General features: G+C 72.8%; 46 protein-coding genes. 19 read left to right on the top strand and 27 right to left on the bottom strand.

What is annotated here, in order from left to right; all coding sequences use genetic code 11:
• Positions 1-112: 112 nt before the first annotated feature.
• From ABT084_RS30655 to ABT084_RS30670, 4 genes are all read right to left on the bottom strand, one after another.
• Complete coding sequence (locus tag ABT084_RS30655; protein WP_351050781.1) at positions 113-1846, bottom strand: ABC transporter substrate-binding protein; 1734 nt, start codon at positions 1844-1846, stop codon at positions 113-115.
• A gap of 186 nt (positions 1847-2032) precedes the next feature.
• A complete protein-coding gene (locus ABT084_RS30660; RefSeq protein WP_351050784.1) occupies positions 2033-2140 on the bottom strand; it encodes an Ms4533A family Cys-rich leader peptide in 108 nt (35 codons plus the stop codon).
• A gap of 57 nt (positions 2141-2197) precedes the next feature.
• Entirely contained in the window at positions 2198-3643 is a 1446-nt protein-coding gene (locus ABT084_RS30665) for a DUF3152 domain-containing protein (protein ID WP_351050786.1), read from the bottom strand.
• Positions 3644-3649: 6 nt separating this feature from the next.
• Entirely contained in the window at positions 3650-4639 is a 990-nt protein-coding gene (locus ABT084_RS30670) for an alpha/beta fold hydrolase (protein ID WP_351050789.1), read from the bottom strand.
• 238 nt (positions 4640-4877) lie between these two features.
• Between ABT084_RS30670 and ABT084_RS30675 the strand changes: the two genes are divergently transcribed.
• The 4 genes from ABT084_RS30675 (at position 4878) to ABT084_RS30690 (ending at position 6726) form a co-directional block, all read left to right on the top strand.
• Positions 4878-5093: a hypothetical protein gene (locus ABT084_RS30675; protein ID WP_351050792.1), complete on the top strand. Its 216-nt coding sequence runs from the start codon at positions 4878-4880 to the stop codon at positions 5091-5093.
• Between the two features lie 159 nt (positions 5094-5252).
• Positions 5253-5894 carry a TetR family transcriptional regulator gene (locus ABT084_RS30680; protein WP_351050795.1) on the top strand — a complete coding sequence of 214 codons (642 nt, stop codon included), beginning with the start codon at positions 5253-5255 and terminating at the stop codon, positions 5892-5894.
• 185 nt (positions 5895-6079) lie between these two features.
• A complete protein-coding gene (locus tag ABT084_RS30685; RefSeq protein ID WP_351050798.1) occupies positions 6080-6307 on the top strand; it encodes a DUF3107 domain-containing protein in 228 nt (75 codons plus the stop codon).
• A 122-nt stretch (positions 6308-6429) separates the two neighbouring features.
• Complete coding sequence (locus tag ABT084_RS30690; protein ID WP_351050800.1) at positions 6430-6726, top strand: hypothetical protein; 297 nt, start codon at positions 6430-6432, stop codon at positions 6724-6726.
• A gap of 102 nt (positions 6727-6828) precedes the next feature.
• Here the strand turns inward: ABT084_RS30690 and ABT084_RS30695 are convergent, their stop codons facing one another.
• The gene (locus tag ABT084_RS30695) at positions 6829-7587 is read right to left on the bottom strand and encodes a ferritin-like fold-containing protein (RefSeq protein ID WP_351050803.1); all 759 of its coding nucleotides are present in this window, start codon (positions 7585-7587) and stop codon (positions 6829-6831) included.
• 469 nt (positions 7588-8056) lie between these two features.
• Here ABT084_RS30695 and ABT084_RS30700 point away from each other — a divergent pair, with 469 nt between their 5' ends.
• The 3 genes from ABT084_RS30700 to ABT084_RS30710 all read left to right on the top strand — a co-directional run bounded on the left by ABT084_RS30700 (position 8057) and on the right by ABT084_RS30710 (position 11316).
• Complete coding sequence (locus ABT084_RS30700) at positions 8057-10066, top strand: DEAD/DEAH box helicase (protein WP_351050806.1); 2010 nt, start codon at positions 8057-8059, stop codon at positions 10064-10066.
• A gap of 136 nt (positions 10067-10202) precedes the next feature.
• Positions 10203-11078: an alpha/beta fold hydrolase gene (locus tag ABT084_RS30705; protein WP_351050809.1), complete on the top strand. Its 876-nt coding sequence runs from the start codon at positions 10203-10205 to the stop codon at positions 11076-11078.
• Between the two features lie 85 nt (positions 11079-11163).
• A complete protein-coding gene (locus ABT084_RS30710; RefSeq protein WP_351050812.1) occupies positions 11164-11316 on the top strand; it encodes a DUF8834 family protein in 153 nt (50 codons plus the stop codon).
• Positions 11317-11410: 94 nt separating this feature from the next.
• Here the strand turns inward: ABT084_RS30710 and ABT084_RS30715 are convergent, their stop codons facing one another.
• From ABT084_RS30715 to ABT084_RS30730, 4 genes are all read right to left on the bottom strand, one after another.
• Positions 11411-12016 (bottom strand): MarC family protein, encoded by a 606-nt coding sequence (locus ABT084_RS30715; RefSeq protein ID WP_351050814.1) that lies wholly within the window; start codon positions 12014-12016, stop codon positions 11411-11413.
• Between the two features lie 114 nt (positions 12017-12130).
• The gene (locus tag ABT084_RS30720; protein ID WP_351050816.1) at positions 12131-13003 is read right to left on the bottom strand and encodes a PHP domain-containing protein; all 873 of its coding nucleotides are present in this window, start codon (positions 13001-13003) and stop codon (positions 12131-12133) included.
• Between the two features lie 146 nt (positions 13004-13149).
• A complete protein-coding gene (locus tag ABT084_RS30725; RefSeq protein WP_351050819.1) occupies positions 13150-13797 on the bottom strand; it encodes a DUF6758 family protein in 648 nt (215 codons plus the stop codon).
• 226 nt (positions 13798-14023) lie between these two features.
• Positions 14024-14608, bottom strand: coding sequence for a suppressor of fused domain protein (locus tag ABT084_RS30730; RefSeq protein ID WP_351050822.1), 585 nt, complete (start codon positions 14606-14608; stop codon positions 14024-14026).
• Between the two features lie 337 nt (positions 14609-14945).
• Between ABT084_RS30730 and ABT084_RS30735 the strand changes: the two genes are divergently transcribed.
• Positions 14946-16061 (top strand): magnesium and cobalt transport protein CorA, encoded by a 1116-nt coding sequence (locus ABT084_RS30735; protein WP_351050824.1) that lies wholly within the window; start codon positions 14946-14948, stop codon positions 16059-16061.
• Positions 16062-16118: 57 nt separating this feature from the next.
• Complete coding sequence (locus ABT084_RS30740; RefSeq protein WP_351050826.1) at positions 16119-16640, top strand: hypothetical protein; 522 nt, start codon at positions 16119-16121, stop codon at positions 16638-16640.
• Positions 16641-16685: 45 nt separating this feature from the next.
• Here ABT084_RS30740 and ABT084_RS30745 read toward each other — a convergent pair whose 3' ends face one another.
• On the bottom strand, positions 16686-17534 hold the full coding sequence (locus tag ABT084_RS30745) for a hypothetical protein (protein WP_351050829.1): 849 nt from the start codon (positions 17532-17534) through the stop codon (positions 16686-16688).
• A gap of 161 nt (positions 17535-17695) precedes the next feature.
• On the opposite strand from ABT084_RS30745, the gene ABT084_RS30750 reads away from it, so the two are divergent.
• From ABT084_RS30750 to ABT084_RS30760, 3 genes are all read left to right on the top strand, one after another.
• Complete coding sequence (locus ABT084_RS30750; RefSeq protein ID WP_351050832.1) at positions 17696-18967, top strand: magnesium transporter MgtE N-terminal domain-containing protein; 1272 nt, start codon at positions 17696-17698, stop codon at positions 18965-18967.
• 202 nt (positions 18968-19169) lie between these two features.
• Positions 19170-19709, top strand: a complete 540-nt coding sequence (locus ABT084_RS30755) for a DUF1003 domain-containing protein (RefSeq protein WP_351050887.1) — start codon at positions 19170-19172, stop codon at positions 19707-19709.
• Between the two features lie 87 nt (positions 19710-19796).
• Complete coding sequence (locus tag ABT084_RS30760) at positions 19797-20912, top strand: Mrp/NBP35 family ATP-binding protein (RefSeq protein ID WP_351050889.1); 1116 nt, start codon at positions 19797-19799, stop codon at positions 20910-20912.
• A gap of 121 nt (positions 20913-21033) precedes the next feature.
• Here ABT084_RS30760 and ABT084_RS30765 read toward each other — a convergent pair whose 3' ends face one another.
• The 5 genes from ABT084_RS30765 to sigE form a co-directional block, all read right to left on the bottom strand.
• Positions 21034-21846, bottom strand: coding sequence for a hypothetical protein (locus tag ABT084_RS30765; RefSeq protein WP_351050835.1), 813 nt, complete (start codon positions 21844-21846; stop codon positions 21034-21036).
• A gap of 160 nt (positions 21847-22006) precedes the next feature.
• Entirely contained in the window at positions 22007-22465 is a 459-nt protein-coding gene (locus tag ABT084_RS30770) for a sec-independent translocase (protein ID WP_351050837.1), read from the bottom strand.
• Between the two features lie 93 nt (positions 22466-22558).
• Positions 22559-23962, bottom strand: a complete 1404-nt coding sequence (locus ABT084_RS30775) for a S1C family serine protease (RefSeq protein ID WP_502969233.1) — start codon at positions 23960-23962, stop codon at positions 22559-22561.
• A 176-nt stretch (positions 23963-24138) separates the two neighbouring features.
• Positions 24139-24843 carry a zf-HC2 domain-containing protein gene (locus ABT084_RS30780; protein WP_351050840.1) on the bottom strand — a complete coding sequence of 235 codons (705 nt, stop codon included), beginning with the start codon at positions 24841-24843 and terminating at the stop codon, positions 24139-24141.
• The gene (gene sigE / locus ABT084_RS30785; protein WP_351050842.1) at positions 24840-25619 is read right to left on the bottom strand and encodes an RNA polymerase sigma factor SigE; all 780 of its coding nucleotides are present in this window, start codon (positions 25617-25619) and stop codon (positions 24840-24842) included. The genes ABT084_RS30780 and sigE overlap by 4 nt, the downstream gene beginning before the upstream one ends.
• A gap of 167 nt (positions 25620-25786) precedes the next feature.
• Here sigE and ABT084_RS30790 point away from each other — a divergent pair, with 167 nt between their 5' ends.
• The gene (locus ABT084_RS30790) at positions 25787-26449 is read left to right on the top strand and encodes an O-methyltransferase (RefSeq protein WP_351050844.1); all 663 of its coding nucleotides are present in this window, start codon (positions 25787-25789) and stop codon (positions 26447-26449) included.
• Positions 26450-26568: 119 nt separating this feature from the next.
• Here ABT084_RS30790 and ABT084_RS30795 read toward each other — a convergent pair whose 3' ends face one another.
• On the bottom strand, positions 26569-26736 hold the full coding sequence (locus ABT084_RS30795) for a DUF3117 domain-containing protein (RefSeq protein ID WP_069086806.1): 168 nt from the start codon (positions 26734-26736) through the stop codon (positions 26569-26571).
• 307 nt (positions 26737-27043) lie between these two features.
• On the opposite strand from ABT084_RS30795, the gene chcB reads away from it, so the two are divergent.
• Positions 27044-27847 (top strand): 2-cyclohexenylcarbonyl CoA isomerase, encoded by an 804-nt coding sequence (chcB, locus tag ABT084_RS30800; RefSeq protein WP_351050847.1) that lies wholly within the window; start codon positions 27044-27046, stop codon positions 27845-27847.
• 260 nt (positions 27848-28107) lie between these two features.
• Here chcB and ABT084_RS30805 read toward each other — a convergent pair whose 3' ends face one another.
• On the bottom strand, positions 28108-28701 hold the full coding sequence (locus ABT084_RS30805; RefSeq protein ID WP_351050850.1) for a DNA-3-methyladenine glycosylase I: 594 nt from the start codon (positions 28699-28701) through the stop codon (positions 28108-28110).
• Positions 28698-29036 (bottom strand): DivIVA domain-containing protein, encoded by a 339-nt coding sequence (locus tag ABT084_RS30810; protein WP_351050852.1) that lies wholly within the window; start codon positions 29034-29036, stop codon positions 28698-28700. The genes ABT084_RS30805 and ABT084_RS30810 overlap by 4 nt, the downstream gene beginning before the upstream one ends.
• 120 nt (positions 29037-29156) lie before the next feature.
• Between ABT084_RS30810 and folP the strand changes: the two genes are divergently transcribed.
• Complete coding sequence (gene folP, locus ABT084_RS30815) at positions 29157-30017, top strand: dihydropteroate synthase (RefSeq protein ID WP_351050855.1); 861 nt, start codon at positions 29157-29159, stop codon at positions 30015-30017.
• 31 nt (positions 30018-30048) lie between these two features.
• Here folP and ABT084_RS30820 read toward each other — a convergent pair whose 3' ends face one another.
• Complete coding sequence (locus ABT084_RS30820) at positions 30049-30804, bottom strand: LOG family protein (protein WP_351050857.1); 756 nt, start codon at positions 30802-30804, stop codon at positions 30049-30051.
• Positions 30805-30869: 65 nt separating this feature from the next.
• On the bottom strand, positions 30870-31949 hold the full coding sequence (gene dapE / locus ABT084_RS30825) for a succinyl-diaminopimelate desuccinylase (RefSeq protein ID WP_351050860.1): 1080 nt from the start codon (positions 31947-31949) through the stop codon (positions 30870-30872).
• A 78-nt stretch (positions 31950-32027) separates the two neighbouring features.
• On the opposite strand from dapE, the gene ABT084_RS30830 reads away from it, so the two are divergent.
• On the top strand, positions 32028-33026 hold the full coding sequence (locus tag ABT084_RS30830; RefSeq protein WP_502969234.1) for a hypothetical protein: 999 nt from the start codon (positions 32028-32030) through the stop codon (positions 33024-33026).
• A 302-nt stretch (positions 33027-33328) separates the two neighbouring features.
• The gene (locus ABT084_RS30835; protein ID WP_351050864.1) at positions 33329-33916 is read left to right on the top strand and encodes an ATP-binding protein; all 588 of its coding nucleotides are present in this window, start codon (positions 33329-33331) and stop codon (positions 33914-33916) included.
• A gap of 134 nt (positions 33917-34050) precedes the next feature.
• Here ABT084_RS30835 and dapC read toward each other — a convergent pair whose 3' ends face one another.
• Positions 34051-35145, bottom strand: coding sequence for a succinyldiaminopimelate transaminase (dapC, locus tag ABT084_RS30840; RefSeq protein WP_351050867.1), 1095 nt, complete (start codon positions 35143-35145; stop codon positions 34051-34053).
• 145 nt (positions 35146-35290) lie between these two features.
• Positions 35291-35617, bottom strand: a complete 327-nt coding sequence (gene fdxA / locus ABT084_RS30845) for a ferredoxin (RefSeq protein WP_351050869.1) — start codon at positions 35615-35617, stop codon at positions 35291-35293.
• Positions 35618-35734: 117 nt separating this feature from the next.
• On the opposite strand from fdxA, the gene ABT084_RS30850 reads away from it, so the two are divergent.
• Both ABT084_RS30850 and ABT084_RS30855 read left to right on the top strand, forming a co-directional pair.
• Positions 35735-36715: a GNAT family N-acetyltransferase gene (locus ABT084_RS30850; RefSeq protein WP_351050871.1), complete on the top strand. Its 981-nt coding sequence runs from the start codon at positions 35735-35737 to the stop codon at positions 36713-36715.
• Entirely contained in the window at positions 36715-37500 is a 786-nt protein-coding gene (locus ABT084_RS30855) for a transglutaminase-like domain-containing protein (RefSeq protein WP_351050874.1), read from the top strand. The genes ABT084_RS30850 and ABT084_RS30855 overlap by 1 nt, the downstream gene beginning before the upstream one ends.
• A 348-nt stretch (positions 37501-37848) precedes the next feature.
• Here the strand turns inward: ABT084_RS30855 and ABT084_RS30860 are convergent, their stop codons facing one another.
• The 5 genes from ABT084_RS30860 to ABT084_RS30880 form a co-directional block, all read right to left on the bottom strand.
• Positions 37849-38466, bottom strand: a complete 618-nt coding sequence (locus ABT084_RS30860; protein WP_351050877.1) for a response regulator transcription factor — start codon at positions 38464-38466, stop codon at positions 37849-37851.
• Positions 38463-39659: a sensor histidine kinase gene (locus tag ABT084_RS30865; protein ID WP_351050893.1), complete on the bottom strand. Its 1197-nt coding sequence runs from the start codon at positions 39657-39659 to the stop codon at positions 38463-38465. Before ABT084_RS30865 ends, ABT084_RS30860 begins: the two co-directional genes overlap by 4 nt.
• 2 nt (positions 39660-39661) lie before the next feature.
• Entirely contained in the window at positions 39662-40402 is a 741-nt protein-coding gene (locus ABT084_RS30870; RefSeq protein ID WP_351050879.1) for an ABC transporter permease, read from the bottom strand.
• Positions 40399-41328 carry an ABC transporter ATP-binding protein gene (locus ABT084_RS30875; RefSeq protein ID WP_351050882.1) on the bottom strand — a complete coding sequence of 310 codons (930 nt, stop codon included), beginning with the start codon at positions 41326-41328 and terminating at the stop codon, positions 40399-40401. Before ABT084_RS30875 ends, ABT084_RS30870 begins: the two co-directional genes overlap by 4 nt.
• Before the next feature lie 167 nt (positions 41329-41495).
• Positions 41496-42830 carry a peptidoglycan binding domain-containing protein gene (locus ABT084_RS30880; RefSeq protein ID WP_351050884.1) on the bottom strand — a complete coding sequence of 445 codons (1335 nt, stop codon included), beginning with the start codon at positions 42828-42830 and terminating at the stop codon, positions 41496-41498.
• Positions 42831-42888: the final 58 nt, after the last annotated feature.

Here is a 42888-nt window from a genome sequence, read left to right on the forward strand (position 1 = left end):
GTTGCTGTGGTGTCGGCTGGTGTTGAGGTGTCGTATGGGGAGTTGGATGTACGGGCGAATCGTCTGGCCCGGCATCTGATGTCTCTTGGTGTGGGTCGTTCGGATACGAGGGTCACTTGACCGAGACCTGCGAGATGTCGAGGACGCCGGTCCAGTCGCTGATGACGACGCCCTTGACGTCCTTGCCGACGAGGCGCTTGTAGACGGGGTGGAAGAGCGGCACGTCCAGGGCCTGCTCACCGATCTTCCGGTCGAGCGCGCCCCAGCGCTTGCCCGCCGCCGACAGGTCGGTGAGCTTCGCGATCTCGTCGATCTCGGCGTTGACGGCCGGGTCGTTCAGCTGGGCGTGGTTGTAGTTGGAGCCGTTGGTGACGATCTGGCGGCCGTCGAAGATCGGCGCGAGGAAGGGTGCGCCGGACGGCCAGTCGGCGCCCCAGCGGGAGAGGAAGAAGCCGGGGGTGTTCTTGGCGTCCCAGCGCTTCTCGTTGAAGGCGTTGTTCTCCAGGCCTTCGAGCTTGACGGTGATCCCGGCGGCGGCGAGGGCCTGCTGCACGGCGGTGGCGACCTCGGGGCTGGTCTGCCGGTTCTGGGCGGTGGAGTGGGTCAGCGTGATGGTGAGCCCGTCCTTGAAACCGGCTTCGGCCAGCAGCTGCTTGGCCTTGGCCGGGTCGCCGGTCTTCCCCGCCGGGAAGTGGTCGTAGGCGGCGTACCCGAAGGCCTCGCGCTCGGGCAGGAAGGTGGTGGCGGGCTCGGCGAGGGCGGAGCCGCCCGCCGCGTTGATCACGCTGGTGCGGTTGACCGCGTACGCGATGGCCTGGCGCACCTTCGGGTTGTCGAAGGGGGCCACCTTCGGGTTGAAGGCCAGGTAGTTGATGTAGCCGAAGTGGCCGGTGCCGACGCGCGCGGCGAGGCTCTTGTCGGAGCCGATCTGGGCGAGTTCGGCGGGGCCCAGGTTGGTGTCGGTGGTGATGGCGGCCGCGTCGGCGCCCGAGCTGGTGGAGAGCCGCTGGTTGATGACCGCGGCGTCCAGGCCGGAGCGGACGTCTATCGTGTCCGGGTAGGCCTTGCGCTCCTCGTCGGTCTTCGGGTCCCAGTGGTCGTTGCGCTCCAGGACGAGGTGCTCGCCGTCGCCCTCGTTCTTGACCACCTTGTACGGGCCGGAGGAGACCGGGTGCTCCTCGTACGTGACCCCGGTGTCCTTGGCCTTGGGGACGGGCGCGAACTGGGTCTGGGTGGCGACGAAGGGGAACTCGCCCTCGGGCTTGCGCAGCTTGAAGGTGATGGTCTTCGCGTCGGGCACGACGATGGAGTCGAGACCCTTGCCGCCGTCCTTGTACGGGCCCTGGTAGGTGTCCCCGCCGACCAGCCAGTCCCGCAGGTAGGGCGCCCCGCCGGAGAGTTCGGCGGCGAAGGAGCGCTCGATGCCGTACTTGATGTCGGCGGTGGTGATGGGGGTGCCGTCCTCGTACGTCAGCCCGTCCTTGAGCGTGTACGTCCACTCCGTGGCGTCGGCGTTGGCCTTGCCCGTGTCGGTGGCGAGGTCGGGCACCACCTTGGCGCCGGCGGCGCCGTCCTCGCGGTTGCGGGTGGTGAGCGTACGGAAGACCAGCGAGGGGACGTTGCCGCCGCCGGAGGTGTACAGCCGGGCCGGGTCGAAGTCGCTCTGCGGCTCGTTGTTGAGGACGGTCAGCGTGCCGCCCTTCCGCGGCTGCCCGGAGGCGCCGGGCGCGTCGCCGGAACTCTTCCCGTCGCTGCCCTTGGGGCCGCAGGCCGCGGCGCCCCCGGCCAGTACGAGGCTGACGGTGACCGCGGCCAGGCGGCGCGATGTGCGGGAGTGACGGAACATCGGAAAAGGGACCTCTCGGCGTGATGGATCGGACGGAAAAGGCCGCGCGAGGGGCGGCGTCCGGCCGTCCGGCCACCTGGAGAGGGGTCGAAGGGGTCAGGGACATGCGAAGCCGCGCCCGCGGGCGAAGGGAGCCCGGGCGCGGCGGAATGACACGGAAGAAGGCGTCGCGCGCTCAGGCAGGCGTCAGCGACAGAGGATGTCGGCCACGCTGTGCGCGGCCACACCAAGCAGCGCCAGCTCTATGGCGGCGCTCGCGGTCATGGTGTGGTGGTGCGACATGCGGAGAACCATGACCGACCATCGAACAGCTTGTCAATCCGGCCTCCCGCCACCGCCGCACGCCTCCCGTCAACCGGTGGGAAAGACCCAGGGGTTGGGCTTGCAGGAGATGCCGTCGATGTCGAGCGACTTCGTCTGCTGCTGCATGATCGGCGCGAGCGCGCCCGGCGTCCTGCAGCTCACGTGGTCGTGCCCGAGGCGGTGCCCGACCTCGTGGTTGATGAGCATCTGGCGGTAGGCGGTCATCTGGTCCTGGCCGTAGGTCGGCGACCCCTGCGCCCAGCGGAACGCGTTGATCATCACGCGCTCGGTGGAGGCGGAGTCGCAGGACACGTTGTCCTGGGTCGTGTCGAGGCCCGATTTCTCGCACCAGACTCCGGTGGTGCCCGGACTGGCCAGGGTGATGACGAAGTCGGCCTGGCCGCCCGAGGCGACCCGCTCGAAGGTCATCGCGCCGTCGTGCCCCCAGCTGCGCGGGTCGTTCAGGGTGCGCTGGACGGCCTCGGCGAAGAGGTCCGGGTCCAGGCCGAGGCCCTGCTCCACATCGACCCGGTAGCGGACGAGGCGTCCCTTGCCGGGGGCCGGGGCTCCGGTCGTGACGGTGTCGAAGGTGCCGGGGCCCTTGAGGTTCGCGGCGATCGGGTAGACCTCGGCCAGCTTCTGCTCGTACGTCTTGGCCAGCGCGGGCTGACCGGCGCCCAGCGCGGGCGCGTCGGGCGTCGCGCGCCCGTCGGAGCGCGAGGCCGCGGACTGGCCGGGGGCGGCGCGGTCGAGGCCGGTGTCGCCGGCGCTCTGCACGCCGAGGTGCCCGGAGCCGTCGTCACTGGTGACCTGGCCCGCCACGACGACGGCGAGGACGGTGGTGACGGCCGCGGCCGCCACGCCCGTGTACGTACGGACCTTCTTGCTCCGGACCGGGGGCCGCTCCCCCGGCGTCGACCGCGCGCCGCGGCGGGGCGGCGGCACCCGGCGGTGCGAGCCCGTCGAGGTGACGGAAGCGGTCTGGGCGGGGTGCGCGGTTCCGGTGCGCGGCGACGGCAGGGTGACCTGCGGGAATCCGGCGGCCGGGGTGCCGGTCCCGGCGGCCGGCGCCGGCGCGGCGTCGGGGAACACGGCGGCCGCCGTGGCGACGGCCTCCTGGTACGCCGCGGACGCCGGCGCGGGCGCGGGGGCGTGGCCAGGGGCGTAGCCGGAGGCGGGAGCCCCCGCGTAACCGGACGCCGGGGCGGCCGCGTGGCCGGGGGCCGGTGCGGGGTGGCTGCGGGGGGCGGCCCGCCAGTCGCCGTAGGCCCCGCCGGGCTCGTGCAGCTCGGGGTGGCCCGCGCGCGCTCCGGGCGCGGGCTGGTTCACGTACCCCTCGTGGCTGGCGGTGGGCTCGGTCCGGTGCCGTCGGCCGGTGCCCGCCGGGACGCCCGCTCCCGCGGCTTCCGGGTGCCCCGAGGGCTGGTCCGGGCCGCCCGGGTCCGTGTGGACCGGGCGGGGAGGAGCGGAGTCCTTGCGACTATGTCGTCCCACCGGTGCTCAGCCTCTGCCGTCTTTGTCTCGTTCAGCGATCTGCCCGGCGTCGCGCAGCAGGTCCCGGAAGGCCGACGCCACGACCTCGGGGTGCTCCATCATCGCCACGTGCCCGGCCTCGGGCAGGCACAGCAGCCGCGAACCCCGGAAGGAGGCCGCCGCCTTGTGCGCCATGCGGTACGAGACCAGTTGGTCCCTGCCACCGTAGACCAGCAGGGTCGGTGCGAGCACGCGACCGGCCTGGCGCCACAGCCCGTGCTGCCCGCCGAGCGTGTAGGCGTCGACGATTCCGCGCGAGGAGCGGGCGAGCGCTTCCCAGAAGTAGGGGAGCCCCATGCGCCGTTCGGTCTCCTCGACGGCGTACCGGAAGCTTTCGGACGTCACCCGTGAGGGGTCTCCGTAACAGAGCCCTATCACTCCGCGGGTGCGCTGTTCGGCCGTCAGGTCACGGCTGATCCGGGCGAAGAGACCGGCCACCCCGGGCACGGCGAGCAGCGCGGTGGGCACGGCGCTGCGCTGCACCCGCAGCTCGGGCAGGGCGGGCGAGATCAGCGTCAACGTACGCACCAGGTCCGGCCGCACCGCGGCGACCCGGGTGCTGACCGCCCCGCCGAGGGAGTTGCCGACGAGGTGGACGGGTCCGCGCCCCGCGGCGTCGAGGTGGCGGATGACGGCGCGGGCCAGCGCGGTGAGCGAGTAGTCGCGGTTGACGGGGGGCGGGGAGGTCCCGAAGCCCGGGAGGTCGACGGCCTCGACGTCGACCGTGTCCTCCAGCAGCGCCATCAGCTCGGACCAGTTCTGCGAGGAGCCGCCGAGGCCGTGCACGAAGAGGGCGGGCGCGAGACCCTCGCGCACCGGTGGCCGGGAGCGGACCGTCAGGGTCAGACCGGGCAGCGCGGCGGTGCGCAGCTGCTCCCCCTCGGCCACGCGGACGGCCCCCACCAGGGACGACGGCTCGGCGGTGGACCGTACACCTGGCAGCTCGGTCGAAGACATGGGCGCAATGTTACGAGAGGATCACGTCCGGAATCGTGTGTTCGCCGTCACAGACCCGCCCGGAGCCGCATCGCGCCGGACTCCGGACCCTCCTACGCTCGAAGGAGCAGGCACGGGACGGATGGCGCACAGGGGGTAGGAGACAAGGAGAGACGGCACGCGTACGCACGCACGGAAAGACGCCCGGAACGGCGTACGCACGCACGGAGAACGCGACAGAGGGAATGAGGGGAACCACATGACTGTCGACCCTGCTGAACCGGAGACCTTCCAGGACCAGCTGGGAGAGGAACCGGGCCCCGAGGCTCCGGAGGCGGACGCGGCGGAGCAGCGCGCCGAGCTGACCCCGCTCGACGACGATCCGGTCATCGGGGCGGACCTCGGCGAGGCGGCCGACGGGGACGCCGCCGAGCAGGCCCGCGTGGTGACCCTGGACGAGGACGACTACCGCTGACCGGGCCGGCCGCGGGGTGAACGGGCTGACCAGCGGCGCTTGCGGGAGTCCGTACCGCGAGAAAACCCGGTTGGAACCCCCCGGATTCGGTTACCGAAAAGTACGATGGCGGGCGCGGCGCAGTGCGCCGCAGTGTTCCGAGAGAAAGTGGGAGGCGGCGTGACAGCCATCGAGCAGACCGAGGCGGCGCGCCCGCGGGGCACCCGACTGCCGCGCCGAGCCCGACGCAACCAGCTCCTGGGCGCGGCCCAGGAAGTGTTCGTCGCGCAGGGCTACCACGCGGCGGCGATGGACGACATCGCCGAGCGCGCGGGCGTCAGCAAGCCGGTGCTCTACCAGCACTTCCCCGGCAAGCTGGACCTGTACCTGGCCCTGCTGGACCAGCACTGCGAGTCGCTGCTCCTGTCCGTGCGCACCGCGCTGGCGTCGACGACCGACAACAAGCTGCGCGTGGCCGCGACGATGGACGCGTACTTCGCGTACGTCCAGGACGAGGGCGGCGCCTTCCGGCTGGTCTTCGAGTCCGACCTGACCAACGAGCCCTCCGTGCGCGAGCGCGTCGACCGGGTCTCCCTGCAGTGCGCCGAGGCGATCTCGGAGGTCATCGCCGAGGACACCGGCCTGTCGAAGGACGAGTCGATGCTGCTGGCGGTCGGTCTGGGCGGGGTCTCGCAGGTCGTGGCCCGGTACTGGCTGTCCAGCTCCAGCCCGGTCGAGCGGGACACGGCCGTGGGCCTGCTGACCTCGCTGGCCTGGCGCGGTATCGCGGGCTTCCCGCTGCACGGCACCGACGGGCACTGAGCCCCGGCTCCCCCGTCCCCCGGGTCTTCCCCGTCCCGCTCCGTCCCCTCTCCCGCGGCCGGCTCCGGCGCGCTGTTCGCTGCCAGCGTGTCCGGTGTACGCCATTCGCGTCGCGTCCGCGGGCTAGGGTGGGGGCGAGTACGGCGCGGTGATCGCGCGAACCGGATCGTCGGAGGGACAAAGCCGTGGAGGTCAAGATCGGCGTGCAGCACGCACCCCGGGAGATCGTGCTGGAGAGCGGCCTGAGCGCCGACGAGCTCGAGAGCATCGTCGCCGACGCGCTGTCCGGCAAGACGCAGCTGCTCAGCCTCACCGACATCAAGGGCCGCAAGGTTCTGGTGCCGGCCGACCGCCTGTCGTACGTCGACCTGGGCGAGCCCAGCAGCCGCAAGGTGGGCTTCGGCGCGCTCTGAGGGGCGAAGAGAATCGAACGCAGCGGCCCGGTGGTTGACCCCACCGGGCCGTTTCTCTTTGTTCCGCTTCGGGTAGGAGGGCTGTGACCCGGTTTGCCCTGACCTGCGGGAGGGACCTCATCATGCTGCTGGAAGCGCTCGGCTCTGCTCTGCTCGGTCTCGCCTTGTCCGCGGCCGCTCTCAGAACGCTGCCGTCGCGCCTGCCCTCGTCCCGGACCGTGCTGGTCAGCGGGGTTTTGGGGGCACTCTTCGGCTCGTACCTGATGCGCTACGCGCTGGGCCCCGGACACACCACGCCGACGGCGACCTTCCTCGGCGGCCTGCTGGTGTCGGCGGTGGTCCTGTCGCTTCTGCTGCGTCCCGCGGGCCGTCCGAAAAGGTCCTCTCGGCGCCCTCCGTTTTCGGTCCCGACGGGCTGACGAACAGTGCTCGAACGGCCGCCGTCCGCCGGCCGAACGGAACATGACGGTGGCCCCGGAGCGCGATCGCGCCCCGGGGCCACCGTCGTAGGTCACGTACCGTCAGGCCGCGAGGCCGAGGGCCGCCATCCGCTTGGTGTGCGCCTTGGTGATGCGGGTGAACATCTCGCCGACGGCCGCGAGGTCGAAGCCCGCCGCCATTCCGTCGACGCCGCCGACCAGCATGGTGGAGAGCGCGTCGCGCTCGGCGACCACGCGCTGCGCCTGCGAGAGCGCCTCGCCCATCAGGCGGCGGGCCCACAGGGCGAGCCGGCCGCCGCAGCGCGGGTCGGCCTCGATCGCGGCGCGCACCTTCTCGACGGCGAAGCCGCCGTGGCCGGTGTCGTCGAGCACCGCGAGCACCAGGGCGCGGGTGTCGTGGTCCAGGTGGGTGGCGACCTCGCGGTAGAAGTCACTGGCGATCGAGTCGCCGACGTACGCCTTGACCAGGCCCTCCAGCCAGTCCGACGGCGCGGTCTGGCGGTGGAAGTCGTCGACGCCCTTCGCGAAGGGCTCCATGGCGCCGGTCGGCTCGGCGTCGATCTGTGCGAGCCGGTCCCGCAGCCGCTCGAAGTGGTGGAACTCCGCGGACGCCATCTTGGCCAGTTCGGCCTTGTCGTCGAGGGTGGGCGCGAGCTTGGCGTCCTCCGCCAGTCGCTCGAAGGCGGCGAGTTCTCCGTACGCGAGGGCGCCGAGCAGGTCCACGACGGCGGCCCGGTACTGCGGCGAGGCGGAGGCCTCGGACCAGTTCTGGGCGGCGATCCCGGCGTTCGCGCCGGGGCCGTCGGCTTCGGCGGGCGTTGCGTTTTCTACGGTCGACATGCACCGCACAATAGCCCGCTCGGGCCCCCCGGGAACCACGCGGCCGCCGTACCGGAACCCGCCGGGAAACCGGTGGTCCGCGCCGCACGCCGGTGTCGACCTGGTGAATTCACCCGACACAGCTGCGCGATTCCGAGGTACAGTGGTAATGCGCCTGCCGAATACTCGGCGGGCCGTTCAATGAGGATGCCCGGTCGGTGGCCCGATCGGCTCCAACCCCGACCGCCCTCGGCGTGGTGTGTGCGTTCATGCGCATCGCCCACGAGGGGCCCCCTCAGCGGCATGAGCGCTTGAGCGAAGGCCCGTGGTCCCGCGCAGCTTCCGTACACAGCAGTACTGCAAGCCTGGCACGGTACGACCCCCTTCGCCGCCTCGGGCCGCGTCTCACAGAAGAGGCAGCACCCTGACTACGTTCCGAGACCTTGGGATCCTCCCCGAGACGGCCGAAGCCCTTGAGGCCGTCGGCATCGTGTCCCCCTTCCCGATCCAGGAGATGACCCTCCCCGTCGCCCTCACCGGCACGGACGTCATCGGCCAGGCCAAGACCGGTACCGGCAAGACGCTCGGTTTCGGCCTTCCCCTGCTGGAGCGGGTCACCGTCCCCGCGGACGTCGAGGCGGGCCGGGCCAGGCCCGACCAGCTGACCGACGCCCCGCAGGCCCTCGTGGTGGTTCCGACCCGCGAGCTGTGCACCCAGGTGACCAACGACCTGCTGACCGCCGGCAAGGTCCGCAACGTCCGCGTCCTCGCCATATACGGCGGTCGCGCGTACGAGCCCCAGGTCGAGGCGCTCAAGAAGGGCGTCGACATCATCGTCGGCACCCCGGGCCGCCTGCTCGACCTCGCCGGTCAGAAGAAGCTCGACCTGTCGCACGTCCGGGCCCTGGTCCTGGACGAGGCCGACGAGATGCTGGACCTGGGCTTCCTGCCCGACGTCGAGCGGATCATGAGCTACCTGCCGCCCAAGCGTCAGACCATGCTGTTCTCGGCGACCATGCCGGGCGCGGTCATCGGCCTGGCCCGCCGGTACATGACGCAGCCGACGCACATCCGCGCCGTCTCCGAGGACGGTGAGGGCGCGACCGTCGCCAACACCACGCAGCACGTCTTCCGTGCGCACAACATGGACAAGCCGGAGCTCGTCTCCCGCATCCTCCAGGCCGAGGGCCGTGGCCTCGCCATGATCTTCTGCCGCACCAAGCGCACGGCGGCCGACATCGCCGAGCAGCTGGAGAAGCGCGGCTTCGCCTCGGGCGCCGTCCACGGCGACCTCGGCCAGGGCGCCCGCGAGCAGGCGCTGCGCGCCTTCCGCAACGGCAAGGTCGACGTGCTGGTCTGCACCGACGTCGCCGCCCGCGGTATCGACGTCGAGGGCGTGACCCACGTCATCAACTACCAGACGCCGGAGGACGAGAAGACCTTCCTGCACCGCGTGGGCCGCACCGGCCGCGCGGGCAAGAAGGGCATCGCCGTCACCCTGGTCGACTGGGACGACATCCCGCGCTGGCAGCTGATCAACAAGGCGCTGGAGCTGGACTTCCACGACCCGGTCGAGACGTACTCCACGTCTCCGCACCTGTTCGAGGAGATGAACATCCCCGCGGGCACCACGGGCGTGCTGCCGCGCGGCGAGCGCGTGCGGGCCGGCCTGAAGGCCGAGAACCTCGAGGACCTGGGCGAGACCGGCGGCCGCGGTGGCCGTGGCGGTCGCGGCCCGGCCGCCGCCGCCGCTCCGGTGGCCGAGGAGCGCCCCGCGCGCACCCGGACCCCGCGTCAGCGCCGTCGTACCCGTGGCGGTTCCGAGACGGCCGAGGGCGCCGTGGCCGTGGAGACCGTGGCCGTGCCGGCTCCGGTCAGCCCGGTCAGCCCCGTCGTCGAGGCCACCCAGGCCCCGCAGGCACCGGCCGCCGACGAGCCGCGCAGGCCGCGCCGCCGCCGCACCCGCGGCACGGCGCCGGTCGTCACCGAGGCCCCGGCCACCGCGTCGGGCCTGGTCCCGCTCGCGCCGTTCGTCCCGGCCGCGCCGGAGCCCGACTTCCAGATGGCCCCGCTCGTCGAGCCGGCCCCGGTCCGCCGGGCCCGTCCGCCGCGCCAGTCCTCGGCGCCGGTGGCCCGTGCGCCCAGGACGGCCGCCAAGTCGGTCGCCCAGGCCGCCGTGGTCGAGGCCCCCGCGGCCCCGGTCGCCGCGCCCGTCGCCGTCGAGGTCGCCGTGGCCGAGGAGGCCCCGGTCAAGCCGAAGCGCACCCGCACCCGCAAGGTCGCGGTCGCCGTTCCGGCCGCCGAGGCGCTGGAGGCCCCCGCGGCCGCGGTGGTCACCGACGAGGCTCCCGTGAAGCCGAAGCGCACCCGGACCCGCAAGGTCGCCGAGGCCGCTCCGGTCGCCGAGGCCGCCGAGGCCGCCGAGGCCGCCGCCGAGGAGGCTCCGGCCAAGCCGAAGCGCACGCGCACCCGCAAGGCCGCCGCCGCCCCCGAGGCGTAAGGCACCCGCTCCACCCGACGGCCCCGGTCCCCCTTCGCGGGGGGCCGGGGCCGTCGGCATGCCCGGACGCCCGCGAGCCGGGGCCGTCCCGCGCCGCGCCCGGGCGACGCGGCCTACGGGCCGGTAACCTCTGGCCATGAGCAAGCCGCCGCGCCTCACCCTGCCGCCCCACGCCCGCGCCCGGTCCCTGAGCACCGGACGCGGCGACTTCGCCGTCCACGAGGCGGGTGAGCCGGTGCGCGGCACCGCCTTGCTGGTCCCCGGGTTCACCGGGAGCAAGGAGGACTTCATCGGCCTGCTGGAGCCCCTCGCCACGGCCGGGTACCGGGTGGTCGCGGTGGACGGCCGCGGGCAGTACGAGAGCGCCGGCCCCCGCGAGGAGGCCGCCTACACCCTGGCCGAGCTGGGCCGGGACCTGCTGGCCCAGGCGGCCGCCCTGGGCGGCGCCGACCGCCCGGTGCACCTGGTCGGCCATTCCCTGGGCGGGCTGATCGCGCGCGCCGCCGTGCTGCGCGACGCCTCCCCCTTCGCCTCGCTCACCCTGATGAGCAGCGGGCCCGCCGCCATCGACGCGGCGCAGCAGGACCGTACGAAGCTGCTCGTGGCGGCGCTGGAGATGCTGCGGGACGACATGCCTGCCGTGTGGGCGGCCATGCGCGCCCAGGACCCCGAGGACGCGGCGCCGGACGCCCCCGAGCTGGTGGAGTTCCTGCGGGCGCGCTGGCTGGCGACCGTACCGGAGCAGCTCATCGCGACCGGGCGGATCCTGATCTCCGAGCCGGACCGGGTGGCGGAGCTGGCCGCGGTGGAGCTGCCGAAGCTGGTGCTGTCGGGGGCCGTGGACTACGCCTGGCCGGTGCCGTGGCTGGACGGCATGGCCGCGCGGCTGGGGGCCCGGCGGGCGGTGATCGCCGGGACGGAGCACTCCCCGAACGCGGAGGATCCGGGGGCGACGGCCCGTGCCCTGACCGGCTTCTGGGCAGGTTTCGACGCATCAATCCTTAGCGAGTGAAAAAATTTCCTTAGCGTAGGGAATGTTTGCCTCATACACTTCGTTGGAACGTATGCAAGGAGCACACTGACGAAGGGAGAAGCCGATGCGCTTCGAGATTCTGCGCCTGGACGACGTCGACGGAACCGCCGTGGACAGCACCGTCGTGGACGTGGCCTCCGTCAACCGGATCGTGCAGCAGGCCGCCTCTATCGGCCAGCGCATCCTCATCCGGCCGTTCGAGTCCGCGTCCTCCTGACGGCGAACCCCTACGCCGTACCACTGCACAACGCCCCCGCACCGGACCCGGTGCGGGGGCGTTCGCATGAGCGGCGGCGGGCGCCGCGGCCCGTTCAGGCGTTGTGGACGACCTGGAGCACGCCGTTGATGATCTGCTGGACCGCGATCGCGGAGAGCATCATGCCCGCCAGCCGGGTCACGAGTACGACACCGCCGTCCTTGATGACCCGGATGATCACCAGCGAGTAACGCATGGTGATCCACAGCACCACGTGCATCGCGATGATCGCGGACCAGACGGAGACCTGACCGCTGAACCCGTCGGCCTTCTGCACCGCGAGGATCACCGAGACGATCGCACCCGGCCCGGCCAGCAGCGGCATGCCCAGCGGCACCAGGGCGACGTTGACGTCCTTGGTCTGCTTCGGCTCGTCCGTCTTGCCGGTCAGCAGGTCGAGGGCGATCAGCAGGAGCAGCAGACCACCCGCGATCATCAGCGCGGGCACCGAGACGTGCAGGTAGTCGAGGATCTGCTGGCCGCAGATACCGAAGACGGCGATGACGCCGAAGGCGACGCACACCGCCTGCCAGGCCATCCGGCGCTGCACCTTGGCCGCGCGGCCGGAGGTCAGCGCGAGGAAGATCGGCGTGATCCCGGGGGGATCCATGATGACGAAAAGGGTGAGGAAGAGGGAGCCGAAAACGGCAAGATCGAACACAGTGATGCCTTGTGCCTTGCGGGAGAAGAGGGGTGTGAGGGGTGTGAGGACGTACGCGGGAACGTCCGGGGACGGGCTCCGGACGGGGCGCGCGCAGCAGGCGTACGGCGGCGCTTACGCGCCGATGGCGTCGCTTCCGCCCGCGCCGGGCACGGGGAAGGCGCCGGTCGCACGGCGCGTGATCTCGCCGTAGATCTCGGGGTCGGTCGTGCACTCCCCGAGACCGCAGGTCTTGCGGCTGCCGTGGTAGTCGCTGGAACCGGTCGTCAGCAGGCCCAGCTCGCCCGCGAGGCCGCGCAGCCGCGCGCGCGTGGCGGGATCGTGGTCCATGTGGTCGACCTCGACGCCGTCCAGACCGGCGGCCGCCAGCTCGGCTATCGCGCTCTCGGGCACGCACCGGCCCCGCTTGAGGGCGAGCGGGTGCGCGAAGACGGTGACCCCGCCGGCCGCCTTGACCAGCCGGATCGCCTCGAAGGGATCCAGCTCGTGCTTGCCGGCGTACGCCCGGCCGCCGTCGGCCAGCCACTGCGTCGTGAACGCGTCCGAGACGGTGGGCACGACGCCCGCCTCCACCATCGCGGTGGCGATGTGGGGGCGGCCGACCGAGCCGTCGCCCGCGATCCGGGCCACCTGTTCCCAGGTGACGGGGACGCCGAGGTCCTGGAGCTTGCCGACCATCGTCCGCGCGCGCGGGACCCGGTCGTCGCGTACGAGCTCGCGCTCGCGGGACAGCTCGGGCTCGGCCGGGTCGAAGAGGTAGGCCAGCATGTGCATCCCGATGCCGTCGAGGCGGCAGGACAGCTCGGCTCCGGTGACCAGGGTGAGGCCCCGCGGCACCGCCGCGATCGCCTCGGCGTAGCCGCCGACGGTGTCGTGGTCGGTCAGGGCGACGACGTCCAGCCCGGCGGCGGCCGCGTTGCGGACCAGCTCGGCGGGGGTGTCCGTACCGTCGGAGGCCGTGGAGTGGGCGTGCAGGTCGATGCGCACGGCTCTGCTCCAGGGATTCGGGCGGAAGGGGGACACCTCAGGATAACCGGGCTGGAGGACCCGCTCTGGCCAGGGCTTGACAGGGGGCGAGGGCGGAGGAGGGGACGGGACGGGCCGAGGGGTCGGTCAGGTCGCCCCGCTCAGGATCAGGTGGCCCCGCTCAGGATCCGCGGGCTCAGCGCCCCGCAGGGCAGCAGCTCCACCTCGGCGCCCGCGTCGCGCAGGTCGGTCAGCACCAGCTCGTCGTACATCAGCAGCCCGGACTGCTCGGGCCACACCACGGCCCACAGCCACAGCCCGCGCGCCTCGCCCGCGAAGACCGCGCGGTCCTCCGGCGTCCCGGTGACGTGCCACATCGGCGTCGGCCGCCCGGCGGCCACCACCTTGGCGTGCGGCGGGGCCGATACGTTCATGAAGGGGCCCGGGTCGGGGCCGTCGATGCCCGCGTACCGCGCGCCCAGTCCCACTCCCAGCTCCTCCGCGACCAGCAGCAGCTCGCCGATGCCGCCCAGCGGCCCCGGCCCCGAGCACGCCACCGCGGTGGCCCGCCCGCCGCTGCGGTCGTCCCCCGCGGCCGCGACCCCGGTGAACAGCCAGCCGACCGGGAGCGGCCACGGCATCCACACCGGCACTTGCGCACGGTGCACCACGACGCCGAGACCCTCGACGCTGGGCGGGATGACGGGCTGCAAGGGGTGAACGGCGCCGTGCACCGCGCACTGCCAGGAATCCGCGAAAAGACCGGGCGCCCTGACCCGGCCACCGCACTTCGGGCAACTCGGTTCGCCCCTCATACAAAGCCACGCTCCTCCCCGTCCGCCGCCGCGTCAAGGGACGATCACCCGTCCGGATCCGATTCCTACCCCCGGTGGCGGTTCTCAGTCCGAACCGGGCGCCGCGATGCGACGTCTCTCGCGCTGCGGCCGGACGGGGACGCGCGGCTCAGTCGGGCGCCGCGGCTCCGTCGGGCGCCGCCGCTCAGTCGGGCGCCGCCGCTCGGTCCAGCGCCCCGGACGCGGCTCAGTCCAGCGCCACGGAGCCGCGCCGCGGGTCCCGCAGATCCGCGCCGCGCGCGAGCCAGCGCTCCTGCAGGGCCGCGGCCCCGTGCACCCGCTTCCAGGCCGCCTCGTTCGGCGTCATCGGCAGCAGCGGCAGGAACCGCACCGGATCCATCGGCTCGGCCAGCTCCAGATCCTCCACCAGCCCGCCGGGCTCCGCGACGAGCACAGAGCTGAACGGCGCCCCGGGCCACAGCGGTTCACCCACGTCCAGCGAGGCGCCGGGCGACACCACGAGCCCCTCCACCTGCGGGGACGCCCCGAGCACCGCGAGCGGCCGCAGGACCTGGTCGGTGGGGACCACCCCCGCCCGGACCGTCAGGACCAGCTCGGCGCGCGGACCGCGGACCGGATCGGAGACCACCACGGTCGGGTCGCCCATCGGCTGCGCCGACATTCCGAGGGTCGCGTAGCGCACCAGATCGCCGTCGGCGAACCGCAGCACCTCGATGCGGTCGGTACCGAGGAACGTGACGGCGGCGCGGGCGTCGGGCTCACCCAGCGCGGTGCGCAGCCGGGCTTCGACAAGTGCCAGAAGTTCTGCCATGCAGCGAGCATAGAACTCCTATCCCACGGGTAAAGGCAGCTGTTTGACCATCCGTCGGCTGTTACTGTGGACCGCTGGCCGGGGCCACACGCAGAAGCGTGGATGCACGCCCCGGTGACAGGACTTCCCCCACGGGGGACCGGCCGGAGGAGGTGGGGCTGCAATGGATCGAAGTCGATCGTGCAGTACCAACCGCTCTTCCACGGGCGCCTCCCGCTCCCTTTGAGCTGAAGAGCGACGGCAGAAACTTTTCCTCCCGTCCTGCTTCCTTCCGCCTGCCCGCAGGGGCGGAGGGTCTCCCACCCGCGTGGTCCGCAGCCGCGCGAAGGAGCCTGCCATGTCGATGCTGCCCTACCTCCGCGCGGCCGTACGTCCCGCGCTGCGCAGGTCCACCCCGGCCCAGTCCGGCTACGACACCACCCGTGACCACTCCGCGAGCAGCGCGGTCGTCGACTGCGCCGTCTACCGCGGGGGCCACCGGGACCGGGGCCCCGCCTGTCTGACCCCGCGCGAGGCGATGCGCCGGGTGCGGGAGGACGGCGGTTTCGCCTGGATCGGCCTGCACGAGCCGACCGAGGCCGAGTTCGCCGGCATCGCGGCCGCGTTCGGGCTGCACCCGCTGGCCGTGGAGGACGCGGTGCACGCGCACCAGCGCCCGAAGCTGGAGCGCTACGACGACACCCTCTTCACCGTCTTCAAGACCATCCACTACGTCGAGCACGCCCAACTCACGGCCACCAGCGAGGTCGTGGAGACCGGCGAGGTGATGTGTTTCACCGGCCCGGACTTCGTCATCACCGTCCGGCACGGCGGCCAGGGCTCCCTCAAGGGCCTGCGCCACCGGCTCCAGGACGACCCCGAGCTGCTGGCCAAGGGCCCCTCGGCGGTCCTGCACTCGATCGCGGACCACGTGGTGGACGGGTACATCGCGGTGGCCTCGGCGGTGCAGGACGACATCGACGAGGTGGAGAGCGAGGTCTTCGCCGCCCCCGCGAAGGGCAGTCCGCGCGGCACGGACGCGGGCCGGATCTACCAGCTCAAGCGCGAGGTGCTGGAGTTCAAGCGGGCGGTGTCCCCGCTGCTGCGGCCGATGGAGCTGCTCAGCGAGCGGCCGATGCGGCTGGTGGACCCGGACATCCAGAAGTACTTCCGCGACGTGGCCGACCACCTGGCCCGCGTGCACGAGCAGGTCATCGGCTTCGACGAGCTGCTGAATTCGATCCTGCAGGCCAACCTCGCGCAGGCGACGGTCGCGCAGAACGAGGACATGCGCAAGATCACCTCGTGGGCGGCGATCATCGCGGTGCCGACGATGATCTGCGGGGTGTACGGGATGAACTTCGAGAACATGCCGGAGCTGCACTGGCGCTACGGCTACCCGATGGTGATGGCCGCCATCGCGGCCAGCTGCTTCACCATCCACCGGTCCCTGCGCCGCCACGGCTGGCTGTAGGCCGTCTCTTCCGGATCGTGCCCGACCCGCGCCGCCCGCCCTGGATACCCTGTGCGCATGACTCTCAGCACGCTCGACCTGGCCCTCGTCGAGGAGGCCACCAAGAAGTCCGGCCTCATCTGGGTCCGCGGCACCGGGCCCGACCGGGCCCTGTGGCACGCCTGGGTGGACGGCGCGGCCCACGTGCTGGGCGACGGGCCGGGCGAGCAGCCCTTCCCGGGCCTCGCCGACGGCGCCGCCGCTGAGGTGACCGTACGCAGCAAGGACAAGGGCGGCCGGCTGATCGCCTGGACGGCCAGGGTCACCGAGCTGGCGCCGCACGGCGAGCCCTGGGAGGCGGCGGTCGCCGAGCTGAAGGGCAAGCGGCTCAACGCGCCGGACTCGGAGCTGATGACCGAGCGCTGGGCGCGCGAGTGCCGTCTGCTGCGGCTGGAGCCGGTGGCGGCGACGACCGACCTGCCGGGCGGCTCGCTGGCCGCGCGCCCGCTGCCGTCCCCGGCCATCACGCGCGAGCCCGCCCCGGCGGGGCTGCCGAAGCTGCTGCTGAAGCGCAAGAAGGCCCGGGGCGGGAAGGGCTAGCTGTATTGCCCCGGGGCGGGAGGGGATGGCCCGGGGCGGGAAGGACTAGCCCCCGCTGCCCGGGTTCGAGCCCTGGCCGCCGGACGTGCCGGAGGTGGAGTCCCCGTCCTCGTCCGCGCTGCCGCCCTTGCTCGCGCCGGGGCCCGGGCTCTTGCCGCCGGTGCCCGTTCCCTTGGTCGTCGGCAGCTGGGATCCGTAGTCCACCGTCTGGTCCTTGGCCGGCGCGGTCATCGGGAACTGCGCCCCCCACTCCGTCAGCTCCACGCCGCCCGCGCCGCCCGCGCGTTCCATCCGCAGCGGGTACGGGGTGCCCTCCAGGGAGACGGCGAGCTTGCCGCCCTTGCCGCCGTCCGAGGTGATCACGACCGCCCGGGTGGGCCCCACCTTGGTGTAGTCGGCGCCCTTGGCGAGCTTGCCGTCCAGTCCGAGCAGCCCGTCCAGCAGGACGTGCATGTCGGTGAAACCCCGGAACTGCTTGTACGAGGGATCCGCCTCGGGCACCTTCACGAACTTGTCGCCGAGCTTCCCGGCCGCCTCCGACTGCCCCCAGAACGCCGCGTCGGCCTTCAGGTAGAGCGCCTCCCCCACCCTCAGCAGCCGGAAGGTGTGGTCCTTGGACTTCACCTGGCCGGAGCCGCCGTCCGCCTTCAGCTTCATGTCGAGCGTGAAGGACTTGCCGCCGCTGACCAGGGTCCCGGACAGGTGGACCGACGAGGCCGCGGCGGCGGCGCTGCGCGCCTTGGTCCCGATCTTGTCCGCGGACAGTTTGCCGACCCCGTTGGTGCCCTTGTCGGGGTCCTCCCCGCAGCCCGTGGCGGCGATGGCCAGACCCGCGCAGAGGGCCCCGATGGCGGCGGCCCGGCGCAGCCGTGCGGCAGGGAAGGTGGCGGTCACGGGCGGATGCCTCTCGTCGGTCGTCTGCGAGCAGCAGGCAGCGTACCCGCACCCCGTGCGACGCCCCGGCCGGGCGGGGCGCCCCACCAGGGCGCTTTGCGGTGGCACGGGCTAGCCTGAGGGCGGCAGGACTCTTGATCGACGCTCTAGGAGGCGCTCGGATGGTGGCAGGCGCCCCACGGATCTTTGTCTCGCATCTGTCGGGTGTACCCGTCTTCGACCCCAACGGTGACCAGGTCGGCCGCGTCCGCGACCTGGTCGCGATGCTGCGCGTGGGCGGCCGCCCGCCCCGGCTGCTGGGCCTGGTCGTCGAAGTGGTCAGCCGCCGCCGCATCTTCCTGCCGATGACCCGGGTCACCGGCGTGGAGTCCGGGCAGGTCATCACGACCGGCGTGATCAACATGCGGCGCTTCGAGCAGCGGCCCACGGAGCGGCTCGTGCTCGGCGAGCTGCTGGACCGCCGGGTGCGGCTCGTCGCGGACGACGAGGAGGTCACCGTCCTGGACGTGGCCATCCAGCAGCTGCCGGCCCGCCGGGACTGGGAGATCAACCGGATCTTCGTGCGCAAGGGCAAGGCGGGCGCGCTGCGCCGCCGCGGCGAGACGCTGACGGTGGACTGGTCGGGCGTGACCGGCTTCTCCCTGGAGGAGGACGGGCAGGGCGCCGAGAACCTGGTCGCCACCTTCGAGACGATGCGCCCCGCCGACCTGGCGAACGTCCTGCACCACCTGACGCCCAAGCGGCGCGCCGAGGTGGCCAACGCCCTCGACGACGACCGGCTCGCGGACGTGCTGGAGGAGCTGCCCGAGGACGACCAGGTGGAGATCCTCGGCAAGCTCAAGGAGGAGCGCGCCGCCGACGTCCTGGAGGCGATGGACCCGGACGACGCGGCCGACCTGCTCTCCGAGCTGCCCGAGGACGACAAGGAGCGGCTGCTGACCCTGATGCGGCCGGACGACGCGGCCGACGTGCGGCGCCTGCTGTCGTACGAGGAGCGCACGGCGGGCGGTCTGATGACCACCGAACCGATCGTGCTGCGGCCGGACGCCACGGTCGCGGACGCGCTGGCGCGCGTACGCCAGTCGGACCTGTCCCCGGCGCTGGCGGCGCAGGTGTACGTGTGCCGGCCGCCGGACGAGACGCCGACCGGCAAGTACCTGGGCACGGTGCACTTCCAGCGGCTGCTGCGCGATCCGCCGTTCACGCTGGTCAGTTCGCTGGTGGACACGGACCTGCCGCCACTGCGGCCGGACGCCTCGCTGCCGGTCGTGACCAGCTTCCTCGCCGCGTACAACATGGTCGCGGTGCCGGTGGTGGACGAGAGCGGCTCGCTGCTCGGCGCGGTGACGGTGGACGACGTACTGGACCACTTGCTGCCGGACGACTGGCGCGAGACGGACTTCCACTCCGAGGAGGTCTTCCGTGGCCAGTGAGCGCAGGCGCGACCCCGGGCGGGAGCGCCGCCGGGAGCAGATCAGGGAACGCCGCGACCAGGCCAGGGCGCAGGCGCGCGAGCACGGGCGGGAGCACGGGTTGTCGGACCGGCTGGACGAGGTCGCGGGGCGGGTGCGCGCGGAGCGGGCGGACCGGCACGACCGGGCCGAGCGCGAGGCGCGCGAGGGCCGGGCCGAGCGGGTGAAGGCCGGCCAGTCGACGGGGTCGAGCGCGCTGACGCGCTCGCGCGTGCGCCTGGACCTGCCGCGCCCCGCCCGGCGCCGACTGCTCCCCGAGTACGACCCGGAGGCGTTCGGGCGGCTGTCGGAGCGGGTGGCGCGCTTCCTGGGCACGGGCCGGTTCATCGTCTGGATGACCGTCGTCATCATCGCCTGGGTGCTGTGGAACATCTTCGCGCCCGACCCGTGGCGGTTCGACCAGTACCCGTTCATCTTCCTGACCCTGATGCTGTCCCTGCAGGCCTCGTACGCCGCTCCGCTGATCCTGCTCGCGCAGAACCGGCAGGACGACCGCGACCGGGTCAATCTGGAACAGGACCGCAAGCAGAACGAGCGCTCCATCGCGGACACGGAGTACCTCACGCGGGAGATCGCGGCGCTGCGGATGGGCCTCGGCGAGGTCGCGACGCGCGACTGGATCAGGTCGGAGTTCCAGGACCTGATCAAGGAGATGGACGAGCGCAGGCTCTTCTCGGCCGAACGTGACGAAGGCGACCGCTAGGAGCCTTACCTGCGGCATGCTACCGAGCCGTACCATCGGGGCATGGCTACCGACACAAGCTCCGCCGCCGTGCCCGATCAGGACGTGATCCTGGACGCGCTGGCGACGGTGAACGACCCCGAGATCCACCGGCCGATCACCGAACTCGGCATGGTCAAATCGGTGGAGATCGGTGACGGCGGAGCGGTCGCCGTCACCGTCTACCTGACGGTGTCGGGCTGCCCCATGCGCGAGACCATCACCAAGAACGTCACCGAGGCCGTCGAGCGGGTCCCGGGCGTCACCTCGGTCGCCGTCACGCTGGACGTGATGAGCGACGAGCAGCGCAAGGACCTGGCGGCGAACCTGCGCGGCGGCACCGCCGAGCGCGAGGTGCCCTTCGCCCAGCCCGGCTCGCTCACCCGTGTGTACGCGGTCGCCTCCGGCAAGGGCGGCGTCGGCAAGTCCTCCGTCACGGTCAACCTCGCCGCGGCGATGGCGGCCGACGGCCTCAAGGTCGGCGTCGTCGACGCGGACATCTACGGGCACAGCGTGCCGCGCATGCTGGGCGTCGAGGGCAAGCCGACCCAGGTCGAGAACATGATCATGCCGCCGTCCGCGAACGGCGTGAAGGTCATCTCCATCGGCATGTTCACCCCGGGCAACACGCCCGTGGTGTGGCGCGGCCCGATGCTGCACCGCGCGCTCCAGCAGTTCCTCGCGGACGTGTACTGGGGCGACCTGGACGTCCTGCTGCTCGACCTGCCGCCGGGCACCGGTGACATCGCGATCTCGGTGGCGCAGCTGGTGCCCAACGCCGAGATCCTGGTCGTCACCACCCCGCAGCAGGCCGCCGCCGAGGTGGCCGAGCGGGCCGGTTCGATCGCCGTGCAGACCCACCAGAAGATCGTGGGCGTCGTCGAGAACATGTCGGGGATGCCCTGCCCGCACTGTGACGAGATGGTCGACGTGTTCGGCTCGGGCGGCGGCCAGCGGGTCGCCGACGGTCTGACGAAGACCATCGGCTCCACGGTGCCGGTGCTGGGTCAGATCCCGATCGACGTACGGCTGCGCGAGGGCGGCGACGACGGCCGGCCCGTGGTGCTGACCGCGCCCGACTCCCCCGCGGGCGCCGCGCTGCGCTCGATCGCGGGCAAGCTGGGCGGGCGCGCGCGCGGCCTGTCGGGCATGTCCCTGGGCATCACCCCGCGCAACAAGTTCTGAGGCCCGAGGGCTCCACGAGTACGCGAGAAGGGGGGCCCCCCCCCCCCGGGGGCCCCCCTTCTCGCGTGTGCGGGGGCGGGCGGAGCCGCGTACGGTCCCGCGTACGGACCTGTCTACGGACCTACTCGTACGTGCCCAGGTCGCCGATGACGGAGAAGCCGATCCCGTACGCGCTCATCCCCCGTCCGTACGCGCCCAGATGGACGCCCCCCGGGGTGGACCCGGCCAGCACCCAGCCGAACTCGGACTCGCGGTAGTGGAAGGGCGTCGGCTCTCCGTCGACCGGTAGCGAGAGCGTGGACCAGTCCTCGCCGCCGAGGTCGTCGGCCAGCTCCCAGGCGGCTTCGGTCTGCTGGTCCAGCCAGTCGCTGCGCAGGGTGTGGTCCATCTGGCCGGGCCAGCTGAAGGCCAGCAGGCCGGAGCCGGCCAGCCAGGCGGCGGAGGAGACCGAGGTGGCCTCCAGGACGCCGGTGCCGTCGGCGCTGCGGCGCAGCGGGTTGCTCGCGACGGTGACGACCACCGCGAACCGCTCCTTCTCGCCGGTCGCGATCTCGCCGCGGGCCGAGGGCTCGTCGCCGTGGCCGGTGGAGCCGTGCTCGACGGTGCCGTCGGCGGCGGTGCCCACCTGCATGAGCCAGCGGGGGCCGGCGAAGGCCGCGTCCAGCCCGTACCAGGGGAAGGAGGCCCGCAGATAGCCCTCGGCGGCCCGGCGGGCACCCGGGACGGGTGCGGAGGGTGCGGGGGCGCCCTGCGGGGCCTGGGGGGCCTCCGCGGCCTGCGGGGGCTGGGGAGCCCCGGGGGCCTGGGGAGCCTGCGGGGCCTGCGGGGCCGCCTCGGTGGCGGGTTCCGTAGCGGGCTCCGTGGCGGCCGGGACGGGCGCGGTCTGCGCCTCGGCGGGCTGCGCCCCTACCCGGCTACTGCTCGTCGTCTCCATCGGTGCGGCCTCTCGTTCCGTGGGACCCGGAACGGCCCGCCCCCCTCGGGCGTCCTGCGTCCGGACAAATGGAGAGGATAGCCATCCGACCCCGCGACGCCCGGCAGGCCGAGGTCTCAGGCGGGTCAGGTCGCGTCGTGGCAGGTCGGGTCGCGTCGGGTCAGGTCGCGTCTGCGTCGAACGGCGCGCGCTGCTCCGGCGCGGGCGGCACGACGCGCTTCACCAGGTCGGGCTTGACGGACGCGGGCCCGGTGGCGGACTCCGGGGCGGCCGGCTCGGCGCCGGGGGCGGACTCCGGCTCCTTGCTGTTGACGGCGTCCGTGACGTCGTTCAGCTCTTTGCGCAGGTCGAAGCTGGTCCGGATCTCCTTGAGATCCTCGTTCTCGGTCAGCTGCTTGCGGATGAAGGTCTTCGGGTTCAGGTCCTGGAACTCGAAGTCCTTGAACTCCGGTCCGAGTTCGGATCGGATGTCCTGCTTGGCGCTGTCCGAGAACGCGCGGATCTTCCGGATCACGCCGGACACGTCCTGGATCACCTTCGGGAGCTTCTCCGGACCGAAGATGAGGATGGCCAGCACGACGATCGTGACCAGCTCGAGTGCGCCTATGTCGTTGAACACGTTGCCGCTCCTCGGCTTTCATCCTGCGGGCCAGCACCACGGTACCCGGCGCACTCGCCGGGCCGACACCTCACTCCCCGATTACCGCACCGGTCATCCACTGTTCGCCGAACCGAGCACCAGTTCCAGCGTGCGCTCCCTGCCGTCGCGCAGCACCGTGAGGCCGAGCGGATCACCCGGCCGGTGGGCCCTGACCTTGATGATCAGCTCGTCGCCGCCGTGCACCCGCTGGCCGTCCACCTTGATGATCACGTCACCGGACTTGATCCCGGCGCGCTCCGCGGGGCTGCCCGCCGGAACGGCCGGTTTGCCCTCGGTGCCCTTGTCCCCGACCCGGGCTCCGTCGCCCGTGTACCGCATGTCCAGGGTGACGCCGATGACCGGGTGCGTCGCGTGGCCCGTGCGGATGATCTCCTCGGCCACCCGCTTGGCCTGGTTGACGGGGATCGCGAAGCCGAGGCCGATGCTGCCGCTCTGGCGCGCCGGGTCCTTGTCGCTCGCGTCCTGGTCGGCGCCCCGGATGGCGCTGTTGATGCCGATCACCCGGGCCAGGCCGTCGAGCAGCGGGCCGCCGGAGTTGCCGGGGTTGATGGGCGCGTCGGTCTGGAGGGCGTCGACATAGCTGACGTCGCTGCCGTCGCCCTTGTCCCCGCCCGCGGTGATGGGCCGGCCGGTGGCGCTGATGATGCCCGCGGTGACCGTGTTGGAGAGGTCGAAGGGCGCCCCGATGGCCACCACTGGGTCGCCGACCTTGACGTTCTCGGAATTGCCCAGGGCCAGCGGGCGCAGGCCGCGCACCCCGTCGACCTTGACCACGGCCAGGTCGTAGCCGCCGTCGCGGCCGACCACCTGGGCGCCGACGCTCTCGCCGGTGCTGAAGGTGACGGTTATCCGCTGGGCGTCCGCGACCACGTGGTTGTTGGTGAGGATGTGGCCCTGGCCGTCCAGGACGAAGCCGGTACCCGTGCCGTTGCCCGCGCCGCCCGCGACGTGCAGGGTGACCACGCCGGGCAGGGCCGTCGCGGCGATTCCGGCCACGCTCTCGGGGGCGCGGCCCTTGGGCTCCACCGAGGCCTGGGGAAGTTCCATCCGGGTGCTGCTCCGCCGTTCGGCCAGCACCCCGAGCCAGGCGCCGACACCCCCGGCGAGCAGGGCGATGGCCACGCCCACGACCACCAGCTGCCGCATCCGGATCCCGGGCCGGACCGGGCCCGCGTCCTGCACCTGGAGCGGCGCGGTGCTCCACGCGTCGTACCGGGGCGTGTACTCCGGGACGGGAGCGGACCCGGGAGTGGACTCGGGAGCGGACCCGGGAGTGGATCCGGGAGCGGGTACGTCGTCCGGGGGGCCCGCGGTATCCGCGTCGGGCGCCGGTTCCGCGGCGGCCCGGGGGCCCGGCACGCGAAGGTCCTCCGCGCCGGTCCCGGCGGGGCGGCTCCACCACCGCGGAGCCGTCCGCACCGGAGCCGGATCGGTCGGAGGGTGGGTGTCGGACATGGGCGCTCCCCGCGTGCCTCGCGCGCGCCCCGCCGGGCGCACCTGGCGAGGATTCAACCAGGTCGCCCCACGGGGTGGCAGAGGCGGGCGGGGGTGTCGCCCCCGCGCGTGCGCGCGGCCGCGGGCGCCGCGGCCACGGACACCGGCGGGACGCGCCACGACGTGGCGCGGGCGCGTCAGCGCGTCAGGGACACCGGGCGCGGTGACAGGGTCGGCGCCACGGGCGGCAGGGGCGCCGCGTAGGACGCCGAGGGGCTCAGCACCGACAGCAGCTCCGGGCCGAGGGTCGCGCTTCCGGCCGGGGTGCGAGGCCGGTCCCGGATGACCGCGTCCACCACGGACAGGGCGCCGCCGGTGGCACCGGGCTGGGCGGCCGGGGTGACGCTCGCACCGCCCTCACCACGGGCGTTGGGCTCGACCTGGTCCAGGGGCAGGGCGCCGCCGAGCGCGATCGCGGCGAGCGAGACGGCTCCCGCGGCGACGAAGGCGAACCGGCGGCGGGGTCGGCCCACCTCGTGTATCCGGAAGCCCTCGTGCGGGCGGGGGCTCTGGAAGGCGTACCCGAAGGTGGCGAAGGGATCGGTGGCACCGGACCGGACGGAGGCGTCCGGCGGGCCGGACGGCGCGGCGGGACCCTCGGGTCCACCGCCGGGCAGGCCCTGGAGCCGGGCCAGCAGCCCGGCGGAGAGCGGCGGTGGCGCGCTCTCGACGAAGAGGGTCTTCAGCCGGCGCTGGGCATCGGCCTCGGCCTTGCACCGGGCACAGGTCGCCAGATGGGCGAGGACGCGCTCGCGCACGTCATGGCTCAGCTCTCCGTCCACCAGGGCGGCGAGCCGGTCGCCCAGGTGGTGTTCCGCTGCGGACGGACTGACTCCGCTCACTCGGCTCCGCCCTCTCCCCCCACGAACGGGGCACCCGCCGCCACACCCGCCAGCGCACGCTGCTCCGCCCGCGCCTCGGGGGAGCGGTGCTTGAGCGCCTTGCGCAGGTGCGAGCGGCCACGGTGGATCCGGCTGCGGACGGTGCCGAGCTTCACGCCGAGGGTGGCGGCGATCTCCTCGTACGACAGGCCTTCGATGTCGCACAGCACCACGGCGGCGCGGAACTCCGGCGCGAGGGTGTCCAGCGCCTGCTGGACATCGGCGTCGAAGTGCGTGTCGTGGAGCACCTGCTGCGGATTGGGCTCCCGGCTCGGCAGCCGCTCGGCGGCGTCGTCCGCGAGCGCGTCGAAGCGGATCCGCTGCTTGCGGCGCACCATGTCGAGGAAGAGGTTCGTGGTGATCCGGTGCAGCCAGCCCTCGAACGTGCCGGGCGTGTACGTCGACAGCGAACGGAACACGCGGACGAAGACCTCTTGCGTCAGGTCCTCGGCGTCGTGCTGGTTGCCCGTCAGGCGGTACGCCAGCCGGTAGACCCGCGCACTGTGCGTGCTGACGATTTCCTCCCAGGAGGGAGGGGTCCACGCCTGAGTGCCCGCATCGGCGGCAAAGGTCGCGGTGGTTGCGGTGGCAGCGGTGTGGAAACGGTCAGCAGTGTTGATCACGGATTTCGGCTCACCCGCCGACCAGAAGAGACGCCGAAGGACGCCTCCACGATCCACAGGCGCAGCCGCACCTCCCCTGTCGGCTCTGGTGGTGTCCAGTGGAGCCCCTACCATAGCCACCCCTCCCGTCAGCTCTGGATAAGCATTTTTGCAGTAACTTTGCACGGGTCCGAGGTCCTTGACCGCCGATCTGCCCGGCGCCGTCCCCTCTATCCCGCCTCTTCCCCTCACAACGCCCGGTCCCATCTGCGGGTTCCCGACGTCAGCGGATACAGTCACCGTTGCGCCAACTATGGGGACAGGAGAGGGTCATTAGCGGCAACCGGCAGACGAGCTGGGCGTTCGCCGACGCGTTTGTCGCCGAGGACGACGCTCTGCGGTGGGCCCGCGACCGGGCGAGGGAAGCGGGCTTGCGCTCGGTCTCCCCCGGCACCGGGGCCGCGCTGCGCCTGCTGGCCGCCACCGCGGACGCCAAGGCGGTCGCGGAGATCGGCACCGGCACCGGTGTCTCCGGCATCCACCTGCTCCACGGGCTGCGCCCCGACGGAGTGCTGACCACCGTCGACCCCGAGCCCGACCGGCAGGCCTTCGCCCGCCAGGCGTTCCGGGCCGCGGGCTTCGCCGGCAACCGGGCGCGCTTCATCCCCGGGCGCGCCCTGGACGTACTCCCGCGGCTCGCCGACGGCGGATACGACCTGGTCTTCTGCGACGGGGATCCGGCCGAGTCCCTCGACTACCTCGCTGAATCGTTGCGCCTGCTGCGTCCGGGTGGACTCGTGTGTTTCGAGGGAGTCTTCTCGGACGGCCGTACGGTCGACTCGGCGGCCCAGCCGGTGGAGGTGCTGCGGGTGCGCGAGCTGCTGCGCACGGTCCGCGAGAGCCCCGCCCTGGAGTCCGCGCTGCTGCCCGTGGGCGACGGCCTGCTGTGCGCCGTACGGCGCTGAGCCGGGCGGGTCGGCGCTGAGCCGACCGGGTCCGGACACGACACTGCCCCACGCGTGGTGACCACGGGCGGGGCAGCGGCGAACATCAGGAAAAACAGAACTTCGATAACGCGGACGCGTCAGCCGACGACCTTCTTCAGGGCGTCACCGAGGGCGCCGGCCTCGTCCGGGGTCAGCTCGACGACAAGCCGACCGCCGCCTTCAAGCGGAACGCGCATGACAATGCCCCGCCCCTCCTTGGTGACCTCGAGCGGGCCGTCGCCCGTCCGCGGCTTCATGGCCGCCATGCTCGTTCCCCTTCCTGAATCCAGCTCATCGTCAGCCGACGGCCCCATTCAGGCGCCTAGTACCCGGCATCGAACACATTGCTTCCCGCCATTATCCCGCATGTCAGGACCCGATGACCAACATCGGCGGGGAACGCTTGTGCAACGCGCTTGACCAAAACCACTCATTTCGGCGATCCGCCTGCGATACTTCGCCCCCGCCCGGCCCACGGGGCCCCCGGTTTATTTGACGCACATCACATACCGGGGGCCCCGCGCGGTCCGCCATGCTGGGGGCTTCTGCCCGCGACGAAGGGGGACCCCCGCCATGTCAGACAGCGTGCTCTACGAAGTGACCGACGGCCTCGCCACGATCACGATCAACCGCCCGGACGCGATGAACGCGATGAACACCGAGGCGAAGGTCGCGCTGCGGGACGCCGTCCTCGCCGCCGCGGAGGACGCCGCGGTGCGGGCCGTCCTGCTGACGGCGGCGGGCGGCCGGGCCTTCTGCGTCGGCCAGGACCTCAAGGAGCACGTCGAGTTCCTGGCGGCGGACCGCGAGAACGGCTCCACGCTGACGATGAGCACCGTCTCGGAGCACTACAACCCGATCGTGCGGGCGCTCACGACCATGGCGAAGCCGGTGGTGGCCGGGGTGAACGGCGTGGCGGCCGGGGCGGGCTTCGGTTTCGCCCTGGCGGCGGACTTCCGGGTCGTCGCCGACACCGCGTCCTTCAACACCTCCTTCGCGGGGGTCGCCCTGACCGCGGACTCCGGGGTCTCCTGGACCCTGCCGCGGCTGATCGGCCAGTCGCGGGCGGCCGACCTGCTGCTGTTCCCGCGGTCGGTGCCGGCCCGGGAGGCGTACGAGCTGGGCATCGCGAACCGGATCGTCCCGGCGGAGTCGCTGGCCGCCGAGGCCGAGGCGGTGGCGCGGGCGCTGGCCTCCGGGCCCACGGTGGCCTACGCCGCCCTCAAGGAGTCCCTGGCGTACGGGGCCGCGCACGGCCTGGCGGAGACCCTGGAGAAGGAGGACGCCCTCCAGACCCGCGCCGGCGCCTCCACCGACCACGGCATCGCGGTATCCGCCTTCCTGGCCAAGCAGCCCCCGCGCTACGAAGGCCGCTGACCCGGCCGAACCCTCCCGGCCGACGCCGGCCCCAGCAGCCTCGCCGGCGTTCGCGTCGCCCCTCCGGGCCCCCGGCGGGCGAAACTCAGCCCCGCCGGCGATTGAGGCGCCCCCGGAGGGCCCCCGAGCGCAGCGACCCCCACCCGGCTCAGTGCCCGACAGGCTCCCGCCGGGACCAGAGGGGGGTACGAGGCCCGGCAGGTACGGGCCGAGTGCCCTCCGGGGGCGCCTCGAACGCCGGCGAGGCCGATACGGCGGGGTTACGCCCCGGGGGTGCGGGAGACGCAGGTGGAGAGGTGGTCGTTGACCAGGCCGCAGGCTTGCATCAGGGCGTAGGCCGTCGTGGGGCCGACGAAGCGGATGCCGGCCTTCTTCAGGGCCTTGGCCAGCGCCACGGACTCCGGGGTGACCGCGGGAACCTGGGTCGTGCTCACCGGCGCCGCCCCCGGCCGCTCCGGAGCGTAGGACCAGATCAGCTCGTCCAGCTCCCCCGCCCCCCACCCGGCCAGCACCTTCGCATTGGCCAGCGTCGCCGCGATCTTCGCCCGGTTCCGGATGATCCCCGGATCCGCCAGCAGCCGCTCCGCGTCCGCCTCGCCGAACTCCGCGACCTTGGCGATCCGGAAGTCGGCGAAGGCCGCCCGGAACCCCTCCCGCCGCCGCAGGATCGTCAGCCAGGACAGCCCGGACTGGAAGGCCTCCAGGCACAGCCGCTCGTACAGCGCGTCATCCCCGTGGACCGGCCGCCCCCACTCCGTGTCGTGGTAGGCGATGTAGTCCTCCGTGGACAGCGCCCACGGGCACCGCAGCCCCCCGTCCGGCCCCGCGACGGCGGCCCCCGGCGCCGGGGTCACCGGTCGCCCTTGGCGAGGTCCGGCCCGGCCGCGGCCGCCGGGCGGCCCCGCGCCGCCTCCAGCTCCGCGATCCGAGCGTCCCGCTCGGCCAGCTCCGCGCCGAGGCGGGTCAGTACGTCGTCCACCTCGGCCATCCGGTACCCCCGCGGAGCCACCGGCAGCCGCAGCCCGTCGATGTCCGCCCGGACCACCGGCCGGGTCTCCGGCAGCCCGTCGGCCACCAGCTCCGGATCGGCCTCCGGCAGCACCGCCTCGGTGCCGCCGCCGACCACCGCGAGGGTGACCCCGGCGACGACCACGACCAGCGCGATCAGCAAGAACCAGAACACGATCAACTCCCCTGAGAGACTGCGGCCACGGACTCGATCGTGCCATGCCGCGCGCGGCGGTCACGCGCGCACGGCGGTTAAGGTCGCAGACGGGGCGGCGAGGGCCGCCGGAGGAGGAAACACGGGATGCTGCGACTGGGCAGGCGCGAGTTCGACACCCACGAGCCGGTGATCATGGCGATCGTGAACCGGACCCCGGACTCGTTCTACGACCAGGGCGCCACCTTCCGCGACGAGCCCGCGCTCGACCGGGTGGAACAGGCGGTGGCCGAGGGCGCGGCGATCATCGACATCGGCGGGGTCAAGGCGGGCCCCGGCGAGCACGTCGACGCGGTCGAGGAGGCCCGTCGCACGGTGGGCTTCGTGGCCGAGGTGCGCCGCCGCCACCCGGACGTCGTGATCAGCGTGGACACCTGGCGGCACGAGGTCGGCGAGGCCGTCTGCGAGGCCGGGGCCGACCTGCTGAACGACGCGTGGGGCGGGGTGGACCCCCGGCTCGCGGAGGTCGCGGCGCGCCACGGCGCGGGCCTGGTCTGCACGCACGCGGGAGGCGTGGAGCCCCGGACCCGGCCGCACCGCACGGAGTACGACGACGTGGTGGCGGACATCCTGCGAGTGACGGTCGGCCTCGCGGAGCGGGCCGCCGCGCTCGGCGTACCGCGCGAGTCGATCATGATCGACCCGGGCCACGACTTCGGCAAGAACACCCGGCACTCGCTGGAGGCCACCCGCCGCCTCGGCGAGATGGCGGAGACGGGCTGGCCGGTGCTGGTGTCCCTGTCCAACAAGGACTTCGTGGGCGAGACCCTGGACAAGCCGGTCAAGGAGCGGCTGCTGGGCACCCTGGCCACGACGGCCGTCTCGGCCTGGCTGGGCGCGCAGGTCTACCGCGTCCACGAGGTCGCCGAGACCCGGCAGGTCCTGGAGATGGTGGCGTCCATCCAGGGCCACCGCCCGCCCGCCGTGGCCCGCCGGGGCCTGGCCTAGGTCCTGCCGGCCAGGCCTCGCGGGCCCGGGGCTACTTCCCCACTTCCTTCGTCACCAGCGCGATCGCCTCGTCCACGTCGTCCGTGACGTGGAAGAGGTACAGGTCCTTCTCCGAGGCCTTGCCCTGCGCGATGACCGTGTTCTTCAGCCAGTCGATCAGCCCGCTCCAGTACTCCGTGCCGAACAGCACGATCGGGAAGCGGGTGATCTTCTGCGTCTGGACCAGCGTCAGCGCCTCGAACAGCTCGTCCAGCGTGCCCAGGCCGCCCGGCAGGACCACGAAGCCCTGGCTGTACTTGACGAACATCGTCTTGCGGACGAAGAAGTACCGGAAGTTCAGCCCGAGGTCGACGTGCTGGTTGAGCCCCTGCTCGAAGGGCAGCTCGATGCCGAGGCCGACCGAGATCCCGTTGCCCTCGCGGGCGCCCTTGTTGGCCGCTTCCATCGCGCCCGGGCCACCGCCGGTGATGACCGCGAAGCCCGCGTCGACGAGCGCCCGGCCGATGGCCACGCCCGCCTCGTAGTCCGGCGAGCCCACCGGCGTGCGCGCCGAACCGAACACGCTGATCGCGGGCGGCAGCTCCGCCAGCGTGCCGAAGCCCTCGATGAACTCCGACTGGATGCGCAGGACCCGCCAGGGGTCGGTGTGCACCCACTCGGAGGGCCCGGCGGAGTCCAGCAGCCGCTGGTCGGTCGTACTGCCGGCCTGGACCTGGTCGCGCCGTCGCAGTACGGGGCCCAGTTGCTGCTCCGCCGGCTTCCGCCGGCCGCTCTCAGGGTTGCCCATGATGTGCTCCCTCCTGCTGATCGTTCGCATCAGGGTAGGCGCACAAAGGTGACGAGAAGCGGAATTCAGGAGGTCAGCCAGGCGCGGAGTCGTTCCTCGCAGTGCAGGATCGCCTTCGTCTCGACCCGCTCGTCGACCTTGTGGGCCAGCAGCGCGTCTCCCGGGCCGTAGTTGACGGCCGGTACGCCCAGCGCGCTGAAGCGGGACACGTCCGTCCAGCCGAACTTCGGCATGGCCCGGCCGCCGACCGCCGCCATGAAGGCCGCCGCCGCCGGGTGGGACAGACCGGGCAGCGCCCCGCCGGTGCTGTCGTCCACGACGAACTCGGCGATGTCGCAGTCCGCGAAGACCTCGCGGACGTGCGCGAGCGCCTCGGCCTCGCTGCGGTCGGGGGCGTAGCGGAAGTTCACCGTCACCGCGCAGGCGTCGGGGATCACGTTGTTGGCGACGCCGCCCTCGATCCGTACCGCGTTGAGGCCCTCGTGGAACTCCAGGCCGTCGATGACGGGGCGGCGCGGTTCGTACGCCGCCAGCTTCGCCAGGATCGGTCCGGCGGCGTGGATCGCGTTGGACCCCATCCAGCTGCGCGCGGAGTGGGCGCGCTCGCCGGACGTGTGCAGGATCACCCGCAGCGTGCCCTGGCAGCCGCCCTCGACCTCGGCGTTGGAGGGCTCCAGCAGGACCGCGAAGTCGCCGGTCAGCCAGTCCGGGTGGGCCTCGGCGACCTTGCCCAGGCCGTTGAGGTGGGAGGCGACCTCCTCCTGGTCGTAGAAGACGAAGGTGAGGTCCCGGTTGGGCTCGGGCACGGTCGCCGCGATCCGCAGCTGGACGGCGACGCCGGACTTCATGTCGGTGGTGCCGCAGCCCCACAGGACGCCGTTCTCGTCCAGCCGGGACGGGACGTTGTCGGCGATCGGCACGGTGTCGAGGTGCCCCGCGAGGACGACGCGCTCCGCGCGGCCGAACTGCGTGCGGGCCACCACGTTGTTGCCGAAGCGGTCGACGGTGAGGTGCGGGAGACGGCGCAGCGCGAGCTCCACGAGGTCGGCGAGCACCTTCTCGTCACCGCTCACGGAAGGGATGTCGACGAGCCGGGCGGTCAGCTCGGCGGCGTCCAGGGTGAGGTCCAGCTCGGATTCGGACATGACTCCGACCCTAATACGCCGTCCCGGCCGCGAGGCCGGAGCGTCCGGCCGATGGACGCGTCGAGTGGCTCAAGTACGGTGGGCCGCGTGTCCGAGACTCACACGAACGCTCCCCGACCGCGCCGTCGTCGCCGCCCGTACCGGCTGGCCGCGGCGTTGCTCGTGCTGCTCGGGCTCGCCGGCTACTACATCGTCCAGAACGAGTCGACGGGCGGCGACGGCGCTCCGCACTGCACCGTGGTGGCGGGGCCGGGCGGCGGCGCGGGCGGCTCGTACTCGATGAACCTCGAACAGGCCCGGTACGCCTCGACGATCGCGGCGGTCGGCTCGTCCAAGAAGATGTCGGAGCGGGCGGTGACGATCGCGATGGCCACCGCCATGCAGGAGTCGGCCCTGCGCAACCTCGACCACGGCGACCGGGATTCGCTGGGCCTCTTCCAGCAGCGGCCCTCGCAGGGCTGGGGCACTCCGGCGCAGATCATGGACCCGGTCTACTCGGCCGGGATCTTCTACGACCGTCTCCTCGAGGACGCGCCGAACTACGAGACCATGCCGCTGACGGAGGCCGCGCAGGAAGTGCAGCGCAGCGGCTTCCCGGAGGCGTACGCGAAGCACGAACCGGACGCGATCCTCCTCGCGGCGGCCTTCACGGGGCGCGCCCCCGGGGCCCTGTCCTGCAGCGGTCCGCTGCCGCGGGAGACGGGGGACGCGGAGCGGGTCAAGGCGGAGCTGGTGAAGGTGTTCGGGACCGGGCTGGCGCCGAAGGCGGGTCCGCCCGCCTCCCCGGCGAGGACGGCCGCGGCGCCCCCCGACGCCTCCGAGGTCACGCTGTCGGTCACGGGCAAGGACCGACGGGTTCCGGCCGATCTGCGGCGCGGCTGGGAGCTGGCGAACTGGACGGTCGCGCACGCGGCCGAGCTGGGCGTCCAGCGGGTCTCGTACGACGGCAAGGCGTGGATCGCGGGCAAGAACAAGGGTCGGTGGATCGACAAGGCGCCGGGCACGTCCGGTGACGGCGACGCCCGCAACGCGGGCCCGGACGACGTACGGATCTTCGTCGCCCCGCTGAACCGCTGAACCGCTGACCGGCCGGGCGGCCGACCCGCTGCCCCGCTGACCTGCTGAACCGTTCAGCCCGGCGGCCGAACCAGCCCGGTCACGCGTACGGGGCGTCACCCGTCCGGGGCCGGCGCGACGCGGCGCACGCCGGTGCGCGGCAGGGGCAGAACACCAGCTCACCGCGCGTCCGGTGCGCTTGTCACCGAAGCCGATAAAACGACGCGTTACCAAGGCTTTACCCACCGGCTCCGCAACTCCGAGGGGCCCTGGGCGAGTTGTGCACGGCGTACTCAGCCAGCACGACGACGCTTAGGAGCACCATGTCCCTCCCCCTGACCCGCCGGATCGCCCGTGCCGCACTGCTGCTCGCAGCCGGAGCGGCGCCCGTGGTCGGCGCGGCCGGCTCGGCGAGCGCCGTGGGCCCGGAGTCCGCACCCCAGCTGGGTTCGCTCACCGCCCTGGACAGCGCGAGCCTCGGACACGCCGTGAACAACACCGCCCGGCAGGGCGCCGACATGGCCGGGACCACCGGCGGCAAGGCCGTGGGCTCCGCCCTCCCGGCCGTCGGCGCGGTGGGCGGCCACGCGGCCGCCCAGGGCATCCCGACCGCCCACGAGAGCGCGACCGGCCTGGCCGGTGCGGCGGGCACCGTGGCCGGTGACACCGCCGGCGCCGCCGGCAAGAGCGGCCTGCCGACGGACGGGCTCACCGGGAACCTGATGGGCGGCCTCCCGGTCGCCGGTACCCCGGTCGCGGGCGCGCTGCCCGCCGCCCCCCTGCCCGCCGAGGCGGCGCCCGCCGCCTCCGCCCTGCCCACGTCCGCCCTGCCGACCGACGGGGTCCCCGGGGCCGCCGCCCTCGGCCCCGTCCAGTCCCTGCCGCTCGGCTCGCTCCCCCTGGGCGGCTGACGCCCGTACGCGGGGTCCGTACGCGGGGTCCGTACGCGGGCCGGTGCGTGGGACACCTGAACGCCCGAAGGGGCCGGGAGCGCGAACTCCCGGCCCCTTCGGGCGTGTCCGGCGGCCGCGCGGCCGCGGCCGGCTCAGCCGAGGCGCTTGACCGCCGCCGCGACCCGCTCGTCCGTCGCCGTGAAGGCGACCCGGACGAAGTCCGCGCCCGCCTCGCCGTAGAAGTCCCCGGGGCAGACCAGGATGCCGAGCCCGGCGAGGTACGCGACCGTCTCCCAGCAGGGCTCGTCCCGGGTCGCCCACAGGTACAGGCTGGCCTCGCTGTGCTCGATCCGGAAGCCGTGGCCCTCCAGGGCCGTGCGCAGCGCCGCGCGGCGCACGGCGTAGCGCTCCCGCTGCTCCGCCACGTGCGCGTCGTCGCCCAGCGCGGCCGCGGCCGCCGCCTGCACCGGCGCGGGGGTCATCATGCCGCCGTGCTTGCGGATCTCCAGCAGTTCGGCGAGGACCTCGGCGTCACCGGCGGCGAAGGCCGCCCGGTAGCCCGCCAGGTTGGAGCGCTTGGAGAGGGAGTGGACGGCCACCAGGCCCTCGTACGAGCCGCCGCACACGTCGTCGTGCAGCACGGAGACCGGCTCGGCGTCCCAGCCCAGCTCCAGGTAGCACTCGTCGCTGAAGACCAGGATCCCGTGCTCGCGCGCCCAGGCCACGATCCGGATCAGGTCTTCCTTGGGGATGACCTTCCCGGTCGGGTTGGACGGGGAGTTCAGCCACAGCAGCTTCAGCCCGGCCGGGTCCAGCTCGGTGGGGTCGTCGTAGACCACCGGCTCGGCGCCGCACAGCCGCGCGCCGACCTCGTACGTCGGGTACGCGAGCCGCGGGTAGGCGACCTTGTCGCCCGCGCCCAGACCCAGCTGGGTCGGCAGCCAGGCCACGAGCTCCTTGGAGCCGACCACCGGCAGCACGTTGCGGTGTCCGGCGTCGCTCGCGCCGAGGCGGCCCCGCACCCAGCCCGTGATCGCGTCGCGGTACGCGGCCGTGCCCCACACCGTCGGATAGCCCGGGGAGTCCGCCGCCGCCACCAGGGCGCGCTGGATCAGTTCCGGCACCGGGTCCACGGGGGTCCCGACGGACAGGTCGACGATGCCGTCCGCGTGGGCGGAGGCGGTTGCCTTGTACGGCTCCAGCTTGTCCCAGGGGAAGGCGGGAAGACGAGCGGATACTGCGGCCACGGTGGTCTCTGCTCTCTCTCTGCGTGCTCGGCGTACCGGTGTGCGCCAGTGACGTACCGGATTCGGAAAACACCTCGGTCCCGTGCGGCGGGTTCGCCGTACGGGACCGAGGGACGCGCGCGCCGTAAGACTGCGCCTAAGGCGGTCAGTGCTCGCCGTTCATGGGCGGCAGCGCGGCGATGAAGGCGTGGTCGCGCTCGATCAGGCCGAGCTTGGAGGCGCCACCGGGCGAACCGAGTTCGTCGAAGAACTCGACGTTCGCCTTGTAGTAGTCCTTCCACTCTTCCGGAGTGTCGTCCTCGTAGAAGATGGCCTCGACCGGGCACACCGGCTCACACGCGCCACAGTCGACGCACTCGTCCGGGTGGATGTACAAGGACCGCTGGCCCTCGTAGATGCAGTCGACGGGGCACTCTTCGATGCATGCCTTGTCCTTGACGTCGACACAAGGCTCCGCGATGACGTAGGTCACGCTCTCGTTCCTCCTCGGTAGGGCTTTCCATATCGCGCGGGAGCGCGGCGTCGTCGATGCCCGCATCTAGTATCTCCGTTCCCGGGCACGATCCGAACAGGAGGGGCGGAGACAGCTGTGGAAATCACTGCCGGCGCACTGATGGAAATCCGTATCACCCAGGCTGACGTGGGCAAACGGGTATCTGTACGACGGGTGGAGACTGCCTCGGGCCGGTCTGTCAGGTTCACGGACACCCTGGGGGTGCTCACATCCTGGACCGACGGTGTGCTGCTGATCACACAAAAGAACGGCGAGAGCGTCCGCATCGCGGAATCCTCGCTGGTCGCGGGCAAGGTGGTGCCTCCCGCCCCGGCCCGCCGCAGGGGTCCCGCGGCCACTTTCGAGGAGCTGACCCGGGCCGGTGCGCGGGCCTGGCAGCCGCTGGAGAGCGAGGCGCTGGGCGAGTGGACGCTGCGGGCGGCCGCCGGATTCACCCGGCGGGCCAACTCGGCGCTGCCGCTCGGCGAGCCGGGCGTGCCGGTGGAGGAAGCACTCGCGCGAGTGACGGCCTGGTACGCGCGGCGCGGACTTCCGGCGTACGTCCAGGCCGCGACGGGCGCCCTCGGCACCCAGGAACTCCTCTGCGCGGACCTGGAACGGCTCGGCTGGACCCGTGAGGTCTCGGCGGAGGTGCGGATCGGCTCGCTGGCACCGGTCGGCGACCTGGACGCGGACGTCTCGGGCGTCGAGCTGACCCGGGAGTGCGACGAGGAGTGGCTGGAGCGGTACGGGCGTACGGGCGCGCTGGCCCCGGTCGCCCGGCAGGTGCTGTCGGCGGGCCCGTCGGTGTGGTTCGCGAAGGTGGCGGGCCGGGCGATCGGACGGTGCGTGGTCGACGGCCGGTGGGCCGGGTTCGCGGCGGTGGAGGTCGATCCCGCGCACCGGCGGGGCGGGCTGGCCACGGCCGTGATGACGGCGCTGGCCCGGCGCGCGCTGGAGGAGGGCGCGTCGGCGGCGTGGCTGCAGGTGGAGAGCGACAACGCCGGGGCGCTGGCGCTGTACGACCGGCTGGGCTTCGCGGCGCACCACGCCTACCACCACTTCCGGGCAGCCTGATGGGTTTCCGCGAGGAGTTCGCGGCGGAGGCGCGGGCGGAGCGGCCCGACCTCGCGCTGCTGTGCCTGTACCTGGCGGCCGAGGCGGATCCCGCGCTGGATCAGCGGGCCGTCGACGACGCGCAGATCGAGCTGGACCGGCTGGCCGGGATGCTGCCGTACGGGCTGCGCGGGGCGCGGGCCTGGGCTTCGGCGGTGACGGAGCTGATGGGCGGCCGGATGGCGTTCCACGGGACCCCGGCCGATTACGACCGGCTGTCGTCCTCGCTGCTGCACGAGGTGCTGCGGCGGCGGCGCGGGCTGCCGATCCTGCTGTCGGTGGTGTGGCTGGAGGTGGCCCGGCGGGCCGGTGCGCCGGTGTACGGGCTCGCCCTGCCGGGGCACTTCGTGGTCGGCTTCGGGGATCCCGAGGAGGGGGTCGTGGTGGATCCCTTCGCGAGCGGGGCGTCGCTGGGGGCCGGGCCCGCGGAGCTGGCGGAGGGGCCGCGGCTGGCGGCCCGGACGCTGGACATCGTCCTGCGTGTGCTGAACAACATCCGCGCCTGGGCCGCGACCCGGCCCGAGCAGTCCGGGGTGGCGCTGTGGGCGCTGGACCTGGCGCTGCTGCTGCCCTCCCATCCCGCGGCGCTGCGGTACGAGCGGGCGCGGCTGCTGGTGGAGCGGGGCTCCTACACGGAGGGTGCGGGGGAGCTGGAGGAGTACGCGGTGGTCGTGGACGCGATGGACAAGGAAGCCGCCACCCACATCCGCGCGGAAGCCCGAGCCGCCCGAGCCCGCCTGAACTGACCCCGCCCGTCGCATGAGGGCCGCCATACCCGGCCCGCCAAATCCAGCCCGCCAAATCCAGCCCGCCCGGCGATTGAGGGCCCGCCGGAGGCGACAACGAGCCGCAGACAGGCACGCACAGACTGCCTCCGGCGGCGCCTCAAACGCCGGCGAGGCTGAATTTGCCCCCTACCCGGCAACGAGGCTGAATTTGCCCCCACCCGGCAGCGAGGCCAGGCTGGCCCGCCAAATCCAGCCCGCCCGGCGATTGAGGGCCCGCCGGAGGCGACAACGAGCCGCAGACAGGCACGCGCGCCTCAACGCCGGCGAGGCTGGGATTGCGCCCCGGCGGCGGAGCCGGGCCAAGGTCTACAGCCAGCCCTTTTCGCGGGCTATGCGGGCCGCTTCCTGGCGGTTGCGCGCCGCCAGTTTCTGGATCGACGTCGAGAGGTAGTTGCGTACCGTCCCCTGGGACAGATGCAGCCGAGCCGCCAGCTCCGCATTGGTCGCACCCCCCTCGGCCGCCCGCAGAACCTCCCGCTCGCGGTCCGTCAGCGGATTCGCCCCCTCCGCCAGGGCCGCCGCGGCGAGCGTGGGGTCGATGACCCGGTCCCCCGCGAGCACCTTGCGCACCGCATCGGCCAGCTGCGCGGCGGGCGCGTCCTTGACCAGGAAGGCCGAGGCCCCCGCCTCCATCGCCCCGCGCAGGTAGCCGGGACGCCCGAAGGTGGTCAGGATCACGATCTTCAGGCCGGGCACCGCGTCCCGCAGGAGCGCCGCCGCCTGGATGCCCGTCAGGCCGGGCATCTCGATGTCCAGCAGGGCCACGTTCACGTCGTGCGCCCGCGCCGCGGCCAACACCTCGTCCCCGCGCGCGACTTGCGCGATGACCTCGATGTCCGGCTCCAGACCGAGCAGCGCCGCGAGCGCCTCGCGCACCATCGACTGGTCTTCGGCGAGCAGGATCCGGATCGGGGCTGGGGTCATGACGGCGATCCTAGGGGGACCCGCGCGGTCAGCCTGAACCCGCGGTTCCCGGTCGGGGACACGGGACCCGCCGTCAGGGTGCCGTCCACCCCCTCCAGCCGTTCGGTCAGCCCCGTCAGGCCGTTGCCGGGCACGCCGGAGCCGCCCTTGCCGTCGTCCGTCACGGTCAGCTCCAGCACCGGCCCGGCCAGGGTCTGGCGCACGGTCAGCCGCACGGTGCACCGCGTGGCCCCGCTGTGCCGGACCACGTTGGTGACGGCCTCGCGCAGCGCGTAGGCCAGCGCGGACTCGGTCTCCTCCGGCAGCTCCTCCTCCGGCTCGGCGGCCGGCAGGTCGGCGGCCACCCCAGCCGCCGTGAGCGCGGTCCGGGCCCCGGCGAGTTCGCCGGGCAGGGTGGGCCGCCGGTAGCCGCTCACCGCTTCCCGCACGTCGGTCAGCGCCTGCCGGCTGACCTGCTCGATGTCGGCGATCTGCTGGGCGGCCCGGTCCGGGTGCTCCGGGAGCATCCGCCCGGCCAGCTCGCTCTTGAGCGTGATCAGGGAGAGCGAGTGCCCGAGCAGGTCGTGCAGGTCGCGGGCCATCCGCAGGCGCTCCTCGTTGGCCGCGAGCTGCGCCACCGTGGCCCGCGCCTCGCGCAGTTCGACGGTGGTGGCGATCATCTGCCGGATGCCGACCATCGCGAAGCCGCCGAGGAAGGCGGGTACGAGGAGCCCCGCCAGGTAGTCGCCGCCCTGTTCCACGGCCGTCGCGGTCAGCGCGAGCAGCGCGGTGGCGCCGGGCACGGCCCAGCGCGAGAGCCGCCCGGGCAGCGCGGCCCCGGCGGAGACCGACACGTACACGAAGAGGACCAGCCACTCCCGCCCCATGCACAGGCACAGGAGGGCCGCCATCGAGGACATGACGGCGAGCGAGATCAGCACCCGCCGCTGCTCGAACTGCCGGACGGTGCGGAAGACCAGGGTCAGGTACCAGCCCACGAAGACGGCCAGGCCCAGGGAGGCGAAGACCACCGCGAGGGTGCTGTGGCCGCCGCTGACCAGGTCGGTCACCGGGGCGCTGAAGTAGAAGAGCCAGATGCCGATCCAGAGGGACTTCACGACCGCCTGGCGCCGGTTCTCGGGAGGCAGGCCGATGCGGGCGAGACCGTCGCTCTGCAGCTGAGCGACGGCCGGGCTCGTCTTCGTGCGTGTCATGCTCACGCCTTCAGTGTGTCCTTGCGGTAGAGCCATGCGGCACCGCCCGCGAAGAGTACGAAGTACACGGCGAGGATCGCCACGTCCTTGAGGTGCGGCGCGCCGCCCAGTTCGATGGCCTGGCCGAGACCGGCGTAGGCGTGGGTGGGAAGCCACTGGGTGATGTTCTGGAGCCACTGGGGGTAGACCGAGGTGGGCATCCACAGGCCGCCGAGGATCGACAGGGCGAAGTAGATGATCATCACGATGGGGCGCGCGGCGTCGCCGCTGACCAGGTAGCCGATGGCCACGCCGAGCGCGGCGAAGACGAGGCTGCCGGCCCAGATGGACCCGGTGAGGGCGAGCCACTGCCAGGCCTCGAACCGTACGCCCTTGAGGATCGCGGCGACCAGGAAGACGACCACGATCGCGGGGAGGGAGAGGATCGCGGCGCTGGAGATCTTGCCGAGGACGTAGCCGTGCCCGGGAAGTGCGGTCAGCCGCAGCTGGCGGACCCAGCCCTTCTCCCGCTCCTTGGCGATCATCTCGCTCTGGCCCACCAGGACGGCGGTCAGGGCGCCGAAGGAGGCCATCGCCACCATGTAGAAGGCGGGCATCGTCAGGTCGGTGCCGAAGACCTTGGTGGTGCCGCTCTGCGTGCCGCCGATCATCAGGAAGAGGGCCGCGGGGTAGATCACGGTGAAGAACAGGTACTTCTTGTTGCGCAGGGCCCGGACGATCTCGAGCTTGACGAGGGTCTTCATGATGCGGCGGCCTCCTCGGCCTCGGTGAGGGCGATGAATGCCTGCTCCAGGCCCAGCCCGGCGACCTCGAGGTTGCGCGGGTAGAGGCCCAGGCCGTAGACGGCGTGCACGGTGGCGTCGGCGTCGCGCGACTGGAGCTTGACGGTGGAGCCGTGGACGTCGAGCCGGGTCACGAACGGCAGCTCGCGCAGCCGCGCCTCCTCGAAGGGCTCGGTGAGGTCGAAGGAGACCTTGCGCGCGCCGGCCTTGGCCTTGATCTCGGCGGCGGAGCCGTCGGCGAGGATCCGGCCGCGGTGGAGGACGATGACGCGGTCGGCGATCGCGTCGGCCTCCTCCAGGTAGTGGGTGGCGAAGAGGACCGTACGTCCCTGGTCGGCCTGTTCGCGCATGGTCGCCCAGAAGCTCTGGCGGGCGGTGACGTCCATGCCGGTGGTCGGCTCGTCGAGGACGATCAGGTCGTTGGCCCCGGCCGTGGCGAGGGCGAAGCGGACCCGCTGCTCCTGCCCGCCGGAGAGCTTGTTGACCTTGCGGTCGGCGATCGGGGTGACGCCCGCCCGGGTCATCACCTCCTCGACCGGGTAGGCCCGGGGGTGCAGGGCGCAGCCGAGGGTGATCAGCTCGCGGACGGTGACCTCCTCCATCAGGCCGCCGCTCTGGAGCATGGCGCCCACCCGGCCTGCCGCGATGGCCTGCCCGGGGGTGCCGCCGAAGACCTTGACCGAGCCGGTGTCCGCCGGGCGCAGGCCCAGGAGGAGATCGAGGGTGGAGGACTTGCCGGCCCCGTTCGGGCCCAGCAGTGCGACGGTCTCGCCCGGGTGCAGCTCCAGCGAGAGGCCGTCGACCGCGCGGACCGCGCCGTAGCTCTTGGTCACGTTCTCGAAGCTCACCACGGTGGTCCCGGTGGTCTTCGCAGTGGTCGTCGTCATGGGTCGAGAATCCCCCGGGCGGGGGTGCCCGCGGCAGTGTCCCGCGTCGTGGGTGCGAGCTGACAGATGTCATGCGCCGGGCATGACAGGGGACGGCGGAGCCCCTGCCCGGATATCCGGACAGGGGCTCTGACCTGCTGGTTTCAATCCGCCATGGGGCGAAGGGATCAGCTGGGGTTGGTGTCGATCGTGGCGGTCCGCTCGGCCGGGGTCTTGCCGAGCAGCGCCTTGCGGAGGGCGCCGACGATGTCCTGCGGGGTGACGGCGGTCTTCTCGCCGTTGCCGCGGAGGATCAGGACGCCGTCGAAGTTGTTCCCGGTCAGTTCCTTGATCGCATCGAGGTCGTACTTGTCGACCAGCTTGCCGCTGACGACCGTCATGCTGAGGATCTTTGGCAGCGACCTGGCGGGGCCGTAGAGGATCGACTTGCCCCCCGCCTTGATGGTGACGTTCCCGGACATCGCGGGTTCGGCGAACTCCTTCATCGCCCGGTCCAGTTCGGCCTTGTCGACGACCGGCGCCCGTTCGGCGGTCGGCAGCTCGACGGGGGCGGCCTTGCCGCTGGCGATCTGGGTGCGGTACGCCGCGACCACCTTGGTGACGGAGGCGTCCACGTTCAGGGTGGTGCCCGCCTTGCCGGGGACCGCCACGACCTTGTTCGGCTCGAACTTGATCGTGCCCTCGGCGGCGGACCCGGCGGTGCCCGCCAGCTCCTCCAGCGCGGCCTGGAGCTTCTCCTCGTCGACCGGCATGACCGGTTCGGCCACCCGCTGCTGTCCCAGCAGCGAGCCGATGACGGTGACGGGGTTGTAGTCACTGCCCGCGGCGTTGCGCACGGTGGTCTGGGCGTCGAGGGTCAGGCCGGCCTTCTCGGGCTTGAGCTCGACCTGCTTGCCGCCCACGGTGAGCTTGACCGGGGCGTTGGCCCGGGGTCCGAAGGTGCTCTGGAGCTTGGCCACGGCGTCTTCGCGGCTGCCGGTGATGTCCACGCCGAGGACGGTCGTGCCCTTGGGTACGTCGGAGTGGTTGAGCAGCAGCCCGGCGCCGTAGGCGATGCCGACGACGGCGAAGAGCGCGCCGCCGAGCAGGACCACCTTGGAGCGGCCCTTCTTGGCCTTCTTGGCGCTCTTGGCGGGCGCGCCGGACGCGGCGGACTGGGGCGCGGCCTTGCCGTTCTTGCCCTTCTTGCCCTTCTTCCCCGGGTCGCCCTGGGGTTCGGCGGCGCCGGGTACGGGCCCGGGCGGCGGGGGCTGCGGGCTGAACCCGGGCGCGCCGGGGCCCGGGGCCGGGTAGGCGCTGGTGGCCGGGCCGCCGGTGCCGTTCAGCTCGGGGCCGGGCCAGCGCGGGGCGGCGAAGTTGGCGGTGTCGTCGTCGAGCTGCGGGGGGCCGCCGACGGGCACGGTGCCGTGGGCGGGGCCGGTGGTCGGCCCGGCCGGAGGCGTGGCGGTGCCCGCGCCGGGACCCGCGCCGTAGCCGGGCGCCGGGGGAGGCCTCGCTACCATGGGTTATCCGGACCTGACCGGGCCCCGGATCCTCCCCCACACTCCGTGCGGGGGGACC

It is taken from the genome of Streptomyces sp. NPDC002138 (assembly GCF_040296485.1).
In the GTDB taxonomy this organism is placed as follows: domain Bacteria; phylum Actinomycetota; class Actinomycetes; order Streptomycetales; family Streptomycetaceae; genus Streptomyces.

Bases quoted from the DNA above. Each gene is read 5' to 3' on its own strand.
- ABT084_RS30775 (WP_502969233.1), bottom strand. From the start codon at position 23,962: ATGTCCGACACCCACCCTCCGACCGATCCGGCTCCGGTGCGGACGGCT.
- ABT084_RS30820 (WP_351050857.1), bottom strand. From the start codon at position 30,804: ATGGGCAACCCTGAGAGCGGCCGGCGGAAGCCGGCGGAGCAGCAACTG.
- ABT084_RS30880 (WP_351050884.1), bottom strand. From the start codon at position 42,830: ATGGTAGCGAGGCCTCCCCCGGCGCCCGGCTACGGCGCGGGTCCCGGC.
- ABT084_RS30710 (WP_351050812.1), top strand. From the start codon at position 11,164: ATGCGCTTCGAGATTCTGCGCCTGGACGACGTCGACGGAACCGCCGTG.
- ABT084_RS30870 (WP_351050879.1), bottom strand. From the start codon at position 40,402: ATGAAGACCCTCGTCAAGCTCGAGATCGTCCGGGCCCTGCGCAACAAG.
- ABT084_RS30875 (WP_351050882.1), bottom strand. From the start codon at position 41,328: ATGACGACGACCACTGCGAAGACCACCGGGACCACCGTGGTGAGCTTC.
- ABT084_RS30835 (WP_351050864.1), top strand. From the start codon at position 33,329: ATGTCCCTCCCCCTGACCCGCCGGATCGCCCGTGCCGCACTGCTGCTC.
- ABT084_RS30670 (WP_351050789.1), bottom strand. From the start codon at position 4,639: ATGTCTTCGACCGAGCTGCCAGGTGTACGGTCCACCGCCGAGCCGTCG.
- dapE (WP_351050860.1), bottom strand. From the start codon at position 31,949: ATGTCCGAATCCGAGCTGGACCTCACCCTGGACGCCGCCGAGCTGACC.
- ABT084_RS30750 (WP_351050832.1), top strand. From the start codon at position 17,696: ATGGTGGCAGGCGCCCCACGGATCTTTGTCTCGCATCTGTCGGGTGTA.
- ABT084_RS30660 (WP_351050784.1), bottom strand. From the start codon at position 2,140: ATGGTTCTCCGCATGTCGCACCACCACACCATGACCGCGAGCGCCGCC.
- ABT084_RS30735 (WP_351050824.1), top strand. From the start codon at position 14,946: ATGTCGATGCTGCCCTACCTCCGCGCGGCCGTACGTCCCGCGCTGCGC.
- folP (WP_351050855.1), top strand. From the start codon at position 29,157: ATGCTGCGACTGGGCAGGCGCGAGTTCGACACCCACGAGCCGGTGATC.
- ABT084_RS30675 (WP_351050792.1), top strand. From the start codon at position 4,878: ATGACTGTCGACCCTGCTGAACCGGAGACCTTCCAGGACCAGCTGGGA.
- ABT084_RS30860 (WP_351050877.1), bottom strand. From the start codon at position 38,466: ATGACCCCAGCCCCGATCCGGATCCTGCTCGCCGAAGACCAGTCGATG.
- ABT084_RS30795 (WP_069086806.1), bottom strand. From the start codon at position 26,736: ATGGCGGCCATGAAGCCGCGGACGGGCGACGGCCCGCTCGAGGTCACC.
- ABT084_RS30865 (WP_351050893.1), bottom strand. From the start codon at position 39,659: ATGACACGCACGAAGACGAGCCCGGCCGTCGCTCAGCTGCAGAGCGAC.
- ABT084_RS30690 (WP_351050800.1), top strand. From the start codon at position 6,430: ATGCTGCTGGAAGCGCTCGGCTCTGCTCTGCTCGGTCTCGCCTTGTCC.
- ABT084_RS30705 (WP_351050809.1), top strand. From the start codon at position 10,203: ATGAGCAAGCCGCCGCGCCTCACCCTGCCGCCCCACGCCCGCGCCCGG.
- chcB (WP_351050847.1), top strand. From the start codon at position 27,044: ATGTCAGACAGCGTGCTCTACGAAGTGACCGACGGCCTCGCCACGATC.
- ABT084_RS30655 (WP_351050781.1), bottom strand. From the start codon at position 1,846: ATGTTCCGTCACTCCCGCACATCGCGCCGCCTGGCCGCGGTCACCGTC.
- ABT084_RS30695 (WP_351050803.1), bottom strand. From the start codon at position 7,587: ATGTCGACCGTAGAAAACGCAACGCCCGCCGAAGCCGACGGCCCCGGC.
- ABT084_RS30740 (WP_351050826.1), top strand. From the start codon at position 16,119: ATGACTCTCAGCACGCTCGACCTGGCCCTCGTCGAGGAGGCCACCAAG.
- ABT084_RS30730 (WP_351050822.1), bottom strand. From the start codon at position 14,608: ATGGCAGAACTTCTGGCACTTGTCGAAGCCCGGCTGCGCACCGCGCTG.
- sigE (WP_351050842.1), bottom strand. From the start codon at position 25,619: ATGGTAGGGGCTCCACTGGACACCACCAGAGCCGACAGGGGAGGTGCG.
- ABT084_RS30765 (WP_351050835.1), bottom strand. From the start codon at position 21,846: ATGGAGACGACGAGCAGTAGCCGGGTAGGGGCGCAGCCCGCCGAGGCG.
- ABT084_RS30855 (WP_351050874.1), top strand. From the start codon at position 36,715: ATGGGTTTCCGCGAGGAGTTCGCGGCGGAGGCGCGGGCGGAGCGGCCC.
- ABT084_RS30725 (WP_351050819.1), bottom strand. From the start codon at position 13,797: ATGAGGGGCGAACCGAGTTGCCCGAAGTGCGGTGGCCGGGTCAGGGCG.